This window comes from Ectothiorhodospira lacustris (assembly GCF_022227845.1).
Classification (GTDB): Bacteria; Pseudomonadota; Gammaproteobacteria; order Ectothiorhodospirales; family Ectothiorhodospiraceae; genus Ectothiorhodospira; species Ectothiorhodospira lacustris.
Genome location: NZ_JAJNQN010000013.1, coordinates 1 through 57,671, shown reverse-complemented (window position 1 = coordinate 57,671; position 57,671 = coordinate 1). Strand labels below are relative to the sequence as shown.

Genomic DNA, 57,671 nt, shown 5'->3' with positions numbered 1-57,671 from the left:
CCGGGTGCGTACCTACGTGCTCAAGGGACTGGAAGCGGCGGACATCCGCGCCATCATCGACCGGGCCCTGGGCGACGAGACCCATGGCCTGGGCCGGCGGCACCTGACCATGGCCCCAGCCCTGCGCGACCTGCTGGCGGAACTGGCCGACGGCGATGCGCGGCGTGCCCTGAATCTGCTGGAGATCGCGGCCGACCTGGCCCGGGAAGGGGAGGCGGGGCCGGTGATTACGGAGGAGACCCTGGAGGAGGTGACCAGTCAGGGCCTGCGTCGTTTCGACAAGGGTGGGGAGCTGTTCTACGACCAGATCTCCGCCCTGCATAAATCGGTACGGGGCAGTGATCCGGACGCGGCGCTGTACTGGTTCTGCCGCATGATTGACGGTGGTTGCGACGTCGTCTACCTGGCCCGGCGCATCGTGCGCATGGCCAGTGAGGATATCGGTAACGCCGATCCCCGGGCGCTGACCCTGGCCCTGGAGGCCTGGGACGTGTACGAGCGCCTGGGCAGTCCGGAAGGGGAACTGACGCTGGCTCAGGCGGTGATCTATCTGGCCTGCGCCGCCAAGAGCAACGCGGTCTATACGGCCTTCGGGGCCGCCATGGCGGATGTTCGGCAGCGGGGCACCTTGGAAGTGCCCCTGCATCTGCGCAACGCACCCACCCGGCTGATGAAGTCGCTGGATTATGGCAAGGGCTACCGGTACGCCCATGACGAGGTGGATGGTTTTGCTGCGGGAGAGTGCTATTTTCCGGACGGCATGGGGGAACCCCGTTATTACCAGCCGGTGGAGCGAGGCCTGGAGATCCGGATACGGGAGAAGTTGCTGGATCTGCGCCGGCGCAACGAGGCAAGTCGGCGGGACGGAAAGGATTAGGGTCGGCGCCGCTTCAGGTACCGTACCAGGCCCTCCCGGTGCACCGCCCGGGTACTCCAGTTGAATTCGATGGACGCCATGCGCAGGGCAAAGGTGATCAGGATCGTCACCCAGGCCGCCGCCACCACCGGCACCGACAGCCACTGGGTCATCGCCAGGTAAGCGGTGCCGCCCACCAGGACCGCCAGGGCATAGAACTGACCGGGCTTGAGGATCAGGGGCGGATCACCGGCGATCACGTCCCGGATCAGGCTGCCGCCGACGCCGTTGAGCACCCCCACCAGTAGGGCGGCGGGCAGTCCCAACCCGGCCTCCAGGGAGCGTTCGATGCCTACCACGGCAAAGCCGCCGATCCCGGCGGCGTCGATGATGGCCACCCCGCGACGGGTGTACCAGGCCCGTTCGCCGAACACCAGTCCGATCAGGGTGGCGGCGCCGATGGCGGCCAGGTAGCCCGGGTCGGTGAGCAGCACCGGCAGCCCCTGTTGCAGGAACAACCCGTCCCGCAGCAATCCGCCGCCCGCCCCGGTGACCAGGGCGAGAAAGAACATGCCGATCAGGTCGTAGCCCTTGCGCATGGCGACCACCACGCCGGAGAGGGCAAAGACAAAGACGGCGCCCAGATCGAAGTAGGCGGGAAGGGCGAAGCTTTCGGGAGTCATGCCCGAAGTATAATCCTTATCGGGTCAGTCCGGCATAGAGCATCGGCAACGTCTCCGGCAGCCGCGCCACATGATCCACCACCATGTAGCGCCGCGCCCCGAAGATCCGCTCCACATAGTCATCCGCATGGGGGTCCAGGCTCATGCAGAAACTGTACACCCCATGTTTGGCCACTTCCTCCACCGCATGTTTGGCATCCTGACGCAGGTACTGGGGATCCCGCACGTCCGTATCCGCCGGTTCCCCGTCCGTCACGATCAGCAACAGCTTGCGGCGTGAAGGCTGACGCCGCAGATGCTCCCCGGCATGGCGGATCGCGGTGCCCATACGGGTGGACATCTGACCGGTCATCCCCGCCAGACGGGCCTTCACGGTGTCGTCGTAAGGGGCGTCAAAATCCTTGAACCGGTAATACTCCACGTCGTGCCGGCCGTCGGAATCAAAGCCGTGAATGGCGAAGGGGTCGCCGATCTTCGACAAGGCCCCCGCCAGCAGTGCCGTGGCCTCCCGGGCCAGATCCAGTACCGTGTTGTCGGTGCCGCGCACCTTGTCGTTGGTGGATTCGGACAGGTCGATCAGCACCAGTACCGACAGGTCCCTCACCTTGCGCTCGGTGCGGATATGCACCCGGGTGTCCGGCTGCCGCCCCATGCGCAGATCCACCAGGGACTCCACCGCCGCGTTCAGATCCAGCTCATCCCCGTCCGGCTGGCGCCGATACCGCTGCACCCCCTGGGGCTGCATGGCTTCGATCAGGTATTTCATGCGGCTGATCAGCGGTTTGTGCCGCTGCGCCACTGCGTCGATCTCGGCCGGATCTCCGGCCCGGGGACGGCGTTCCAGCAGAGTGCACCAGTGGGGACGCTCCAGTTGCATCTGGTAATCCCATTCCGGGTAATGGAACGGGGGTGATACCGGCGGCTTGCCCTCCTGCTCGTTGAGGCTGGTCTCCTCCTCGTCGCAGAAGAATTCCGTGCTCAGGGTCCAGATCTCCTGGGCATCATCCCCGGCAAAGGGCACGTCCAGGCCGTTGACCATCTCCATGAGGGTGACATTGCGCCGCACCTGGGGTTGCTCCCGGAGGCGGATCAGGTCCACATCCTCCTGCTCGCCCAGGGCCCAGATATAGCGGTTGTCATCCCGGTACAGCACCGGAATGTGATGATGGCGGCTGCTGAAAGGCTCGTCGGTAGGGAAGGCCGGGGCCAGCCGATGGGCCAGATCCCAGGCCAGACCGTGACGGGTCAGGTCTGTGGCGGCGGCGTCGAACTGCACCCGTGCCAGTTGCACGAAGGGGTGCGGGTCCGCGTAGTCGGGGTCCAGCAGGGCGCGGGCGGCGCGGCCTAGCAGGGCGGTGGTCCCGTCACCGTCATCCGGGCCACTCACATGCATGGGCACCCAGAGCTGGCGCAGGCCGGGGAAGACGGCCAGGGCCAGGGTCTCTACCCGGGCATCCTCGAACAAGCCCACCAGCATGCCGGTGAGGCCCCCGGGATTATCCGCCGGCATGCGGGTGCGGCTGTGGACCAGGTGGGCCGCCGCATGGGCGGCCGTGGCCCGATAGATTTGCAGGCCGCTGATGCCGAACGCGTCGTCATAGGCATCGGGTACGTAGAGGGTGAAGCCGTCGATGAAGGGACGCACACCCTCGCGGGACTCGAAGTCACCGCTGGTAGGGCGCAGGAAGAAGTCCCTGGCCCAGAGGGCGCGCAGGTACATGTTGATCCGTCGTTGCACATCCACGAACAAGGTGCCGCGCCGTTCGTTCTGGAACACCGAGCGGGATTCGGGTGTTTCCAGCCCGAAATAGGCGGTCTGGGCCTTGAAATCCCGGCCATGGACCTTGGCCCCCCACAGGGCCCAGCGGCGCAAGCCGCCCAGGGTGAGGTGGGTGAGCAGCGGGTCCAGGTGCTCCAGCATGGGCCGTACGCCCCGGGGTACTTGGGCCACCAGATTGTCCAGCAGGCGCAGATAGCCCTTGAACAGGGTGGGGTCCGCCAGCCGCCGGGAGGCCACCGGGCTGGTGGCGATCACCAGGCTGATGACCGCACCGCTGGTCTTGGACGAGAGCTTGATGACGGCCTCGATCAGGTCCATCACTGCGTCTTCCCCCAGTTCCCGGGCCACCACGGGGCTTTCCTGGACGAAGGCCGCCACGGGTTCGGTGCCCTTGCCCAGGGCATGGAGGGCGCGGGCGCCTTCCATGTAGTAGTTTTTCAGGCCCGCGGAGCTGAAGCTGCGCACCGCTTCCTGCCAGGCCGATTCCAGCACCTCGACGGCATGGCCGCCCAGGTCTTCCAGCAGTTCGGGGTAGTCTTCCAGATGGACGCTCATGGGCCTGCTCCTCTTCCCGCGTCAGGGCATCAGAAAAAGGTGGTGACCGCCGCGTCCAGGGCGTCGCGCATGTCCGGATCGTCGGTAAGGGGACGCACCAGAGCCATGCGGCAGGCGGCCAGGGGCTCCACGTCGCGGGCGATCAGGGAGCCGGCATGGACCAGCATGCGGGTGGAGATGCCTTCATCCAGGCCATGGCCCTTCAGATTCCTGGCCCGTTCCGCCACGCTCACCAGCTTCTTTGCCACTTGGGTGGAGACACCGGTCTCGTGAGCGACGATCTCTGCCTCCAGATCCGCTTCCGGATACTCGAAATCCAGGGCGCCGAAGCGCTGCTTGGTGGACTGCTTGAGATCCTTCATCAGGCTCTGGTAGCCGGGGTTGTAGGAGATGACCAGCTGGAAGTCGGGATGGGCGCGCACCAGTTCGCCCTTCTTTTCCAGCGGCAGCACCCGGCGGTTGTCGGTGAGGGGATGGATCACTACCACCGTATCCTGACGGGCCTCCACCACTTCGTCCAAGTAGCAGATGGCGCCGTGCCGGGCGGCCAGGGTGAGGGGGCCGTCCTGCCAGCGGGTGCCGTCGGCATCCAGCAGGTAGCGGCCCACCAGATCCGAGGCGGTCATATCCTCGTTGCAGGCCACGGTGATCAGGGGCTTGCCCAGCTTCCAGGCCATGTATTCCACGAAGCGGGTCTTGCCGCAGCCGGTGGGACCCTTGAGCATCATGGGCATGCGCACGGCATAGGCGGCCTCGTACAAGGCCACCTCATCGCTGACGGCGCGGTAGTAGGGTTCTTCCTTGATCTGATAATCGCGGATGGTGTCGTGCATGAGTCACTCCCGGAGAACCAAGGCCCCTCTCCCCTTGGGGGGAGAGGGGTTGGGGTGAGGAGAAAGCCTACTCGCCGCGATGGACGACGAAGGACGTTCCCTGGCACTGGGCAAAGTTGTCATAGCCGATCACGCGCACCAGGTGATCGGGATGCTCATTCTTGCAGGCCTCCACTTCGGCCAGCACCGTATCCACCGACTGCTCGCCGAACATGGGCAGCTTCCACATGTACCAGAAGGAGCCGAAGGCATTTTCCGGTTCGCTGTGTTCGATGGCCGGGTTCCAGCCCTTGCTGATCATGTATTCCACCTGCTTGCGCACCTGGTCGGCGGTCATCTGCGGCAGGTAGGAGAAGGTCTCGTACTTTTCGGACTGATTGAAGCTCTGGATCTCGGACATGGTCTTATCCTCTGTTCAGTGTCTGGGGGGCGGGGCGGCTCGACGGCCGCCCCCGGCAAGGCCGCTCAGCGGTGCTGCACGTCCAGCTTGTCCACGGTATCGAACTCGAACTTGATCTCTTTCCAGGTTTCCATGGCGATCTTGAGTTCGGGGCTATGCTGGGCGGCGGCGGTGAGGATGTCCTTGCCTTCCTTCTCCAGTTCACGTCCTTCGTTGCGGGCCTGCACGCAGGCCTCCAGGGCTACCCGGTTGGCGGAGGCGCCGGCGGCGTTGCCCCAGGGATGGCCCAGGGTGCCGCCACCGAACTGCAGCACCGAGTCGTCGCCGAAGATGGTGACCAGGGCCGGCATGTGCCAGACGTGGATGCCGCCGGAGGCCACCGCGAAGACGCCGGGCATGGAGCCCCAGTCCTGATCGAAGAAGATGCCGCGGGAACGGTCTTCCTTGATATAGGATTCACGCAGCAGGTCGATCCAGCCCATGGTGGCGGCGCGGTCGCCTTCCAGCTTGCCCACCACGGTGCCGGTGTGCAGGTGGTCGCCGCCGGACAGGCGCAGGATCTTGGCCAATACCCGGAAGTGGATGCCGTGGCGCGGATGCCGGTCCATGACCGCGTGCATGGCGCGGTGGATGTGCAGCAGCATGCCGTTCTCGCGGCACCAGTTGGCCAGACCCGTGTTGGCGCAGAAACCGCCGGTGATGTAGTCGTGCATGATGATGGGGGCGCCGATTTCCTTGGCGTACTCGGCCCGCTTGTACATCTCTTCCGGGGTGGGGGCGGTCACGTTCAGGTAGTGGCCCTTGCGCTCACCGGTCTCCATCTCGGCCTTGCTGATGGCCTCCATGACGAAGTCGAAGCGCTGGCGCCAGCGCATGAACGGCTGGGAGTTGACGTTTTCATCGTCCTTGGTGAAGTCCAGGCCGCCGCGCAGACATTCGTACACGGCGCGGCCGTAGTTCTTGGCGGACAGACCCAGTTTGGGCTTGATGGTACAGCCCAGCAGCGGCCGGCCGTACTTGTTCATGATGTCCCGTTCCACCTGGATACCGTGGGGCGGGCCGCCGCAGGTCATCACGTAGGCGATGGGGAAGCGCACGTCTTCCAGACGCAGGGCGCGCACGGCTTTGAAACCGAACACGTTGCCCACCAGGGAGGTGAACACGTTCACCACCGAGCCCTCCTCGAACAGGTCGATGGGGTAGGCGATGAAGGCGTAGAAGCACTCATCGTCACCGGGTACGTCCTCGATGTGGTAGGCGCGACCCTTGTAGTGATCCAGGTCGGTGAGCAGATCGGTCCACACGGTGGTCCAGGTGCCGGTGGAGGATTCGGCGGCCACTGCGGCAGCGGCTTCCTCGCGATCCACGCCCGGCTGCGGGGTCACCTTGAAGCAGGCGAGGATATCGGTATCCCGGGGGGTGTATTCCGGGGTCCAGTAGGTCTGGCGGTAATCTTTCACACCGGCACTGTAGGTCTTGACTGCCATCATCGACTCCTTTGGGCTTGATGTTTTGAACCACGTCCCGGGTCAAGCCGGGTCGTGGGTAAAGCGTACCGAAACTCGATGGAAAAGAGACTACATGATCTATGGGTATAATAGATAATCAATTATGATGATTGTATGTATAAGTTATAGCTTATGGTTTGTTGAATGAGGATCAGGGTGGATTCCCTGACGTGGATTCCCGCTTTCGCGGGAATGACTTCTATGGGGGCGGGAATGACGCCTGAGGGTCCGGAATGACCTCTTGGGGTCCGGAATGACGCCTGAGGGTCCGGAATGACGCCTGAGGGCCTGGGGATGTCTGGGGATCCAGGAATCACTGACGCAGAACATCCAAAAAGGCTTTATCGGGAAGTGACGAGTTATAAGTGTTAAACTTTTTGGCATGAACTGAGCATCCAACCCTCTCAGGACCATGCCCCCCAGCCCCTCGCCCCTCCTCAAACGCCTGTTTCCTTTCCTGACCTGGTTTCCCATGACCCTCGGCAGCCTGCGGGCTGACCTGATGGCGGGCTTGGCCGTGGCCATGGTGCTCATTCCCCAGTCCATGGCCTATGCCCAGCTGGCGGGACTGCCCGCCGTCTACGGACTCTATGCCGCCTTCCTGCCGGTGATGGTGGCCGCCTTGTGGGGCTCTTCCCGCCAACTGGCCACCGGTCCGGCGGCCATCGTCTCCCTGCTCACCGCCTCGGCGCTGATCCCCCTGGCAGCCCCGGACTCCATGGAATACATCACTCTGGCCATCAGCCTGGCCTTGCTGGTGGGACTGTTGCAGTTGGGCATGGGGCTACTGCGACTGGGGGTCCTGGTAAGCTTCATCTCCCACCCGGTCATCGTCGGTTTCACCAACGCCGCCGCCATCATCATCGTGCTCTCCCAGGTCAACCAGATCCTCGGCGTACCCATGATCTCCGGCGGGGTGTTCCTGCAGGACATCGGGGCCATGCTGATGCAGATCCCCCAGGCCCATCTGCCCACCCTGGCCATGGGCCTGGGGGCGATGCTCGCCATGTGGGGGCTGCGCCGGCGCTTTCCCCGGGTGCCCGGGGTGCTGGTGGTGGTGGTCATGGCCACGGTCATCAGCTGGGCCGTCGGTTTTGAGAAGACCCAGTCCATCACCCTGCAAGACATCCGCTCCGGCCAGGTGCAGGAACTGGTGATCCAACTCGATACCCAGAAAACGGTACTCAGGACCGAGGATGCCCAGATCCGCACCCTGAAAAAGACCCTGGACGAACTGCCGCCCATGGAGGCCCTGAATCATCGCCATCAGGTGGATGTGCTCATCTACGACAGCCGGCGTCGGGCCGAGACCATCAGCCACCTGCAGCGGGAACTCCATGGGCTGCCCCTGCGCCGGGCCGGGGGCGAGCATCCGGGGTTCTACCTGGCCGATCAGCTGCCACCGGGGCTGGCACCGGAAGGTCCCGTCTGGCGCATCACCGCCGTGCGCGACAATCTCATCCATCTCAATGGCGGGGGTCACGTGGTGGGGCAGGTGGCCGCCGGCCTGCCGCCCCTGGCCCTGCCACAGCTGAGCTGGGACATGGTGACGGCATTACTGAGCACTGCCTTCGTCATCGCCCTGGTGGGGTTTACCGAGGCCATCGCCATTGCCAAGGCCATGGCCACCCGCACCGGCCAGCGCATCGACCCCAACCAGGAACTCATCGGCCAGGGGCTGGCCAAGGTGGTGGGCAGTTTCAGTCAGGCCTATCCGGTGAGCGGTTCCTTCTCACGCTCGGCCATCAACCTGGCCTCCGGGGCGCGTACCGGCATGTCCTCCATCTTCACCGGCCTGCTGGTGCTACTGGTGATCCTGTTCTTCACCCCCTGGCTGTACCATTTGCCCCAGGCGGTGCTGGCGGGGATCATCATCATGGCCGTGGCCAGCCTGCTGAACCTGCGGGGGTTGCGCCAGTCCTGGGCGGCCCACTGGCATGACGGCATGGCGGCCCTGGTCACCTTTGCCGCCACCCTGGCCCTGGCACCGAGCCTGGACAAGGGCATCCTGATCGGCGCCGGTCTGGCCCTGGTGCTGTATCTGTACCGGACCATGCATCCCCGGGTGTATGAACTGGCCCGCACCCCGGAGGGCACCCTGGCGGATGCCCGCATCCACGGCAAGGGTGAGGAAGAGCGCATCTGCATCATTCGTTTCGACGGTTCGCTGTACTTTGCCAACGTGCCCTATTTCGAAGACGCCATGCTGGGCCTGTTGGCGCGTCACCCCAAGGCCCGTTACGTGATCATCATCGCCTCCGGGATCAATGAGCTGGATGCCTCGGGGGAGGAAGTGGTGCGCAATCTGATTTGGCGGCTGCGCAACCGGGACATCAGTCTGGTGTTTGCCGGTCTCAAGCCCCAGGTGGTGGAGGTGATGAAGCGCACCGGTCTGTATGAGCAGGTGGGGGAGGGGTTCATGTTCCCCTCCACCGACGCCGCGATCCGCGCCCTGGAAGGGCGTCTGGCGGAGCAGGGCGCCGGTGAGCCGCCGGAAACCGGGCGGGAAGAAAAGGGCTACAGCTCGCAGGGAGGGTGAGTCGTCAAAGCTCCCTTAGAGTCAGCAACAACTGCGGCTCCCAGTGGGGTAGCTCGATGCCCAGATCGGTCTCCAGCTTCTTCACGCACAACCGCGAATTGCCCGGCCGCCGTGCCGGGGTGGGGTAATCACTGCTGGGGATCGCCGCCACCTGGGCCGGGGTGAGTTTCAATGCCATCCCCGACTCTGCCGCCCGTCGGAAGATCTCGCAGGCAAACCCATGCCAACTGGTCTCCCCATGGGGCGCCAGATGATACAGCCCCTCGATGCCCCGCCCCAGCCGCCGCCGGTAGACCGCCAGGGCGGTGACCTCGGCAATCAGACGGGCCGGGGTCGGCGCGCCGATCTGATCATTCACCACCTTCAGGCTGTCCCGTTCCTGGCCCAGCCGCAGCATGGTCTTCATGAAATTGTTGCCCCGGGCGCTGTACACCCAACTGGTGCGGAAGATCAGATGAGCGGCCCCGCCGGTCATCACCGCCTGATCCCCCGCCAGCTTGCTTTCCCCGTACACGGACAGGGGCCCGGTGGGACTGTCTTCCCGCCAGGGTGCATCCCCGTCGCCGGGATAGACATAGTCACTGGAATAGTGGATCAGCGGAATGCCGGCGATGGCGGCAAAGCAGGCCAGCTGTTCCGGCAGTTCGGCATTCAGGCGAAAGGCCGCCTCGCGCTGCGTCTCGGCCGCGTCCACCGCCGTCCAGGCAGCGGCGTTGACGATCAGTTCCGGACGGATGGCCCGCAAGGCCCCGGCCACCGCATCCGGACTGGACAGGTCCAGTTGGGCACGGGTGGGAGCGATCAACGATCCCAGCGGAGACAGGGCCCGCAGCAGTTCAAAACCCACCTGGCCGGTGGCACCCAGGATCAGGATGTTCATACGCCGGTCCCCAGTCGTTCTCCCTGGTAGCTGCCGTCCAGCACATGCTGCCACCAGGAGGCGTTGTCCAGATACCACCGCACCGTCTTGCCCAGGCCGGATTCGAAGGTCTCCCGGGGTGTCCAGCCCAGTTCCCGCTCGATCTTGCCGGCATCGATGGCATAGCGCCGGTCATGGCCGGGGCGGTCCTGCACGAAGGTGATCAGGTCTCGATAATGACCCCCGAAGGCGGGGGGCTGCACCGTCTGCAGCAGGTCACACAGGGTATGCACCACTTCTAGGTTGGTCTTTTCATTATGGCCGCCGATGTTGTAGGTCTCGCCGGGCTGCCCCTGGGAGGCCACCAGGATCAGGGCGCGGGCGTGGTCCTCCACATACAGCCAGTCGCGGATCTGACCACCGTCGCCGTAGACCGGCAGGGGCTTGCCCGCCAGCGCATTGAGGATCATCAGCGGGATGAGTTTTTCCGGGAAGTGGTAGGGACCGTAATTGTTGCTGCAGTTGGTGACCAGGGTCGGCAGGCCGTAGGTGCGCTGCCAGGCCCTCACCAAGTGATCGGAACCGGCCTTGCTGGCGGAGTAGGGGGAACTGGGGGCATAGGGCGTGGTTTCGGTGAACAAGCCGTCCGGGCCTTCCAGGTCGCCGTAGACCTCGTCGGTGGAGATGTGATGGAAGCGGAACCCGTCGGCCTTGTCGGGCCGGTCGGTCTGCAGGGCTTTCCAGTAGCCGCGGGCGGCCTCCAGCAGGGTATAGGTACCGACGATGTTGGTCTCGATGAAGGCCGCCGGGCCGTCGATGGAGCGATCCACATGGCTCTCTGCCGCCAGGTGCATGACGATGTCCGGCGCGTGATCGCGAAAGGCCGCCGCCATGGCCCGGGCATCGCAGATGTCGGCATGGATGAAGTGATAGCGGTCACTGTCGGCCACGGGGGCCAGGGATTCCAGGTTGCCCGCATAGGTGAGCTTGTCCACCACCACCACCCGGTGATCGGTGGATGTGATCAGCTCACGGACCACGGCGGAGCCGATGAAACCGGCGCCGCCGGTGACGAGAAAGGTTTTGCGCATGGGTCGGATCAAATCCTGATGTTTACCAGTGATACCGCAGCCCGAAGGTCACGAAATTGGAGCCTACCCGCCGAGGGGCAATCACACCATAGATCCCGGACCGGTGATGTACCCGGGTGATGAAGCTCAACTGAGGATACCTCACCAGCCCCCATTCCACTTCGTAGCCATTGTAATTCTGGAAACGGTAACGCCGCTCCGGGTCATCCTTGGGGCCATCCTCATAGGCCGGATTGCCGAAGGCATAGGACAGCCCCAGGCTCATCGCCGCCCGCAGTCGCACAGGCCCCAGTTCTCCCTGGGGGCTGGCCAGCACATAGGCCACATTCAGCTCCCAGTTGTCCTGCAATCCATAATGCCTGACCACAATGGCCTCGGCGCCGGTGGTCACCCCGGACACCCCGATCCAGCCAAAGGCGGTGTCGATGAAATCCGGGGTAGGGGTCTGCTGACGAAAGCCCAGGGCGGTAAAATAGCTGGACTCATAATCCAGCGAGCCATCCACCAGCTTCTTGGGCATCTGCAGCAGATCCGAGTCCACCCCCTGACCGGCGTACAGGGTCAGATCCCGAGCCGGTGCGTCGGCGGCTGCGGCGGGTCCATGCCATAGCCCGCTTACCACAAGCAGGCAGCAGAGCAGGGCGGTGGCAAGGTGTTGGCTGGAGAAGGATAAAGTCCCGCGCAAGCCGGCCCGGCAGGTGGATCCTTTCAACATGGACGTTTCTCTCACCCCGTGGACGAAGGCAGGTTTCTAACCTGATCCCTGCAAGGGGTCAAGTTGTGCTCACCAAATGCCTTCGTGCAGGCCGTCATTCCCGTGACCGAGGGTTCTGGGCTCCCGCTTTCGCGGGAGTGACGAGTGAAGAAGTCATTCGGCAGGTCGTCATTCCCGCGCAGGCGGGCATCCAGGCATCAGATCCGTCATTCCCGCGCAGGCGGGCGTCCAGGCATCAGATCCGTCATTCCCGCGAAAGCGGGAATCCAGCCGGGGATGAAAAAGAAAACCCAATTCTGTGGTGCACTGCAAAGCACCATTTCGGATCAGGATGCTATACTGTCGGCAAATTTTACCCTCCATGGATCGAGGGCCGGTCGGAATCCCCGCGGCTCCTATTCTCAACGGTTGAGAGGTCGTCGTGCTGTCGCAATTTTCGGGCAAGCGTGTACTTTTGCTGCAGGGGCCCATGGGGCCTTTCTTCTGGCGCCTGAGAAAAGATCTGGAGGCTGCCGGAGCCGAAGTGGACAAGATCAACTTCTGTGCCGGCGACCAGCTGTTCTATCCGTTCCGTGCCATCAATTATCGCGGCACCCTCAAGGACTGGCCGGATTACCTGGCCGGCCTGCTGGCGGATCGCGGTTACGATGCCGTGATGCTCTTCGGTGACTGCCGTCCCTATCATGCCGTAGTGCCCCACGTCATCCGTTTTCTCAAGGTCCGTCTGTACGTATTCGAGGAAGGGTACCTGCGTCCGGATCACATCACCCTGGAGCAGGACGGGGTGAACAGCTACTCCTCCTTGCCGCGGGACCCGGATCACTACCGTCGTTTCGCCCCTCACGAGGTGGAAACGGCCACCTGGGCCCGCGCCACCTGGCCGGTGCTGTGGGCGGGCATCTATGCCACGCTTTATTCCATTGCCAGCCATGTCCTGATCCGTCGCTTTCCCGGCTATGAGCACCATCGCCCCCTGCATCCACTGTCCGAGGCCTTTGTCTGGACCCGGAGCCTGTGGCGCAAACACTGGTTCAAGCTACGGGAACGCAAGGTGGCCCAGTCACTCCAGGACGCCCCGGCGGGGAGTTTCTTCCTGGTCCCGTTGCAGACCCACAACGATGCCCAGATCCGGGTCCACTCCGATTTTCGCGACATCCCGACCTTCATCGAAGACGTGATGCGCTCCTTCGCCGAACATGCGCCGGCGGATCAGCGCCTGGTCATCAAGCATCACCCCATGGATCGGGGCTATCGGGAATATGGCCCGCTCATCCGCCGTCTGACCGCCAAGTATCAACTCCAGGGGCGGGTTGACTACGTGCACGACGTCCATCTGCCCATGCTGCTGGAGCGCGCCCGCGGCACGGTGGTCATCAACAGCACCGTGGGCCTGTCTTCCATCCTGCACGGCACCCCGGTGTGCGTACTGGGTGACCCGGTTTATCACATGCCGGGGCTGACCCATCAGGGTACCCTGCACAGTTTCTGGAACAACCCCGGGGAAGTGGACAAGGCGTTGTTCAAGCGGTTTCGTGCCTGGCTGCTGGCCCATAACCAGGCCAACGGGAATTTCTATCAGCCCCTGCCGGGCCTGAAGGGACATACCGGCGTCACTTGGCCGCCACTATTGGGCGCGGAAGCGCTTGCCACGGACTCGGATCTGGACCGGGCGCGGGAACGGCGTCAGCAGCGCAATCTGCGCCCCGGCACGGCGGTACTGGGGAAATGTGCCCAACCGGTGTCCGGAAAGGTGGTCTGAGCTTCGACTTCCCCTCATCCCCGACCCTTCTCCCCCCGGGGGAGAAGGGGGTGTCTTTTCATGCAAAGACCTCCGCCTTCACCAGCGGCACGCCTTCCTGGTCTTTCCCCGACAGCACCGGCTCCCCCTCAAAAGGCCAGGCAATCCCGATCTTCGGATCACTCCAGGCAATGCAGCGCTCACACTCCGGCGCATAGAAATCCGTGGTCTTGTAGAGAAACTCGGCCACCTCGCTCAAGGTGAGGAAACCATGGGCAAACCCGGGCGGGATCCACAGCTGCCGCCGGTTCTGCGCGGACAGCACGGCACCCACCCATTGCCCGAAGGTGGGGGACGAGCGACGAATATCCACCGCCACATCAAACACCTCCCCCTGAACCACCCGCACCAGCTTGCCCTGGGCATGAGGCGGCAACTGATAGTGAAGCCCCCGCAGTACCCCCTTCGCCGAGCGTGAGTGGTTATCCTGCACGAACTCAGCCTGTACCCCGACGGCAGCCTCGAAGGCCCGGGCATTGAAGCTTTCGTAAAAAAAACCCCGCTCATCTCCGAACACCCTGGGCGTCAACAGCACCACCTCGGGAATGGCCAGACGCTTTGCCTCCATTATCACACCTCCGTCTGGAGCAGGTTCATCAGATACCGTCCATAGCCCGTCTTGGCCAGGGGCGCGGCCAGAGTTTCCAGCTGTGCCCCATCAATCCAGCCGGCCCGGAAACAGATCTCCTCCGGACAGCACACCTTCAGGCCCTGCCGCTGCTCAATGGTGGCAATGAACTGCCCGGCATCCAGCAGACTGTCATGGGTACCGGTATCCAGCCAGGCATAGCCGCGGCCCATGATCTCCACATGCAGCTCACCCTGTTCCAGGTATCGTCGGTTCAAGTCGGTGATCTCCAGCTCTCCCCGGGCCGAGGGCCGCAGGCCCCGGGCCAGTTCCACCACCTGCTGGTCATAGAAGTACAGCCCGGTCACGGCATAACTGGACTTGGGACGCGAGGGCTTTTCCTCCAGGGAGAGCACCCGCTGGTCCCGGTCGAATTCCACCACCCCGTAGCGTTCCGGATCCTGCACATGATAGGCAAACACCGTCGCGCCCCGGGTCCGCTCCATGGCGCTTTTCAGCATGGGCGGCAGGTCATGGCCGTAGAAGATATTGTCCCCCAGCACCAGGGCGGAGAGATCATCACCGATGAAATCGGCGCCGATGGTGAAGGCCTGTGCCAGACCCTCGGGGCTGGGTTGCACCGCGTAGGAAAGCTGAATACCCCACTGGCTGCCGTCCCCCAACAGCTGCGAGAAGCGTGGGGTATCCTGGGGGGTGGAGATGATCAGGATCTCCCGAATCCCCGCCAGCAGCAGGATGCTGAGGGGGTAGTAGATCATCGGCTTGTCATAGACGGGCAGCAGCTGTTTGGACACAGCCAGGGTCGCGGGATGAAGCCGGGTGCCGGAGCCGCCGGCGAGGATGATGCCTTTGCGCTTCTGGATCATGGTGCCTCGCATGGTTTATGGCAGGGGGAGATGTCTGGATTCTAAAGCGTTCTCTTCAAAATCAATCATTTCTGCATCCCAATCCGTCATTTCCATACCCCAAATCCGTCATTCCCGCTCCTGAATCCGTCATTCCCGCGAAAGCGGGAATCCATGTGATGGACTGGGAGTTCTGGGCTCCCGCTTTCGCGGGAGCGACGGCAGGGGAGTATCCGGGGAGTGACGGCAAGGGGGAGTATCGGGGGAGCGACGAAGGGGGCATTGCGGGGGAGTCGGCATGGGGCCATCCATCAATCCGTCATTCCCGCGAAAGCGGGAATCCAGGTGATGGGCTGGGAGTTCTGGACTCCCGCTTTCGCGGGAGCGACGGCAAGTGGCATCGCGGGAGTGACAGTAGGGCGCCATCATTGGGATGACGGCAGGGGGCCATGACGGGAGTACCCATCAGCCAGCCTCGCCACCGTCTCCCTGGCCTTCGCCGCCAGCGCCATCCGCAGAGCCTCATCGCCGGCCAGCGCCAGGATCGATTCCGCCCAGGCCGCCTGATCCAGCGGCACCACCCACCCATCGACCCCATGGGAAATTACGGCCACGCAGGCTGACCCCGGCGAATACACCCCCGCCGCCCCACAGGCCGTGATATCAAACACCTTGGTGTGGGAACGCGCCCGATTGAACGGCAGATCCAACTGCGGCACCAGCCCGATATCCCGCTGGGCCGACGCCAGAAACCCCCCATAGGCCGGCCAGCGCATGGGGTGCACCACCGTCACCCGAGGTAGCCCCCGATACAGCCGGTAGACATCCCGGCCACCGACGATCTCGAAATACACCCGCTCATCCCGCGCCAACACCGTCTCCATCACCGGTCGCAACCAGCGGATCTCGGCCTGATGGGACGCAGAACCATGGTAAAACACCCGGCACATGGATGCCGGCGGCGGCACGGGGCAGGGCAGCACCAACTCCGGTTGCCAGTCGGCATACTTCTGCTGCAGATAAGGGGTGGACACCCACAGTCTCGCCCCCCGTTGGCGCAGCCAGTCCCGGTGCCGTGCCGCCAGGTGCCAGAGCTTGGCCCGATACCGCCAGGGCATGCCCGCCGAAGCCCGAACATCCAGCACATCGTCATCCATGAACAGCACCAGATGCGCGACATGTCCATGGGCATGCTCCAGCAATCGGCGCCAGGCAGGGGGGATGTAACGCACGAACACCACCGTCGCCCCCTGGAGCGCCTCGATGGATGGGATATCCGAGAACCGGCAACGCCGGACGGCTTCCCCCCCGGCCCGCAATGCCGGGAGCACGAAAAAATCCGAGGAGGGATTGGGCTGTTCTTCCACCAGAAAGATCATCCGCCCCTACCACTCCCACACCATCGGCACCAGCAGCAGTGCCAGCGCCCCGGTCACCACCGTCAGCGGAATCCCTGCCCGCAGATAGTCGCTGAACCGATACCCGCCGGGACCGTACACCATCAGATTGGTCTGATACCCGAACGGCGTGGCAAAACTGGCCGAGGCCGCGAACATGATGATCACCGCAAACGGCAGCACGCTCACCCCCAGGTCCGCCGCCACCGCAAACGCGATGGGAAACATCAGGACCGCCGCCGCATTGTTGGTGATCAGCGACGTGAACAGGGCCGTCACCAGATACACCATCAGCAGATTCACCCAGGGATCCGTGCCCGCCAGCCCCGTCAGGGTCAGGGCGATCGATTGGGCCAGGCCGGTGTTCTCCATCGCCGCCGCCACCCCGAAGGCCGCCGCGATGGTCAACAGCACCGACCAGTCCAGGCTGCTGCGGGCGGAGAACATGCTCACGCAGCCGGTCAATACCATCAGCCCCGCCGCCGCCAGCGCCGCTTCCAGCATGCTCAACAGCCCCAGGGTGGCGCTGCCCACCATGGCCGCCAGGATCCCCACCGCTACCAGCGCCCGGTCATGGCGCGGCGCCACCGAATCCTGCACCTGGCTCATCAGGAAAAAATCCCGCCGATTGCGGTTCTGGGCCAGAAAACTCGGCCCCGCCTCCACCAGCAGAGTATCCCCCGGCCGCAACACCACATCCCCCAGCTTGCCCCTGAGCCGCTGGCCGTTGCGGGCCGCCGCGATCACCACCGCGTTGTAACGGTTGCGAAACTTCCCGTCACGGATGGTCATCCCCACCACCGGACAGGTATTGGACACCACCACCTCCAGCAAGGCCCGGTCCGAACGCCGGCCATCCAGCTTGAACACCTGATCGGTGGCCGGCGTCAGCCCACGAATCCGCTGCAGATCCACCATGGACTCCACCACCCCTACGAAGATCAGCCGGTCTCCGGCCCGCAGCACCTCCTGGGGCGACACCGCCGGGATTAGAGTGCCGTCCCGATCCAGTTCCATGAGAAAGCCGCCGGGCAAGTGCCTCAGACCGGCCTCCTCAATAGTCTGGCCCACCAGGGGGCCACCGGCCTCGACGATCATCTCCAGGGTATATTCTCTGGGGTCATTGATCTCACTGATGGCCGGTCTGCGATCCGGAAACAGCCAGCGATTGCACAGGATCATGAACGCCAGTCCCACCAGGGCCACCGGCACCCCCACCCAGGCGATGTCGAACAGCCCCAGCCCGTCGCCGGTCTGCTCCAGCAACAGGCCGTTCACCACCAGGTTGGTGCTGGTGCCGATCACCGTCACGGTGCCCCCCAGGATGGCGGCAAAGGACAGCGGCATCATCAGGCGGGACACCGGCAACTGAAACTTGCGCGCCCACTCGCTCACCGCCGGGATCAGCATGCCCACCACCGGAGTGTTGTTCAAAAAGGCGCTCATGATGGCGACCGGTCCGGTCAGGCGCACCTGTGCCCGCATCAGGTTGGTCGGGCGCCCCAGCAGGCGATTGACGATCCACTGGATCCCCCCGGTCTCCCGCAGCCCGGAGACCACGATATACAGCGCGGCCACCGTGATCACCCCCTGGTTGGACAGCCCGGCGAAGGCCTCGCCGGGGGAGATGATGCCGGTTAGCAGCAACAGCACCACCGCCCCGAAAAAGACGAGATCCGGCGCCGCCCGGGTGAGGGTGAGCACCGACAGCATGCCGACCACAATGGCGGCGGTGAACCAGGCTTCCAGTGGCATGGGATGAGTCTTTTAATCAGTATGGCGGGAGAAGTGTCCTGGCACTGGAATATACAGGAAGTTCATCCGGGATACCCTTAACTCCTTGCCCTTAAATGAGTTAATCTAAGCACCAGACCCCTGTTCATGACTGCAGAAGGATATTGATGTCAAGTAATGGAAGTGGCCGGGCCTGCCCTCAAATCACGATTCCGAGGCACATCAGCCTGGCGGTATCAGAAGCATGAATATCCCCGCAACCGACGACACGGCCCCCTCAGTCATGGCCCAGGGGCCGGGTATTCCGCACCCCTACCACCAACCCGTAACCCTGCCGTTCACACTGCCCACCCGGCTCTACGGTGGCATGCTGCTGGTGTGGCTGCTACGCCCGGCCTTGCAAAGGCGCTTTCCCCTTCACCTGGGGCAACGGGATGTCTATCTGAAATTTCTGGCCTGGTGCACCTGTTTGGGGCGGCGCCAGTACGCCCTGCTGCGCTCCATCGACGCCTGGAATGAAGAACTGATGCGCCCCATGGCGCTCCCCCCGCTCAAGGGTTGCCCCTGGCAGGAAGGCTACACCGTGGGCATGTACCTGGCCGGCATCACCCGCAGCAGATACTGGCATGGCCAGGTGCTGGGTAACCGCAAGATGCGACACCTGGCCGCACGCTGGTACTTCCGCGAGGGCCGCGACCTCATGGGTCTGAATCACTGCCCACCCTGGCAGCAAGCCGCCCTGGAGCAGGGGTTCGCCTCCCCGGAATCCTTCCTGCAACAACTGCTTCTACCGAAGGACCACCGGCACCCCGAAGGCCCGGCGCGCATCCACCAAGCGGTAGAGGATATTGTCCAATGCTGGGGGCAGGCCGAGGCCGCCACCTCCCGCAAGCCTGTCGCTTGCCAGCCCCATCCCTGCCCAAAGGCCAGTCGGGTGCTGGCAGCCGGTCTGCCCGTTATTTCCCATCGGCTGCACGGGCTGGCCCGCGAACTTCAGCATCATTTATCAGGCCGTCAACCTGACATGGCCCAGATCAATCGCATGATCGCACCACTGAATGCAGCCGCCACCCAGGCCATCAGGCCAGAACTGAAAGGTTATTTCAGCCCCCGCCCCTTTGGCGTCAACCTCATCGGCTACGCCCGCGGCGAGCTGGGCATCGGGGAAGATATCCGTACCGTGGCCCGATCCCTTCAGGAGGCCGGCGTCCCCTTCTGCATCGTCAACGTGGAACCCGGTGCCGACGTCAGCCAAGGCGATACCAGTGCCGAACACTGGATCACCGACCGCTTCGACTACGCCATCAATCTCTTCTGCATGACCGGCATCGAAATGGCCCGCATGACTGCCGAGAGGGGGTTTGGATGGCTCGAAGGCCACTACAACATCGGCCTCTGGCCCTGGGAACTGCCCGAATGGCCGCAACCCTGGCAACACACCTTCTCCCTGGTGGACGAACTCTGGGGCATCAGTCCCTACACCGCCAAGGCCTACGCCAAGGCACCGGTGCCCGTGGTGCCCATACCCTTGCCGGTGGACATCAGCGATCATCTCATTCGCAAGGATCGGGCCGCCTGGGGGCTGCCGGAAGATGCCTACCTGTTCGTCTTCTCCTTCGACATGAACTCCACCCTGGCACGCAAGAACCCGGTGGCCGTGGTCAAGGCCTTCCTGCAGGCCTTTGCCGAGCAGCCGCAGAAGCGGGTAGGGCTGGTCATCAAGGTGAGTCACCTCAAACAGCGCCACCCTGACTGGAAACACCTCTCCCGACTGATCAAGAAAGACGATCGCATCCAGCTCATCAAAGGCGAGCTGCGTAAGAGCGAAGTCCTCTCGCTCTATAAAAGCTGCGACTGCTTCGTGTCCCTGCATCGCGCAGAAGGCTTCGGGCGAGGGCTTGCCGAGGCCCAGTTGCTGGGGCTGGAGATCATTGCCACCGGTTACTCCGGCAACATGGTGTTCTGCGCCGACAACGACACCCGCACAGTGGATTACCGGCTGATCGAGGTCGGCCCCGGCGAGTATTTCTACGGTGATGGCCAGCACTGGGCCGACCCTGATATCCCGCAGGCCGCCAGGCTTATGGCACAGTGTGCCGAAAGCCCGCGATCTCCAACCCGTCAGTTAGAATACTTTTCCCCCAGGCACTGCGGGACTGTCTATGCTCAGCGCCTGAATGACATCATGACGTCCATGCAAAAAATTGCGTAAAGATAAGGAATTCAATACCCCATGATTCATCCCGTCATCCTCTCCGGTGGCTCCGGCAGCCGCCTCTGGCCCATGTCCCGCGCGGGTTACCCCAAGCAGTTTTTACCCCTGCATGGCCAGGGTGAAACCACCATGCTGCAGGACACCGTAAAACGGGCCAGTGGTGAAGGGTTTGCCGATCCCCTGCTGGTTTGCAATGAAGCCCATCGCTTCATCATCGCGGAACAGATGCGTCAGATCGGAATCACTCCCAGCGACATCCTGCTTGAGCCCGTGGGGCGCAACACCGCACCCGCCGTGGCGGCCGCAGCCCTGCGTCTGAGCGAACATGGGCCGGAAGCACTCATGCTGGTGATGCCTTCCGATCATGTCATCCTGAACGAACCCGCCTTCCGTCAGGCCGTTTCCCGGGCTGCCGTGGCCGCCGGTGAGGGCGCGCTTGTCACCTTCGGGATCACCCCCACGGCGCCGGAAACCGGCTATGGCTACATCCAGCAGGGCAGGGCCTGGGGCAGGGAGGCAGAAGGTATTCATGAAGTAAAGCGCTTCGTGGAAAAGCCCGACCTGGAGACCGCCCGCCAATACCTTGAATCCGGCGACTACGCCTGGAACAGCGGCATCTTCCTTTTCCAGGCCAGCGCCTACCTGCAGGCCCTGGAACAATTCCAGCCCGAGATGCTGGCCGCGGTGCGCAAGGCCCTGGAAAACAGCACCCAGGACATGACCTTCTGTCGTCTGGACAGCGCGGCCTTTGCCGAGTCCCCGGCCGACTCCATCGACTACGCCGTGATGGAACATACCGACCAGGCCGCCGTGGTACCGGTGGACATGGGCTGGAACGATCTTGGGGCCTGGTCTTCCCTGTGGGACATCGAGGCCAAGGACGAGCAGGGCAATGCGACCAAGGGTGATGTGCTCCTGCACGACACCCGCAACAGCTACGTGCACAGCACCCATGCCATGGTGGCCCTGGCCGGCGTGGAGGATGTGATCGTCGTGGCCACCGATGATGCAGTGCTTGTCGCCGATCGTCACAAGGCCCAGGACGTCAAGAAGATCGTTGATCGCCTCAAGGCGGAAGGACGGGGCGAACACAACCTGCACACCACCGTACACCGACCCTGGGGGAGTTACCGGGGCATTGACCTGGGGGATCGCTACCAGGTCAAGCGCATCACCGTCAAACCGGGTGAAAAGCTCTCACTGCAGATGCACTACCATCGCGCCGAACACTGGATCGTGGTACGCGGCACGGCCCTGGTCACCATTGGTGATGAGCAGCGCCTGCTGAGGGAGAACGAATCCACCTATATCCCCATGGGCCAGACGCACCGCCTGGAAAATCCCGGCAAGGTGCCCCTGCAACTCATTGAAGTCCAGTCCGGCAGCTATCTTGGCGAGGATGACATCGTCCGCTTCGAAGACGGCTATGGGCGTTAATCATACCTATCATGGCTACCCGATGCCGGAACAGGATCCGTTTCGGGAGTTGGTGCTCACCCGGTGGGAGCAGCGTGATGTCCATGTTTGAATTAAACGTCGAACCGCTTGACCACATCGGGAAAGCCCGATTGACGATTCGCGTAGAGGGCCAGTATGTAACGGAAAACGAAGATTTCCTTGATGAGCATCGCGTCAAGCGATCCCTCGTGATGGATCCCCTTCCATGGGTGGAATGGGTTGCGGCAAACTGGTGGCGGTTGCGCTGGGAGGGCGAGCATCATGGCGCCCCTTCAGTCGACTGGCGCATGAGTCACTGCCTGTCCAGCGCAGCAGGCGGGATGGCGTGGCCGCATGTCTGCATGCATTCGGATGGCCAGGCCATTTTCCTGCGTGCCAAACCCACCCTGGGTGAAAACGCCCCACTGCGTTTCCTGAATGCCGCAGAAGGGTGGGTTGACGCCGAGGTATTTGAGCAGGCACTGGATGCGGGTGTAGCCCAGGCTTTACAGATGATGCCTGAAGATCACATGGTCAAGGGGCTCTGGGACGAAGTCCTGGCCGAGCGAGCCGACCCTGAGTGGGCCTTGTGGCGTCGGCTAGAGGCCCGCATGGGGTTTGATCCTAATGAAGGCCCCGAGTCACTGATTCAGCGTTTGATCAGTGCAGGTACCCGTTTTGGCGAACAGGCTGTGGAAGAACTTGCCGCCGATTCGCCCAGGCAGGTGCCGGCAATGCTTGAAGAACTGGAGGATGCATTGGGCACAGGCCACCTTCCCGCGATGTCATTAGGCGATCTTGAGGGCCTTGATCCACCGACCACGCTTCATGCGCCGAATCGGCCACCGTGGCAGTCCGGAGTGGACATGGCAACCCAGGTAAGAACCTCTCTAGGGATGGGCAATGATCCTGTGGCTGATCACCGTCTATCCGAATTGCTTCATTTGCCCGAAGACATGCTCACATCCGAAGGTTCCCGACTCCCCCGATACAATTGGAATGCCGGGCTGCGCCGGGATGGCGGCATATTGGTGAATCTGTCCTCGCGCCGACATACAGGGCGTCGATTCGGGCTTGCCCGTCTGCTGGGGGATGCACTTGCTTTTGATGAGTCTGAAAGGCTGCTTCCCTCAACGCATTCACGCACTGCACGTCAAAAATACCAGCGGGCTTTCGCGCAGTCCTTGTTATGCCCCCACGAGGCACTGATCGAATGGCTGGATACAGATGTTCCCGATGATGATCAGATTGAAGCTGCCGCTGAATATTTCCAGGTATCGACACGCGTCGTAGAGCATACCCTCGAGAATTATTGATCCATTTTTTTATAACCAAGCGAATTTCTCACTCCATGAACACACTCTGCATCACCGGCGCCCCCAATGCTGAATTCAACACCCTCAGTGGACTGCTTTTTCAAAGCGGCCTGTCTCAGGCCCAGCCCATCGAGCGCCAGGCCCGCCTCAGCATGGCCGACTGGCATGCCAAGGTGGCCCCGGTGCTGCAACGCAAACAGCCACTTGGGCGTCTGTGGGACGAGGTGGCCACAGATCTGCTGCTGGCCAATCTCCATCAGACATGTTGGGGCTGGGCCGATCAGGGAAGCCTATGGGCACTGGACTACTGGGCCGAACTGGAGCCCGGCATCCATTTCCTGCTGCTGACCTGCGATCCTCAAGACTACTTGGCCCATTGCCTGCTGACGGAAGAAGACCCCGACGAAAAAACCTGCCTGGAGCAGTGGCGAAGCCACCATGAGCGCCTGCTGAACTTCTATCTGGCCAACCCCGAGCGCTGCCTGCTGGTCAATGCCCGTCAGGCCCTCATCAAGCCTACCGCTTTGCTGGACAAGCTCAACGAGCGTTGGCAGTTTGGCCTGCAGATGCCCCAGGCTCAGTCATTGCCGGCGTTGCCAGGAGCACGACAAACGGCACCCCTGACACTGGCGCGTCATTTGGCAGACAAAACCCTGCAGGAAGCCGGAGGCAATCTGACCCCCTTGCACCAGGAACTGCAGGCTGCGCAGCAACCCCTGACCAACATGGATGCCGAAAAGGGTGAAGACGGTACTCTGCAAGGTCAGGCAGAACTGCCCCTAGCCTCCATTCTCAAGGACTACCAGCGTCGCTGTGCCCAGGACCTGTCGGAAGACGAGCGCCGGCAGCTCAGTGAGTTGAAACAGGAAAACGAACTGCTGCTGGCTCAGCTCCATCAGGTACAGGAAGAACTCGAAGCCACTTTCCTCAAGCATCAGGAAAGTGAAAAGGCACTCCAACAAGCCAAGCAGGCCGCAGCCAAAATCACCCATGAGCCTGGCCAGGCTTCCGCGCCACAGCAAAAGGCCGAGAAGGCACTGGAAGAAAGCCAACAGGAAAACGAACTGCTGCTCCTGCAGCTGCACCAAGTGCAGGAAGAGCTGGAAAACTATTTCCTGCAACATCAGCAGGCCACCAAGGACAATGAACAACTGGCCGCGGAAACCCGCCGCCTGAAACAGCAACTCAGCACATTCGAACAGGAACAGGCGGAACAGTCCCAAGGCTGGCTCCATCGTGTCATCGGAAGGAAAAAGGACACAAAACCCCAGCTGGCGTATGAACACATTCAATTGCAGCATGAACAGGTCAACCCGGATTATGAGCATCTCTGGATCAGGCTGAAGAATCCCACCTTCGGGACTCGTCACGCCGAAGCCTGGAGCTTCCGCCTGTCCTGCGCGGGGGTACGGCCTGGTGATTTCGGCAGCCAGCCCAAACTGGAACTGCCGGAACAGAAAGAGCAACTCTTCGAGCACTGGTTTGAAGAAAGCCGGGATGATCACGGCCCCAAACTGGAGCTGCGCTTTGCCTTGCCCGATGCCATGGATGGTGGGGTATGGAAAAAGATTCAACCGCAAGACCAGCAGCTGTTGCGCTCCCTCATCCAGCAGTTACCGCAGATGCTGGAATCCCTGGCGCAGCAGGGCAGAAGGGTGTCCCGCGACTGGGCCGACTGGCAACGGCTGGCCGCGGACATGCAGCGCATCCATCAGGCCAAGGCGAAATAACCGGTCGTGAACCGTCCCCTCGTCTCCATCGTCATGCCTTCCTATCATCAGGCGCGGTTCATCGAGGCCGCGCTGGATAGTGTGTTGTCGCAAAGCTGGCCGCATTTGGAACTCATCGTCCAGGATGGCGGCTCTACTGATGGCACTCAGGCGATCCTGGCACGCAAAAGCGCGGACGACCCCCGTCTACGCTGGCAATCGGCCCCCGATAAGGGGCCGGCCGATGCCATCAACCAGGCACTGACCAAGGTGAGGGGCACCCTGATCGGCTGGCTGAACTCCGATGACTGCTACGCCCACGGCGCCGTCGAACGTGCCGTTCGTGCCTTTGAAGCCCACCCTCACTGGATGCTTTGTTATGGAGAAGGGGAGCACATGGATGCCGGCGGACAAACCCTGGGCCGTTATCCCACGCTACCCACACCCCTGGGCGCCTCCATGGGCGCCGACCCGGTGCCGGACAAATCCGCCTTTCAGAAGGGCTGCTTCATCTGCCAGCCCACCGTGTTCTTCAAGGCCGTGATGCCCCGCCTGCTGGGCAATCTGGACACGACCTTATTCGCCGCCTTTGATTTCGAGTACTGGCTCCGCGTCTTCAATGCCTTTCCCGGCCGCATCGGCTACCTGCCACAGGTACAGGCGCGCAGCCGTCTCCACGACGACTGCATCACCCGAAGCCAGCGACAGCGCGTAGCGCTGGAGGGCATGCAGGTACTCGCACGCCACCAGGGCAGCGCTCAAGGGCATTGGGTGCTAACCTACGTCAGTGAACAGCGCCAGGTCGGGGTATCTGAAACGGTGCTGCAGACCGAACTGCAAACCATGCTGAACACGGTGAAACCCTGGATGGCGGCAACTGAATGGCGGCATCTGCAAGATAGGCTGACACACAAACATATGCCCGATCCCGGATCAAGGTAACAGAGTCATGTCCCCCACCTATCACACACTGATTCACCTGGGTGCAGGTACACAGCCCCCTGTCGCCTTCTACACCGCCCTGGCGGAAAACAGCTGGCTGATCGATGCCGATCCGCAGGTCATTGCAAAGCGGCAAGACGAACTCGAAGATCAGTCCGGGCTCCAGGTGCGCCAGGCCTTGATCGACACCGAACAGCGACCGGGCACCTTTCACCGCTATAACCTGTCTTGGGCCAACGGCCTCATTCCCCCCAGCCAGACAGTGCAGCGACTCTATCCCGGGCTTGTCTGCCTGGCCAAGGAGGACCAACTCACCACCGATATCAAGCAACTGATCAAGGAGATTTCCCCGGATGGTCATCGGCCCAATCTGCTGATCATGGATCTGGGTGACAAGGCGCAAGCCTTGCTGGACGAGCTACAGCAAAGTGGTCAGTTGTCTGCATTCAGTCGTGTGGTGGTGATACCTGCGCCTCGTGGCGCTCAACCCCTGGCACTCCCACCCAGCCTGCACGGACCGTTGTACAATCCAGAGGCGCGGCTTGGGGGCCTGCCCGAGCAGCAGCAGGTATTCGTTCGTCACCCGCTGGCCGAAGACAATCGGCGGCTGACTCAGGAGCGGGATGCCAAGGCCAAGGCCTTGGAAGCCGAGCAGGGCAAGACCGCGCAGTTGGCGAAGGAAAGGGATACGCTGAAATCGCAGTGTGAAGAACAGGCCCAGCGTGCCGAGCAGTTGACTCAGGAAAATGCCGCCTTCAAAGATGACATTGCCAAGCTGAAACAGCAGCGCGACGAATTCAAGGCGCAAGCGGAACAACATCAGCAAGCCCTGAAGCACGCTCAACAGCAAGCGATCGAGCTAACCGCTACACGAGATCAGCTGACTCAGAAAAACAAGGAATTACAGGACGCCAAGGATGCCCTGGCTACAGAAAAGGCTGAGCTGCAAAAGCAACTGGAAGCCAGTCAACAAAAAAAACAGCAACAAGAAAAGGAAGTCACAGAAATGCAACATCGCCAGCACTTGTTTCAGGAAGAAATGATCAAGGCAGAAGCGCAGATCGAACTGATTAAGGATCTTCTGCTGCGGGAGCAGCAGGAATCAACGGCTGAGTCCTGATGCCAGTGTCTCAGTGGTACCGGGAGCAATACAGGGCATGACACAAACCACCACCGAAAGCTTACTGGATACCGCTTGGGCGCAATGGCGTGCGGGTGAATGGGAAAGTCTGGCGCAGCTTGAGCAGGAGACTATCGAGAAGGAAGAAGGCCGTGCGGAGTTGGCGTTGTTGGCTGGGGCGGCGTTGTTTCAGTTGGGTAAGAATGAGGCGGCGAAAGCGCGTATTGTACAGGCCAGAAGCTGGGGGGCTGGGAAGCGGTTGGTGGGGGAGGTGTTGGTGGGGGGGGTGCATAACACACTTGGCCGTATACATCTAGTGAATAACCAGGAGAAATCAGCGCTGGAGTATTTTGGAAGGAGCATTGGCGCATTCGCAACTGATGCGGATAGACAATTAATGTCAGAAGCACGCGCTGTGAGCCAAGCTGTGCAGCTGGGTCTGCTAAAGCAAGCAGCCACAAGAGTAAGCGCTCAGTTAGGTCAGGCAAAGGCTGAAGGAGGAAAAAACGAAGCCCGCCTCAAGATTCTTGAGACTGAGGTAGAGCTTCTCCATCATGAACTCTCGCTAGCGCAGCAGCGACAGCAATTATTTGGCTCGAACAACGTTGTCGTTGCCGGTGCCCCTCTTGGATCGGAAGCATGGAAAGCGCAACTAAAGCAAAAATCCGTTTCGCAGCTTGGACAGGATCTTTGGGTGCTGGAAAAAACCGGCTATAAGCGTGGCGGATACTTTGTAGAGTTTGGTGCAACGGATGGGGTTTTACTTAGCAACAGCTGGTTGCTAGAAAAAGAATTCGCCTGGAAAGGCATCTGTGCGGAGCCTAATCCAAAATTTTTCGCGCAGTTACAAAAGAATCGTCAATGCATCGTAAGTGACCAGTGCATTGGTGGAGAGACAGGTAAAGAGGTGGAGTTTATCTTTGCCGACGCCTATGGTGGAAGCCAGGAATATGCCAGTGATGATCAGCACAAGGACAAGCGTGAAGCCTATCGGGCAGCGGGCCAAACTGCTACCCTCACCACCATATCGCTACATGATTTTTTGCTTGAACATGGGGCACCGAAAGACATTGACTACCTCAGCATTGATACTGAGGGTAGTGAATATGAGATCCTTAAGGCATTTCCTTTTGAGAAGTGGAATATTCGCTTATTGACAGTGGAGCATAATTTCACCGAAAGAAGAAAGGATATAAGGAAGCTGTTGGAAGGGTACGGGTATAGGTGTCATGAGGCTCAGTGGGATGATTGGTATGAGCTCATCGATAATGCGATGAGTGTAAACATCCCTTTTATACAAGCCAATTATGATAATTACGCACAAAATGTGCGTAATATGCGTGAAAAATACAGCATATACCCGCGCAATGTCAGTATAGAAACCCTTGTTCGCTGTAACGCCAAGTGTGGTTTCTGTCCTTACCCCACATCACCGCGAAAAGGCGAGACCATATCAGATGAGCTGTTCTTGAAGTTGATAAACGACTTGAGTGAAATCCCAACAGACCATAGCTTCGGTATTACACTCACCCGTATCAGTGAGCCGCTACTAGATCGGCGACAGGAAAAATTTGCTCAGATTATTGCTGAAAATTTGCCGTCGGCCAGGCAGCAGTTCTGGACAAACGGAACTATGTTGAAGCCAGGTAGATTTGAGTGGATGACAGAATACAAAGGCGCTAGTTTAACGGTCTCATTAAACTCCATACATGAGGAAGAACACCAGGAGTTAATGGGTTTTGGTCTTAAGGCGGTCTTTAAAGGCCTTGATTATCTTCATGACTTGGTTTTGTCTGGAAGATTCAATTTGCCGGTGAGTCTGTGTGCGCCTTTCATATCAGATAATCAAGCCCAAGAGTTTACTGAATTCACTAAAGCTAGATGGCCGAGGTTTAAGGCTTCGGTTAGGCCATTTTTTGAATGGACAGGAACATCATCAAAAGGTGCAGATAAAAGAAACCTCTCACCAGTTGATGGCAAGAAAATGTCATCAGATTTCCCATGTGCACAATGGTTTGATATTCATGTATTGGCTAATGGTTACCTTACAAAATGCTGCATAGATGAGACGGGTTTTATCGGTGATGAGAATTTTAATGTTGCGAAGAATAATCTCTTGCATCTTTATCAGATAAATTCTCTTAAAGAAACGCTGCCAAACCGTATGCATGTGAGTGAGTGCAAGAATTGTACGCATTTGGGATGATTTTTGCTGTGGGTTCAATCAAGTATTCCTGCTGTGACACGGGCTATGCCGATATCAGAGCATAATCGTCAGGTCGACGCTGCGGTTGATTAAGGCCTCTGTACCGTGCGGGTTAGATTACGGTGTTCTTTAATGAGTCAATGGGCGTTTTCGCAACTATTTTTCGCCGACCTTGCTAGTCTTCGATGTAATGGAGACTCTATTCTCATGAAATCGATCAATGTCATTTGTTTTTTAAATCTCATGGTCATAATTTAGCGGTGTCAATACAAGAGGAGGTTGACAGTTGTTTCTGGATAAAGCCATTGCATCTGATTTCAGAGGTCGTTATAGAGAAATTGTAAGCGATCCATTGAATTTGCTTATACGTCGTGTCCCGAACGCGGGTTTTGTGGTCGATGGACATGTTGTAATGCACAATGGCCTGTTGATGCCGCTTAGTGGCGATTTGGCCTACTACAAACAGTTTAGTGATATTTTAGTCATAAATAGAGGGGTGCATGAACCTTTAGAAGAGTTCTGCTTTCAATCTCTGCTAGACTCTATGAAAGTTAATGGTCCTGTAATGCTTGAGCTAGGCGCTTACTGGGGTCATTATTCATCTTGGTTTAAGTGCATTTGTCCTGATTCGAGAGTAATACTGGTTGAGCCGGATGAAAATAACTTTATGTCTGGTTGTTATACCTTTAATAAAAATGCCTTGCAGGGAGAGTTCATTCGTGATTTTGTGGGTAAAGACTCATTCACGGTTGATAAATTTTTAGTGAGATCTTCAATTGATAAGCTTGATTTGCTCCACGCAGATATTCAGGGTTATGAGCTCGAAATGCTGGATGGTGCATCCAAAAGCTTGCACAATGGTTCAATAAGTTATGTGATGGTCTCTACTCATTCAGAGCGCCTTCACAGTGATGTGCTTTTGTTTTTGGAAAGATGCCACTATCGCATAGAGGTTTCGTCTAGTTTTGAGTGGCACAGCACTTCATACGATGGATTTATTTTTGCTAGTCATGTAAATGCTAAGCGGGTTTTTACTGACTTAATGCCGCTTGGCCGTGTTGAGATAGCAAAAGCAACACCTTCCCGGCTTGTTGATTATGTTTCGCAATTAAAAAAAGCTATTCGTCACACTTCGAGTGAAATTAGCTAAAAACTTAAACAGTCTGTATGTCTGTTTAGAACAGGGCAGGTCAGCGCAGTGGTCAGCAAGCAGTTTTCTCTTTCTTGGTATCGCCTGAATCCGTGAATCCCTTCCCGCGACAAGCCGTCCCCGTGGCCGGATGGGCAGACATTCAGTCCCGGCCATCTCTAACCCGTGGAATCTCAGATTTCAGGTCACTCGATCATGGGAATTGCTGTCCTCATGATGGATTTTGACGGCGATATGCATCGCGACGGCGATGGGAGTCCGCACGTCCTGGGCTTCGGGTCGTGGCCAAGGTCGGCGGTGATCCGTGATGGCTGTTTATCCCGATCCATGCGCCTGCAGCTGTGTCAATACGCGTTGGAAGGCCGCAAACCCGGGGCCATACGCCCCAAAGCGCAGGACGTTCTAGACAAAGGTGCCCGCGGCCATCACCAGGGTGTTGGTGTCGAACTTGCCCGAGGGCAGGCGCTCCAGATCCATGTCGGTCTTGAATTCGGAATGGAACTGCTCACAGGTGGCATGGCCGCGATACAGGGCGATGATCTGCTCGTCAGGGAAAGCCAGGGAGGTCCACCAGCCTTCCACTTCGATGTCCGGCAACACCAGGATCTGACCCTTGTGGTCAATGGTCCGCTCCACCACCCGCATGACTCGGCGGTGGGTGTACGTCCGCCCCCTCCAGCGGCGGCTGACCGCCATGCTGAAGGTCGCAACCCGCTTGCCCTCGCGGGGCGTCTCCCAGTGCACCGAATCCAAGCCCTGTGCCAGCGTCACCCAGTCGGGGGAGGTTTTTTGACGGGGGTTCCACTTGATGATGAAATCGATCCCCTCGTCCTGCGCCCGGCCCCGGTCGGGGCGGTTCTCCAGGGCATCATGGGCACTATCCAGGCGCATCAGGATCGGCAACGCGGTGAGACCGCGGGCGGCGGGCAGTACCCGATTCAGCACAAAGCCAAAGCCGTTCTGACTGTTTTCCGAGCCCGGCTTGAGTTCGGTGGTCAGACACCAGCCCTCTTCGCCCAGGTAGGCCGGCATTACCCCGTAACCGTCAAACCCCCGGTAGGTGTAGCCCACCCCCTCCTTGCGCGTCCCCGAGTTGTCCAGCGCAAACAGGTCCAGATCCAGGGCCACGTGACCACAGGCCAGCGGCGTCACCGGCACCTTCACCTGCCGCAGAAAGTTCAGGCCGGGCATAGTCCAGTGCAAAGGCATCCATCCGCTGGCGTAGCCGCGCCGCCGACAGGCCCCGCTCAAGCCCCAGGCTGGACAGGAAGAACGGATCCTTGCGCACCCCTTCCGCCGCTTCAAAGTCGCTCTTGCCCAAGCTCAACAGACCCTGGTACAGGCAGCACATCGGCATGGTCAACGCCCTGATAGGTGCCCATCGACTGCTTCACCCCCTCTCTCAGACGGGAGACCTTGATCGCTTCTCCCACCAGGACCAAGCCTGCATGGGCGGTGAGGGTGCGGCGCGAGGACTGTTCCGGGCGAGGCGCTTGGCGGGGCATGGGAGGGTCACCCAACTGGTGCAATGGAATGCGCCTATTTTCTTATGCAAGCCTTTGCTTTTAAAGCAGAATAATGAAATTCGCCGAGAACTCTTCACGGATTCAGGTGAGTATAGAAGGTAGTGAATATGAAATTCCCAAGTTTTTTCCATTTGAGCAGTGAGATATTCATTTTTTGACAATGAAACACAATTTAACCGAACGACGTAAGGATATTCTCGAGCTTATAGAAGGATTTGAGTATCGGTGCCGCGAGGTACAGTAGGGCGATTAGTCTGAGAGAGATATGGCATGACTTCCTATGCCCCACGGGAATTTGTGAGCACAGATTCAAGTATTATGACTTTATTGATTATTGACAAGCGCCAAAAAGGAGGAAAGTATGTTTAACCGCGTAGCCGCATTCGTACCTCTCAAGCTGAACTCAAGACGGCTTCCAAACAAAAATTTTCTTAGGCTTGGCGACCGTCCGCTTGCCTATCACATTTTCGAAACACTTGCGACGATCGAAGAAATTCAACAGGTTCTTTGTTATACGAGCCAACCTCAAGTATTAAATCTTCTTCCGAATGATGTAGAACTGCTGATGCGCCCTCGAAATTTGGATGCAGACTCAGTAAAAGCGAACGAACTTTTTCATTACGCTGTTTCGAAAATAGATGCGGAGGTTATTGTGCTTTGCCATGCTACTGGTCCGTTTGTCAAAAGCAGATCAATAAGAGAGGGAGTGCGTGCTGTAGCTTCTGGGGAATTCGATTGTGCTTTCGCGGTACAACGGCATCAGACCTATTGTTGGTACCAAGGAATGCCGCTCAACTATAATCCTGAAAACATGTCGCAAACTCAATACTTGCCGCCAATTTTTACTGAAACAAGCGGTTTCTACGTTTTCAGAAAAGAAGACTATCTGCGAAATGGAACGCGCATAGGCAAGGATCCTTATATGGTAGAAGTCGATTTTAAGGAGTCAGTTGACATCGATAATCCTGCGGATTTCACTTTGGCTGATCTGTTGATCGACTACGAGCCAACAAATAACAATTATTCCAAAGATCAGTTTTTTGTTGATATTGCAAATAATAGTGTTCTTTACAAAAATATCCAGCACATTTCGTTTGATATGGACGGAGTTCTCGTTGATTCACTAGCAGTTATGGAACTCGCCTGGAAGGAAGCCATGAGTGCAGTTAAAGGGGATATTCCGTTTTCAGAATATAAAAAAAATATTGGTATTCCATTTTTCGAGATTCTTCAGAGATTGGGTTGCAGGAGTGAGCAACTTGATCACATATCAGAGATCTATAACCTCGTCTCGCGTAAAAACTATCGTGATATTAGGGTGTTCGATGATATAGCCGATTCGCTGGCTCGTATACGAGCTGCAGGACTAAAAGTTTCTGTCGTCACCTCGAAAAACAGAGATAGAACTTTGGAGTTGCTAGAGCAGCTTTTCCCTACTATCAAATTTGACGCGGTCGTCACACCGGAAGACGTCGCTGAAGGACGAGGCAAACCGTGCCCCGACCCGCTCCTTCTCGCCTGCCTTAAGGTAGGCGCAGACCCCTTCAATACCATATATGTTGGAGATATGGAAGTTGATCGCGAATCGGCGCAACGAGCAGGCATTCATTTCGTTCATGCAAACTGGGGCTATTCCAGTTTGAATAGTGTCAAAGATGTTTGGTTTGATAACTGTAAAGACATGGTCGACTTTATCCTGGAATGAAAATGACGGTTCCTATTATGAAAAATAATTATACAGTGTCAGAAAATCAAAAAATTGCGCTAGTCCTTGCGAACGGCCCATCAGCAAAATTTGTAGATTTCCAAGACCAAGCGTTAAAGAATATCGTGACTGTTGGAATGAACTCCGCTTTTCGCTATTGGCGAAAAATTGATTTCCGTCCCACCCATTACATTTGCATGGATACAGAAGTAATTCGAAGTATTGCAGATGATATTGCAGCACTAGTGAATGAAAATAGAATTAAAAAGTTCTTCCTTCGAGACGAACTTAAAGAACTACACCCAGAGCTAGCAGATGATGAAAAGATATTTTGGTTCAGCCAAGCAAATGGTAGGAGTGCATTGTTTGAGAGTAGTTTCATAACCACTGGGAGCTGGGCTATACGCTGGATGTTATATGAACAGGCACGGCTTATTGCTACTATTGGAATCGATGGAATTCAGACAGAAATACTACCAGAAGCAAAGAGATTAGGTGGTGGGTCTGATATCCGGCTTCAGATCACTAATACGCCGAAATTCAACCCCAACTATTTCTTTTCCGACTACCAGAAAGCAGGTGACAGGTACAATATTCCAAATCACCCGGACTATGTGCGGGCGGCGGGTACATCATTTCATATCGACGCATTGAAAGCCGTTTCGGATTTCATGATCAGAAATGAGATGACCGCAAAGGTTGTTGACCTCAGTCCTATTAGTGATCACAAAATATTCAAAAAGTGCTCGTATTCCTCCTTCTTTCATAAATTGAAATTTACGATTATCACATCTTTTCATTCAAGGGAAGAAGCGAGCGTTTTAGAGAATAACGCACAAGTAGCAATCGAAAATTGTAAAAATCCATTTGTGTCGGATGTTCATATTTTGTTAGAAGGAGATAGAGATCACTTTAACGTATCGCTGAATTTAGCTACGCTAAATCAAGTTAGGAATCTAGAAGAATCAGGAAAGCTGACTTTTTTCTCGATAGAACAGCGCCCTAGCTATAAGGTTTTGTTTGAACACGGCAACTCGGAAGGGTCTGGAACATCATGCATAATCGCAAATTCAGATATTGTTATTCCTCTGGACACGGCAGAAAAAATAATAAGTAATCGCTTCTCTGGAGCTCAACCAATTTATGCTCTAACGAGATGGAACAAAACTGCAAATGGGGATTTCATTCAAGGACTAACTTCTACACCGCCCTGGTGGGAACTTGACTGCAATAATATGACACTTTTGGAAAAGAATTATTTGTCATTTGATACGTATATATTCGATTCTCCACTCGAAGTCCCTGAACTAACAGATCAAATTCTGCTTGGAAGTTTTGGCTGCGATACGGCATTAGTAGGTTTGCTAAGGGTGCATGGTTACACCATAAGTAATCCTTGCCTCTCTCTTAAAACGATTCACATTGACGAAAAGATTAGGAACTATGACCCAGCGACTGTCTCGCCGTTTGTAGAGAAAAATATTGTAGCCTTCAGAGATTCTGTTATGAAGCGCTATTTGACTAGCCCAGAAATCAGAAAAAACCTTGATCGTGTTTCAGAATTAAGTAGAACTACTGCATGGATTGGGCACGGAAAAAGTGTTAATATTTGGCGTAATCTTTACAGAGCAATTGGATCGGTTTCTTGGAGCAAAGCGACCGATTTTCAAAGTATTAAGTACAAGAAAATTAGTCTTTCTAGTGAAGATTTGAAGGGTCAGCGACTAGATGCTATTTCATTAATTGAAGAACTTGAAAGGCATAGTGTCTTCTTGGAGTGGGAGTTGTCTGGCTTTAGTGAGAGTGAACATATTTCTGATCTATTTTTAAAGTATGATAAGTATAAAAAATTGGGCGACTATCTTTCAGTGTATCAGTGGCAGTCTATGGTTTTTACCGATATTGTTTCTCCCGATATACGGTCGATCCATTCTGACTTACTTTTAGTAGTCTACGACCTGTTATCCCACCGAGATCTTGGTCAATTAGTTTCGAATCGCGAAGAGAGTCGAAATCTTGAGTTTACAGGAATATCTATACATGGTGATGTAACTCAGGAAGGAGGCAGTTTTACGCTGTCTCCGCCAGCTGGAGAACGTCACATCTTTTGTAAGTATTCCGGGTCGATTCGTTCAGGAGAAAATTTAATTGGTAATGTAGATTTTGAAGTGGACAGAAGTTGCCTACTTCAGATATCCCTATCTCGTTTCGGAGATACGAAATTCGAATCGACGAGTAAAGATATTGCGTGCGACAAGGGAAAACAATCCGTGGAGATTTCGCATTGTTTTTCAAGCTCGCATGCAGGTGCAAAAATTCAAATTGGAGCGAAGGATTGCCGCGTTAAAATCTCGGGGGTCAAATCGAATTTAAAGCGGGACGAACAAGCGAAGAACCATGCTCAGATACCTACCTTATGCGCGAAGATAGCACACACTAAAGATGGGAGGAGAACGAAATATACTCATGACAATGCAAAGGATTTAATTGACGGTTTGATCATTTTGGATCCGGACGGAAAAAATGCGCGAGGTCACTTTCTCGCTTACTGTGATCAGTTGACATTGGCTTGTAAAAAAGTTGGCATTTTACCGAGTGTTCTGTGTCGTTTAGACATTGAGCCTTCATTGCTTGAATCAAGGAGCAGTTTCCATCCGCTATTCAGTACACACTCATGGACGATCGCGACAACTGAAAGCACGTTTCTTGCTGAAATTAGGGCAGGACTAAGCCGCTTCGATCTGTCAGGAAAGCAACGACTTTTAGTGTATTTATACACTGGCAGCTTGCATCATGCGCGAGTATTTCTAAATCTTTCTAAAGATTTACCGCATATTAAATTCAATTGCAATTTATTCTGGGAGATGGTTCGCGACATCAGCACGCCTGAGTATGACGAATTGTGTGCCGAAGTATTCCGTAAGTTGAAAGTGCAAGAAAACGTCATTCTTACTGTTCCAACAGAGGGTTTGCGTAAAGAGTTTTTTGAGCGCTTCCACGTCAGCCTAAAACTTGCACCTCACCCAAGTACTGCCGTATCTGATGATTTCTTCGAAGAAATCAGGAAGTGTGACTCCAGGTTGCAATTTGATGTCAAGTACCCACGGAATATTCTTTTCCCCGGTGCTGCGACACAAAGTAAGGGATATGAAGTATCGCTTGAGGTTACCCGCGCTCTCTCAACAGAGCAAAATATGATTTGCTGGATGCGTGATGAGAAAAAGGGTATCCTCGCACCGGATGTGCGAGTTATTCCAGATAATCTGTCCGAAGCTGATTTCCAAAATCTCATACAAAATTGTGACCTGCTTGTACTCCCTTACATGCCCGATGGATTTAGAAAGAGAACTTCTGGTATTCTCATTGATGCGATGTATTTCGGCGTTCCAGTTGTTGTCTGCGCAGGCACTTGGCTTGCTGATATTGTGGATCACTACAAGTTCGGAATTGCTGCAAACCCAACTAAAGAGTCTATTGTATCGGCTATAAATTCCGTCTTAAGCGATCTGCCGAAATACAGGGCAGCGGCACGCGTTGCTGCTACAGCTTATTTTCAGGAGAATTCATGGAGTAAGTTGATGAAAAGTTTACTCCCTGAGAAAAAACAAATTGCATTTTCTGCTTTAACCACTAGCGCTGGCTCCGACGAAAAACCATGTTTTAAGAAAGCAAACCACCTTTTACGAAAAGGTCAAAACGCTGCAGCATTAAATATGTATATTCGGCTCCACTCAAAAAATCCATTGCAAATTTACGAGAACAATTCAATGCTTTGTGCATACCGGCTCGGCTGGCAAGATTGCGGTTCGTTCCTTGACATAAAAAAACGCGCATTATTGAAAGGGTGATTCCCAATAATTAGAGGCTATTGATATCTTGCGCGCCACACTGATTTATATCTCGACTGGAGGCAATAATGGAGCTCAAGCGTGGACTTGTTGATTATATAAATAGTGAACTATTTGGTCGACTTGAGGGTGCGTGCAATATCCAACATTTGGTCGCCGCCTCGCTTGTCGATTATTTTCAGAAGACAAGTGGTGTAACCGGTAGCATCGGTGAAATCGGTGTCCGTGATGGCAAACTTATTTTTGGCATGAGTTTTTTCTTAGAGTCATTTGAACGCTGTGCTGCAATTGATTTGTTTGAGAGTCAGCATCTTAACGTTGACATGTCTGGATTTAAGCCTGAGTCACACGGGAACCCTTTCGAACTTCACCACAAATCTTTCCTTCCATCAGAGCGTTGGAGCATTGTAGATGGAGATTCTCTCGGCCTTACACTCCTTGATAAGTTTAATTTGCTTAATGAGTGTGATTCATTTCGAATGTTTTCGATTGATGGTGGTCACGATCCTGAGCATGTGATTAATGATATGAATTTTGTCAATGATTTGATGTGCTCTGGTGGTGTGCTGATGATTGATGATTACTATAATATTGGATTTCCTGGAGTTCATGAGGGGTTGCTGACATATCTTAAATCTCTGCCAAAATGGAAGCCCTTCATGTATTCGCATAATAAGCTTTTCCTCTGCACGCATACATATCATCCGATCTACTCTGTATTATTGGAAAAATATGTTGTAGGAAATTCAGAGTATCTTGTTCAGGACTGGTACACGCGAAAGAAGGTGAGGCTGGGTGGAAATAGTTTTAGGAATGTTGAGTGGTCACGTTCGGGGATAGGTATGTTAATGACTGCCAGTAAATAAAATGGAGTGGCGTGGACAGCACACGTTGTCGCACATGCTTCATTGATCGGAATAGCGTCGAAGGCTACGGTACCGGTCTCGTAGTGCCACTTTCGACAGCAGCAGGCCCAGGTGTCGCTTGATGAATGATAACTGCTGCAGTTAGGGCTATAGCACTATTACCGATACCGCAAATGTGTCGGTTTGTTTGCGCTTAGAAAAAAATATACTGATCACGCGACTACTGGAGCTCGATGCATGAGAGAGCCCCGGAAAATTCAGTAAAGGAAATTATAGTGAAAACGGCGATTGTTACAGGTGTAACCGGCCAAGACGGCTCCTATCTCGCAGAATTCCTGCTGGCAAAAGGTTATCAAGTCCACGGCATAAAGCGCCGTGGATCACTATTCAATACCCAGCGTGTCGATCATATCTATGAAGATCCCCATGTAGAAAAGCAGCACTTCATTCTCCACTACGGTGATCTGACCGATTCCACCAACCTGATTCGAATCATTCAGGAAGTGCAGCCGGATGAAGTCTATAACTTGGGTGCTCAATCTCATGTCGCCGTGTCCTTTGAATCCCCGGAGTACACAGCCGACGTCGATGGCATGGGCACCCTGCGCCTCCTGGAAGCCATCCGCATCTGCGGTCTGGAAAAGAAGACCCGCTTCTATCAAGCCTCCACCTCCGAACTCTACGGCCTGGTTCAGGAAATCCCCCAAAAGGAGACTACCCCTTTCTATCCACGCTCTCCTTATGCGGTGGCCAAGCTCTACGCCTACTGGATCACCGTGAACTACCGCGAGGCCTACGGCATGTATGCCTGCAACGGTATCCTGTTCAACCATGAATCCCCCCGCCGTGGTGAAACCTTTGTCACCCGCAAGATCACCCGTGGGCTGGCCAACATCGCCCAGGGGCTGGAGGGCTGCCTTTATATGGGTAATATGGATGCCCTGCGTGACTGGGGGCATGCCAAGGACTATGTGCGCATGCAGTGGATGATGCTGCAGCAGGATCGGCCCGAGGATTTCGTGATTGCCACCGGCAAGCAGTACTCCGTGCGCCAGTTCATCGAGTGGTCGGCTAGGGAACTGGGTATCCACCTGCGATTTGAAGGGGAGGGGGTGGATGAGGTCGGCGTGGTGGATTCCGTGAGCGGTGATGACGCACCGGCCGTCAAGCCCGGTGATGTGATCGTGCGCGTGGATCCCCGTTACTTCCGGCCGGCGGAGGTGGAAACGCTGCTGGGAGATCCCTCTTATGCCAAGCAGAAGCTGGGTTGGGAGCCGGAGATCACGGTGCAGGAGATGTGCGCCGAGATGGTGGCCGAGGATCTCAAGGTGGCCAAGCGCCATGCCTTCCTCAGGGCCAATGGCCATGTTGTGACGATCTCGGTGGAGAACTGAGGATGGCCAAGCGCATCTTCGTCGCCGGCCATCGCGGCATGGTGGGTTCGGCCATCGTGCGTCGTCTGCAGCAACAGGGGGATGTCGAGATGCTCACCGCCACCCGCGATGAACTGGATCTGCTGGACCAGGCGGCGGTTCACGCCTGGTTTCAGCAGCGGCAGGTGGATCAGGTGTATCTGGCCGCGGCCAAGGTGGGGGGTATTCATGCGAATCACGAATATCCGGCCCAGTTCATCTATGAGAACCTGATGATCGAGGCGAATATCATCCATGCCGCGCATCGGGCGGGGGTGAGGAAGTTGTTGTTCCTGGGTTCATCCTGCATCTACCCCAAGCATGCCGAGCAGCCGATGCGGGAGGAGGCCTTGTTGACGGGAACGCTGGAGCCCACCAACGAGCCCTATGCCATTGCCAAGATCGCCGGGATCAAGCTCTGCGAAAGCTATAACCGCCAGTATGGTCGTGATTATCGCAGCGTGATGCCCACCAACCTCTATGGCCCTAATGACAATTTTCACCCGGAAAACAGCCATGTGATCCCGGCGCTGCTGCGTCGTTTTCATGAGGCCAGGGAAGCCGGTGCGGCCCAGGTGGTGGCCTGGGGTAGCGGGTCGCCCATGCGGGAGTTTCTGCATGTGGATGACATGGCGGCGGCCAGTGTGTTTGTCATGAATCTGGACGATGCCGTCTACCAGGCACACACCCAGCCGATGCTGTCGCACATCAACGTGGGGACGGGGGTGGACTGCACCATCCGTGAACTCACGGAGACCGTGGCCAGGGTGGTGGGGTTTGATGGGGGGATCGTCTGGGATACCACCAAGCCCGACGGCACCCCGCGCAAGCTGATGGATGTGTCGCGCCTGAAGGCGTTGGGGTGGCAGGCGTCGATCGAGCTGGAGGCGGGGTTGCGGGATGCCTACCGGTGGTTTTTGGATCACCAGGATGATTTCCGGGGGTGACGGGGATGAGTTGGCTGGATGCCGAGACCTTTCGGGGTGTGGTGGAGGCCACGCCGCTGGTGTCGATTGACCTTGTGGTGCGGGATACGGAAGGCCGTATCCTGCTGGGCAGACGAAACAATCGCCCGGCACAGGGGTACTGGTTTGTGCCCGGGGGGCGTATTCGCAAGAACGAGACCCTGGATGCTGCTTTTGCCCGGCTGACGCAGGAAGAGCTGGGCCAGCCATCGGAACGCTCGGCTGCGCGGTTGATGGGGGTGTACGAGCACCTGTACGAGGACAGTGTGTTCGGGACGGCGCCCAGCACGCACTATGTGGTGCTGGGGTATACGCTGTGTTGTCCGATCCCTGCGGACAGTCTGCAACTCCCTCGCAAGCAGCATGGTGAGTATCGGTGGTGGGCGCCGGCGGCAGCACTGGCAAGCGAGTGGGTACATGACAATACAAAGGCATATCTGAAGCCATGCGAATGAATGACACGACTTCAGCGGTGATCAAAGACAGTGGCGTGACATTCGGCACCAGTGGTGCCCGCGGTCTGGTGGAACAGTTCAGCGATGAAGTTTGCGCCGCCTTTTCCGTGGCTTTTCTCCAGGTGATGCGCGAGCAAGGTGAGGTGGGGTGCGTAGCCCTTGGCATGGATCGGCGTCCCAGTAGCCCTGCCATGGCGGCTGCCTGTACGGCGGCCGCCCGGGCTTTGGGGGTCCGGGTGCTGGACTACGGCATTCTGCCGACTCCGGCCCTGGCCCTGCAGGCCATGGCGGATGGCATGCCGGCCATCATGATCACCGGCAGTCATATTCCCTTCGATCGTAACGGCATCAAGTTCTATCGGCCGGAAGGTGAGATCACCAAGGCGGATGAGCAGGCGATTTTGACGATGACCGCTCGTTTGCCGGTATTGGGGGCCGTTGCCCGTGAGCCGGAAAGTGCTCGGGCCGTGCAGGGGTATATGGCTCGCTATTCGCAATGGTTTGCTGACCAGCCGCTGGCGGGCAAACGTGTGGGGCTGTATCAGCACTCCGCCGCCGGGCGTGATCTCAACCGTGATGTGCTTGAAGCCCTCGGCGCGGAGGTGGTTGTGCTGGGTCGCAGCGAGCTGTTCGTCCCGGTGGACACCGAGGCGGTGAGCCAGGAGGATCGTATCCGGGGGCGTGATTGGGTTGCCGAGCACCGGCTGGATGCCTTGTTGACGACGGACGGTGATGGCGACCGTCCGCTGCTGGCTGACGAGCAGGGCCGCTGGTTGCGCGGCGATATCGTGGGTCTGCTGTGTGCCCGGGAGCTGGGTATTCAGGCCTTGGTGGTGCCGGTGAGCTGTAATACCGCGATTGAGGCCTGCGGTGCCTTCGAGCAGGTGCTGCGGACCCGAATCGGTTCGCCCTATGTGCTGGCAGGTATGGAGGAACTGGCGGGGCAGTATGATCGGGTGGCGGGTTTCGAAGCCAATGGCGGATTTTTGTTGGGCAGTGTCATTGAGCAGGGTGGTCGCCGGTTGGCGGCGCTGCCCACACGGGATGCGCTGCTGCCGGCGCTGACGCTGCTGGTGGCGGCGGCTCGCCGTGGCAAGCCACTGTCCTCGCTGGTATCGGATTTGCCGTCTCGCCATACTGCCAGTGACCGTCTCAAGGATTTTCCCTCTGACCGGAGTGGGGGTTTGCTGGCGGCGTGGCACAAGGACCTGGCCGCCATGCAGCAGGCTCTGGGGCTGGGGCAGGCCATCACGGCACTGAATGAAACGGATGGGCTGCGTGCCACCCTGGAGAATGGGGATATCGTGCATCTGCGCCCTTCCGGCAATGCGCCGGAATTGCGGTGTTATGCGGAATCGGACAGCGAGGCGGGTGCGGTGGCGTTGGTGGGGCGGTGTCTTTCGGGGCTGGGTGCTTTGCATAGGGAGTGGCCATCAAGCTGATCGACTGGGAAGAACGCTGGGAGAGCCGGAAGCGAGGGGATGACAGGGATGAGCTATTAATCCGGCAATCAAAAGTCTTTTATTTGAAAACTCAAGCTATTTTTTTAATTAATTTAATTGCCGGTTTAATATTATGTGGACTCACAGAGTGAAAGCGATTGTCTTGTATGATGTTGACTTCCTGGGTCTTGACGCGATGGATGAAACTGCGTGAAGTTGCCGAAAAAGTTGCGTTGGTCATGGCTGTGTCGACTTGTCGGTAGGAAAAAGAAACGCAGCCGTGACGCTGCCATTCCAACTGATAACATAAGGCTGGAACGCCGGCCCTTGGCATATGAGGAAATGATAAAAGATGCTCGCAATAGTGGACCGCGATTCCTGGTTCTCAGTGGTTGTCAGGGGAAAATGATCTCAGGTTTTCTGGAAATCCTTACAATGGGGCAGTCTACGCACCATTTTATGGGGGCTTCCAAGATGAAGGCTTTTCAGGATGATGGGTGGGAGTTTTATAAGGAGGCGATGGATGCCGCCGATTTTATCTACACACAAAAAACTCAGGTGGCGGATTTTCTTGCATCCAAACCTGAATATTGTGATAAGGTTCTTTACTTTCCTGTGATCGCTTCTGGTTTTTTTCATCCAGATATCTCATATATGCGCTATAAGGGAGAGCTTTTTGCAGGCCCTGTGGGGGACTATCATTCTGTATTGATAACAGCCTCTTACTTTGCTGGCCTTACTCAAGGTCAGGCCCTTAATTGCTTTCATCCTGATGTTTATGAAATTGTGGGGTTTTGTCAAAAGGCAAAAAATGAGCGTAAGGCATTTTTGGAAAATTTTGACAGGGCAGGCATAGATCTTTCCGAAGTGGTCATGGAACGTGATAAAGATGGTCCATGGATGAGGACCTTGAATCATCCAAAGCCTCAAATGATTTATGATGTGGTGAAGCGGGTTCTGGAGCGTGATGGGCTGAGTATTAGGAATCAATCGGCTTCTGCAGTCGAGTGGGTCGAGGATAACTTGGCTCAGAGTGCAGAATGGCCTCTGTATCCCGGTATTCATGGAGAGCCTGTCGAAAACGTAGTACAAGCTCGGCAAAGCATGCTCTTTAAGTCACCTTACAGAGATTTGGGTAAGGGGCTTATGTTTGATCTTGAAAAACTGATTTACTATACCTATGTTTCGCTTTCTAAAACGCAGTTGAAAGATGTGTCTCTAAATAACTTTGATTTGCACAAGGCGATTAAGGCCGTACGTTGTTTATGGCGAAGATTTATGTTAATCCACCGGTGGCGGTTCTGTGTTGTTACCATGGAAATGGGGTAAGTGGCATGATCGTTTAGGATGTGCATGAGTCAAACCACTCCGTCCGGGAAATTCTCTATCATTGCCTTCGGCAAGATTAGCACCTTGTAGTCTATCGGCACAGAATGACGCGAAAATATCGTTTGATCCTGCACATCGGTACCGAAAAGACCGGATCCACCGCCCTGCAGGGGGCGCTCTATCGTCATCGAGATTTACTCCGTTCGTATGGCTTGGCCTACTATCATTCGCCTGGGCGTCAGGAGGCCCGTGGCATCGCTTCAGCGGCGCTGGACAATAAGGCTGCGGATGATTACCTTCGGCAACTTGGATGTGAAGATGCGGCTTCACGGGAAGCATTCCGGCAATGTGAAGTCGATTCATTACGGAACACTTTAGAGAGTCTACCTCCGTCGGTACATACCGTTATCCTTTCCAGTGAGCATTTCCATTCCCGGTTGGTTGATACCAGCCATCTCACGTGGTTGAGGCAGTTGTTGGAGCCCTTTGCCGAGAGTTTTGAGGTGGTGGTTTACCTGCGCCGTCAAGTAGATATGCTAGCCTCCTTTTACTCTACTCAGTTGAAGAACGGGGGCACGCAGTTGTTGGAAAGGACTGCTGAACGTGCTTGCCACTCCCGTAATCATTATTACAACTATAAGAAGCTGCTGGCCCTATGGGGTAAGGTGTTTGGACATGATGCCCTGTGCGTGCGACTCTTTACTCCGGCCTTTCTGCAGGGACGTACCATTCAGGAGGATTTCCTGTCGTTGGTGCAATGCCCGCAGGAGGCGATTCAATCCATGTCGATATCCGAGCGGCATAATGAATCCCTGATACCCGCGGGCCAAGTGATGTTGAGGGGATTGAATGTTCGTATCGCCGACTTGCCGCTTGATGCGGTACATGAGCGGGGGACAGTGGAGGTGCTGCGGAATGACTTGGTCCGGGACTATAAGGGTGTTGGAATGCAGTTGACGGCCTCTCAGGCCCTGCGGATTCAGGCTGGTTTTGATGAGAGCAATGAGTGGGTGAGACAGGCGTGGTTTTCGCAGCGTGAGTGCTTGTTTGAGCCGCTGGAAAGCGATTACGGGGAGAGGCGTGGCCCGCTCATGGAGATATCCAAGGCGCAGCTGACATTGGCTGAAGGCGTTGTGGGGTATCTGGGCGATGTGGCCGGGGCAGGTCAGCCGTTGTCCGAGCTGGAGCCCTGCGCCAGTTGGTTTCGGGATTTGGCATTGCAATTGGAAGATTCCAAGCCGGATGTTGCTCTGCGGTTGATGGCCCTGGCTCACCGCATCCGGCCCCAGGAAGAGTTCATCGCTGACAGACTGGATTCCTACCGCGACAAGGTGTCAACGTATCCATCCTCGGGTATGAATGCGCTTTGGCAACGCCTACGCGATCTATGGACATCCAAATGATGGTGTGCGATGGCGGGGCAGTGGCTGGTTGGGCACATGCTGGAGCTGGGGAGCAGTAGGCCCATCTGGTATCCTTGCCCCATTTGACCATCAGGATGTTGGGGATGCAGAGCGACTTTCTTGATGCCCATGACCGTCACTGGCAGGATGCAGAGATGCTGTACGCTGCGCAGCGGCTGGCCAATGCAGATCATCTCTATGGTATGGCGGTGGAGTGTGGCCTTAAGCGCTTGATGTTGGCTTTATGGGCTGTCAAGCCCCAATCCGTTCGGGGATTGGCACGCATCTCAGCGTTATGCTAGGCAAAGCGAGTTTTCAATGCAGCGTGTGGCTCCTCACCGCGTGGGCGCACAGCAGGTGTACGAGTTGGTACGCAAGGCCCGTTGGGAGGGTCTGATATGACCACTTTCGACATGATCGTGCCCGTGTTGCAAGAGGTGCTAGGGTCCTGTATGCCGGTGGAACTTCAGGCTTTTGCGCCACTTATTGTTAATCGGGATCTCAATGGACGGGTGAGATTGGTGGTGCCGGCCGAAGTCTCCCAGCAGAGCGCGGCACGTGAAGTACTTGAAAAAGTTGCCGAAACGCTTTCTCAGCGTCTGGGTTGCCATGCCTTCCCGGCTGGGCAGATGGTGCTTTACGAAGAAGACATGGCCGCAGTGCGTCGAGGTACGCAACCGATGCCGCTTCCCGGTGTGAATGGTATTGAATTGATTGACCGGCTGGCCAGCGAGGGGCAGTGGGCACGAATTGCGCCGCTTTCTCCCGGCGCCCCGAGGGTGGTCTTCTTCTCCATCAAGGGGGGCGTGGGGCGCTCGACCGCCATGGCGGTTGCGGCCTGGTCCCTGGCACAGGAAGGCAAGCGCGTGATGGTGCTGGACCTGGACCTTGAGTCCCCCGGACTCTCGTCCAGTTTGCTGCCAGAGTCACGCCGCCCGGCCTATGGCATCACCGATTGGCTGGTGGAAGATCTGGTGGACAATGGCCAATCGGTATTTGCGGATCTCGTCGCGACCAGTACGCTGTCTCATGATGGTCAGATCCTGGTGGTGCCTGCTCATGGCGCGGATCCCGGCGAGTACATCGCCAAGCTGGGCCGGGTGTGGATGCCCAAGATAGCGCCAACCGGTCGGCGTGAAACCTGGTCCCAGCGACTCGGGCGCTTGTTGGATGAGCTGGAACGGCGCTGGCAGCCGGATGTGGTTTTGATAGACTCTCGCTCCGGCATTGACGAGGTCGCTTCCAGTTGTGTCACGGACTTGGGCGCAACCTTGGTGTTGCTTTTCGCGCTGGATGGGGAGCAGACCTGGAATGGGTACCGGCTGATGCTTGACCATTGGCACCGCGCCGGCGTGGCTCATGAGATTCGGGAACGTCTGCAGCTGGTGGGGGCGATGATCCCTGAACTGGGGGCACCGGACTATCTCACCGCGTTGCGTGAACATGGCTGGGATCTGTTTTCGGAGCAACTCTATGATGAGGTGCCTCCGGGGAGGACCGGCGAAGGGCTGTGGAACTTTGATGATCGTGATGAGGCGGCCCCCCATCATCCCTGGCCGATTCGCTGGAACCGTGGTTTTGCTGCGCTGACTTCCCTTCATTCGCATCTGGAAACGCTGGACGAAGCATTGGTCAAGTCAACCTTTGGGCCCCTTCTGGATGGTGTGCGTCTGGCCGTGATGTCGCCGGAGCATGCCAATGAGTGATGCTGTCCGGACTCGGGAGGCAATGCTGGCTGCTTTGCCGGTGGATACATCGCCAAGCGGCACTTGCTTGCCTTTGAGTCAGCTGTATGTGCCACCCACGCACCTCAAGGCACTGCGTATGGAGTGCCAGTTGGTGGTGGGAACCCGAGGTGTGGGGAAGTCCGTTTGGACGATGGCGCTCGGTGATCTTAGCTTACGCAGGGCACTTGGCTCTGCCGTGCCGGAGTTGGATCGTACGGCCATTCACGTCGGCTATTCAGAGCGTCCGGCACTGGATGACTATCCCGATGCGGATACCTTGGCTGTGTTGCTCTCGGCCGATCATGCCCCCTATCAGATATGGCGGGCGGTCATGGTGCGCTGGGTCGCCCGCTTGAGTGAGCAGAGTGCGCCTATGGGCAGTTGGGCCGGCACGGTGGAGTGGGTGTTGAACCAGCCCGAGTCCGTCGCCAGGCTGATGCAGGTGGCGAGCCGGTACCAGATGAACCAGGGCACCTATGGCCTGATTCTGTTCGATGCCCTGGATCGGGTGAGTAGCGACTGGGTGCAGATGGATCGGGTGGTGCGCGACTTGCTCAGGGCCGTCTTATGGTTGAAGAGTTACCCCCATCTGTCGGCCAAGGTGTTCTTGCGCGAGGACCAGTTGGAGCGGACTGTGACCAATTTTCCCGATGCCTCAAAGCTGCTGGCAACCCAGGCCGAGCTTTCCTGGGCGCGCCATGACCTGCATGGGCTGCTATGGCAGTATTTGATCAATGGGCCTGGCGAACAGGGCGCCATGTTGCGTGAGGTTTATTTGAGCGTGCAGCGCAGACCGCCGATCGAGCAAGATGATCATTTTGCCTTGCATGAAGCCGCCAAACGCGACACTTCGGTTCAGCGCCAGTTATTCGAGGCTTTGGCGGGGGCCTGGATGGGCCGTGACCGGCGTCGGGGCATTCCCTATACGTGGGTTGTTGGCCATCTGGCGGATGGACAGGGACGCACCTCTCCCCGCTCTTTCCTGGCCGCTGTGCGCCAGGCGGTGGAAGAGACGGGTAACCGTTACCCCGAGCATCGCCATGCGCTGCATTACGAGAGCATCAAGCGGGGTGTGCGCAAGGCATCCGAGATTCGGGTCAACGAGTTGGCCGAAGATTACCCTTGGGTGCGCACCGTGCTGGCTCCACTTGAGGGGCTGACGGTGCCCATCGCCTTCGAGGTTATCCGGGAGCGTTGGTTGAGTACCTTTCCGGCCGATATCCTGGGACTTGATCTGGGGGCTGGCTTGCCGCCGCAGCATCAGGCGCTGGGTTGGGAAGGCGTTAAGGATGACCTGTTGCGCATAGGGGTGTTCGAACAGCGCCGTGATGGCCGTATCGACATGCCTGATTTGTATCGCGTGGGCTTTGGTCTTGGTCGGCGTGGCGGCATCAAGCCCAACTCATAAGTTGACTGCCCGCCTGCGCGAATCTCAAGCGACCTTACCGGAATGCCGCCATGCAGCTTGAGGGGATTGATCGTCTGCGCCGGTGCTTGGGGTTGCTGCGTGAGCCGGTGAAGTGTGTGGCTGTGTGCCATTCCCTGGAGCCACTGGGGCAGGGAAGCTGGAATGCGCTACGGGACAACCCGCATATGATCCTCCGGGATGACCTGCCCTGGGCTGGTTGGCATATGCTGGAGCTGGCGCTGTCTCACGAGCGTCACGTTTCGACGGCCTGCCTGTGGGTGGATTATGGGAGCGGGTTTTCCGAGGCCGATTCCTTTCTCCTGCAGGTGAAGTCCGGCCGCATGGCCAAGCGGCTGGTGTATTTTCCCAAGCGTCCCAAGCGGTTACGACTTTGCCCCGTTAGACATGCGGGGCAATTTTCCATCGAGGCGTTTCGTCTGGCGTGGCTCTCGCCCTGGTTTGCCCACAAGCGGCTTTTGCGCCGACTCTGCGGTGCCCATCCCCAGTGGCGCGGAAGAGACGTCGGCGAAGTTCTGGCCGGTTTGCGTGATGAGGCTGGCGAGGTGGGTGTGCCGTTCCGAGAGTGGCTTTGGTATCAATATGATCAGACTTTCCGCCGTCGTTGTACGCAGGCGGATTATGCCGTGTGGCTGGCCCATCATCCGATTTCGGATGAACGCGGCATCCGGCGACGCATTCGGGAAGTCGACGGCGCTCTGGGAGCGGTGGGTGAGCCTGTGGATGGATCCACGCGTCCGTTTTGCTCGGTGATTTTGCCGGTCATTGATCCGGATCCGCCGTTGCTGATCGAGTGTCTGGATTCGGTACTGTCTCAGCATTTTCAGGATTGGGAGCTGTGCATTGCCGTGGCTGCCTCGGCGCCCTTGGCGGTGTATCGGGTGTTGGATGAGTATGCCAATCGGGAAGCTCGCATCCGGCTGATGCCTCAGCCGGAGCGTGTGCCCGTCGATGACATTCCCGGTAGGGCCATGGCGATGGCACAGGGGCGATTTGTGGCCATGCTCGGTCAGGAGGACTGCCTGACGGCGGAGGCCTTACTGTGCGTGGCGGAGTTGATCGCCGCTCATCCCGATGTGTTGCTCATCTATAGTGACGAGGACTGTCTCAATGTCTCGGGTGAGCGCGTTGCGCCTTGCTTCAAGCCGGCCTGGAATCCGGACCTGGCTTTGTCGCGGGATTATGTAGGTCATCTGACAGTGTTTGAGCGCCGACGGTTATTGGCGGTGGGGGGCTTGAGGGCGCATTGCGGGGGGGGCGTGATGCATGATCTCTTGCTGCGCTTTGTGAGGGATTTGCCGGGTTCCCGCATTCATCATGTGCCCCGTGTGCTGTATCACCGGCGCCTGGGGCAGGGCGGCTCTCGGTGTGAGAACGAGTCGCATGACGTGGGGCTTCGCGTGGTGTCTGAAGCGGTTGCCTTGATGTCGCCCTTGGCCCGGGTGGAGCCGGGGCGTGTTGTTCGCGGCTATCGTGTCCGTTGGCCGTTGCCGGATCCGGCCCCTCTGGTGAGTCTTGTCATTCCGACTCGGGATCGGGTCGATGTCCTCAGGCCGTGCGTGGATGCCTTGCTGGCGCGGACCCGTTATCCGAATTTCGAGGTGTTGGTGGTGGACAATGCCTCCCGTTGTCCGCGGACGCTGGCGTATTTATCCCATCTGCGCCGTGATCACCGTGTGCGGGTTTTAGGATGGCACCGGCCGTTCAATTTTTCGGCCATCAATAATTTTGCCGTGGGTCATGCCCGGGGAACGGTCATCGGCTTGCTCAATAATGACATTGAGCCTATCAACGGCGATTGGCTGGAGGAGATGGTGTCTCAAGCCTGCCGGCCGGAAATCGGGTGTGTGGGTGCCAAGCTTTATTATCCCGGTGGCCGCATTCAGCATGGTGGGGTGATTTTGGGGATGGGGGTGATTGCCGGACATGCCCACCGGCATTTGCCGGGGGATGCGGCGGGGTATTGTGACCGTCTTCAGTTGGTCCAGAATCTGTCGGCGGTGACGGCTGCCTGTCTGGTGATGCGCCGCGAGGTGTTCGATGAGGTGGGCGGGTTTGATGAGTGCAATCTGCCGGTGGCGTTCAATGATGTGGATCTGTGTCTGAAGGTGCGCGAGGCGGGTTACCGGAGTCTGTGGACGCCTTATGCGGAGGCTTATCATCATGAGTCGGCCTCCCGGGGGGAGGAGAAGACACCGGAGAAACGGCGGCGACTGGAGCGGGAAATTGCCTACATGCGGCGGCGTTGGGGCCGGGAGCTGGATCATGATCCGGCCTATAATCCGAATCTAACCCTGGCGCATGAGGATTTTTCGCTGCGGTAGTGGGTGTTTTTTGCTCAAAACGGAAACACCCACGGCGTCAACAACAACACCCCCGCGGAATAGGTCAGGCTCACCGGTAGACCGGTTTTGAGGAAGTCGCTGATCCGGTAACGGCCCGGTGTATAGACCATCAGGTGGGTCTGGTTATAGTGGACCCCGATATCCAGACAGTAGTTTAAGCTCCTCTAGGAAGAGAAGGATATCTGCATAGATACAAATAAATTTACTATCGATAAACTTTGCATGAACGTCTGGCGACGAGGTATAGAAATGATGAGATTAAAAATAAAAGGTACGCTCAGTATCCATCATCAATTGGATAGAAGTACGTTTGCCATTTATCCTGATGTCCTCTATCTGTGCCCCAAAAAACAAAATGCTGTGCTTTACCCTGTCAGTGATTCAGAAGGTTTGGGATTTGCATGTCTGGTGAAGCTGGACGATGATGGTTTCATCAAAGATCTAAATCTGGGAGATGAATTAGATGAGCTTAAAGGTTTGCTGACTCAACTAGCCCTGCAGCAAAAATCGGTAGAATTAATTATGGATGTTGATATGGATGTTGATGATGAGAGAAAAACTATCATCGGCATTAATTTTCCGGCCTCATAAAAATGGACTCCCGTATCCAAACCTTTAAAGCCGACACCCTGGATGAAGTGATCCGTTATGCCCTGCAGGTGGGTAAAACGGGAAAAGACAATATTCTTTATTTCCGCGGTGAAAATAAAGACTTCAAGGCAACAGCACTTGTGCCAGGCATATACCGGAATGGTCTGATCCGGAGTGAGCACCTTATATATCGGGAAATGCAGCGCTTTAATGATCACGAGTTCACCACGGACAAAACGGCATTTGATAAGCTAGCACGAATGCAGCACTACACTACCCCCACACGTATGATTGATGTGAGTGAAGATATTCTGAGTGGGGTATACTTCGCCTTGGATGGTAAGGAAGCGCAAGCTATCAGTGTGCTTTATCTTTTGGAGGTTGATGTTAAGAAAATAAAATATTATGACTCGGATGCAGTCAGTATTTTGGCGAATCTGGCTAAATCACCACTGGATGGCAACGGTGATAAGTCCAAAGAAGCCATACGAAAGGATGTATTACCTTTTCTGAATGATCGTGAGGGTTATAACCAGGCGAAATTAAAAAGCAAGGAATATCTTTTACATGATATATGTGAAGAAAAAAGCTACTTTAAGGATGTCATAGAACCTGATGACATCTTCTCAATCTTGGCTGTCAAACCCAAACTCACCAGCCAACGGATACAAAGCCAGAAAGGTGCGTTCTTGCTGTATGGCCTTAATCTAGAGGACGTCAAACAAGCCCCGCAGCTTTTGAGCGAACACGCAGGGCACTTACAACTGAGTTTGGACAGTCGCTACCACCCACTGGTAAGAGTGACGAAGATTCTCCTCAGCCCGCGAATTACCATGCAGCAGCTCAATAATCTGGGTGTCAGCAAACCGTATATCTATCCTGAGCTGGATCGGTTGTCAGAGTATTTCAAAAAATATTATCAGCAATAGGCGCTAACGCAGCGCGGTCGGGCGGTATTTTAGTTCTGCTTCTGAAAGTCTTTCTCAATTGCCTGTCTCCACATCGAATGCCACGATCTGCCGCTGCTCGCTGGAGAACTCCCCCCCCCGATCAGGTGGCGAGTATCTTGAACACCACATGATAGTGGTTGGACATGACCGCATAGGCGGCGATGTCCACGGCGAACATGGAGGCCATGCGCCGGAGGCGGTCCTCGATCCATTGCTGCCGGTACTCATAGCTCTTGCCGGTGGCCTGATCCTGTCCACACAGGAAGGTGCGTCGCACACAGCGCGAGACCACGTGGTAGTAGGGGGCGTATCGGTGATGGATATCTGTTGGCTGCGGGGGCGTGGCATGAGTCCCTCCTGGACGGTGGTTCTCGATCCGATCCGGTGGCCGGGCTGTGGGTAGATTAACTCAGGGGCGGGCTGCTCTTGAAGGGGGGTATTGCGTGGTAAAGTGAAGGGCTGCTACAGGAGTGCACATGACCGAACACGATGCCGACAGGCCCACGGACCACGACAGCCCCTGGAAGGAAGCCCTGGAGCACTACTTCCAGGAATTCACGCAGCTGCTGTTCCCGGCGATTGCGGTGAGGTGGACTGGTTCCGGGGTTACAACCCGATGGACAAGGAACTGCAGCAGATCACGGCAGACGCCAACACGGGTCGACGCCACGCGGACAAGCTGATCCAGGTGTATGCCCAGGATGGTAGCGAGACCTGGGTGCTCATTCACGTGGAAGTGCAGGGCGAGCCGGCGGGAGCAGATCGTGTGTCTGTTCAGGATCATCGACTGGATGATCCCGCTGCCCAGAGAGCTGGAACCGGGGTTTGTGCAGGCGGTCTTTGCCATACAGGAGGAGAAGAAGATGCCTTACGTGAACACGATTGAACGCGTTGAGCGAGAGAAAGCGCTTCAGCAGGGGGTTGAGCAGGGGATGGCTCAGGGGCTTGAGCGAGGTCGCCGTCAAGGGGTGGAAGGTACCCTGCGCAAGCAAGCAACCCTGAAATTTGGCGAGTTGCCTGCCTGGGCAGACGAACGCATAGCCGCTGCCACGGATGCCCAGCTGGATGATTGGGTGGTGCGGATTCTGGAGGCGGACAGCCTGGAGTCCCTGCTGGACAAGCATTGATCTGAGGACAGCGACCACACTATATAAGGCGCCCACTATTTTTGCTTCTCTCTTATCACCGTCACTCCCGCGAAAGCGGGAGTCCAGCGCGTGGTTTCAGTCTGCCACTGGATTCCCGCTTTGAGGAGACTGTGGATGCTGCTGATCAGTGATGCCAACATCATTATCGACTTGGCCGATGAACTGGTGGATGTGCAGGCTAAGGTTTATGCCCGCGACCTGTTTGGGAGTAATTAATCGCGCAGCTCCCGCTAGATTGCACTCTATACGGTATAGTGAGGGTTTGTTGTTCAATGCATTCAATAGAAATCGTTGAAATTTTGCGTCGATCAACCCAAGGAGTGACTGAGCCTTTCATTTGTCGTGGTGAGGATGGAAAAATTTATTTTGTTAAAGGAAAAGGTGCTGGTAGAAAAAGCTTGGTTGCTGAATGGCTCGCGGGTCATTTAGCTGTTGCATTCAATATACCGGTTGCCCCTTTCTCCTTGGTCTCCATACCTCAGGAGCTGTTGCAGGTGAGTAGCGCGCTTAACCTGTCTGACTTGGGGCATGGCTACGCTTTTGGCTCAGAGGAGTGCAGCGTGACGGAGTTGACTTTCAGTCGCATTGATCAAGTACCGGCTGAGACGCAGCAAGCTGTTCTGGCATTTGACTGGTGGATCGCAAATGAAGATCGAACCTTATCAGCACAAGGTGGCAACCCCAATCTTTTCTGGGATGAGGCAGGTCAACAGTTACTGGTGATTGATCACAACCAAGCATTTGATCCCCAGTTTAATCCAGACAGTTTTTGTCGTACCCATGCATTCCGGAATCAATGGCCAAAAATTATTGTAGATGATCAGTTACGAACACGATTAGTCTTGGGTATGCAGCAAGCACTGTTGGGCTGGGATGCCTGGGTTGATGCGATTCCTCAAGCCTGGTGGTATATTGACGAAGAACAAACATTGCCCGCCGAATTTGATTTAACGCAAATGTATGCTCATTTAAGTGAATTTAAAAATCCAAATTTCTGGAGAGTACCATGAGCCGTATGGCTTATCAGTACGCTATTTTGCGCTTTATGCCCTACGTTGAAACGGGTGAGTTTGCCAATGTGGGGTTGGTAATGGCCGCACCCGGCCAGGGTTTTTTTGCTTACCAGCTGCAAGAAAAACGTTACGCTCGGCTGACCCATTTTTTTAAAGATCTGGAAGGCACGACTTACATTGCTGCCATTAAGGCAATGCAAAAAGAGCTTAGCCGCATTCAGCAGTATGTAGAGACATGCCGCTATGGGAGTGCTGGTTTATTTGAAGAGCTTGTTCGTTCTCGTGAAACCATTTTTCGCTTTAGTGAACCAAGCCTGGTGCTTACCGATGCGCCTGAAAATAAACTGGCAGAACTTTACAGTCATTACGTTGAGCATGATTTTGTTACCCCTCAGTACCGTGAAACCCAGATGGAAAGCCGCTTACGCCAGCTCTTGATTCAGGCCGACTTGGCTGATCGTTTTAGCCAAAAAAAGTTGGGTGATGAGCAATATCGGGTTTCACTACCTTTTGTGGAGCAAAAAGAAGGTCGCTTGCTTAAAGCAATGAAGCCTCTTTTCTTGGGGCAAAAAGAAACCAGTAAAATTCTGGAAAAGGCTGGGCGCTGGCAATTCAGAGTCCACGAATTACAGCGCCGCCATCAGTGTCCTGAAGAGCTGCTTTTTGCTGTTGATGGACCAGAAGAGCAAGATACTCCGCAATATGCAGCCTACTTAAGTGCTCTGAAAATACTCAACGCACTTGAAGCAAAAGTGGTGCCCATGAATCAACATAACGCAGTGCTTGAGTTTGCTTTGGATTGACTGCTCTCTCGCCCTGGCTCTGAAGTGCAAGGAAAACAAAGGCTAGGCCAGCACTCAGAGCCTGACGTATCCCCACGAATTTCATGCAGGGAGCCCGGCGGCAAACACGGTTCGTATGGCTGATCTGATGCTGTTTAGGGTGTCGTCGCGGATGTTGGCGGATTCTCGCCGCAACACCCTCAAGCCCAAGAAAAAATGGGATAACACCCGTCGCTTGGCCGTGTTCGGCTGGTAATGACGGTGGCGTCCCTCATGCTCCGCCGCCAGGTTTGAATGCCGATGGGGAGTCTGAGGCGCTGTTGGTTAGCCATGCCTAGCCCTCCGGGAACAAGTCTTGTGCCGGTGGCAGTCTATCATGGCCCCTGGTGGTGGTCGTTGTTGCCACTGTCGTCCCGTCACCGTCCCGCCCCGTCCTTTCCTGTCCCGTCACCGGCATTATCATCGTCACTCCCGCGAAAGCGGGAGTCCAGTGCATGGTTTCAGTCTGCCACTGGATTCCCGCTTTCGCGGGAATGACGGCGGGGGCTTTGGATTCCTTCTTTTCGCTGGCAAGTCAGTTCCCACCGGGTGGCCCCTTGGCCCCTGATGCGGCTGTGGCTCCCGTGGGAGCGGCCCTTGGCCACGAGCGATGCCCGAGATTGTCGCTTCAGGCCGTTTCCACGTCGAATGCCACGATCTGCCGCTGCTCGCGGGAGAACTCCACGCCGATCAGGTGGATGGGTTTGCCGGAGGCGCGGTACTTGTCGGCATAGCCCTTGGCCTTGATCTGCTCCAGGGCCTTGCCTTCGGGCAGCTGCTCCACCACCTTGAACTCGAACAGGTAGAGGTGGCCGCCGAAGTCGACGGTCATGTCTACCTTGCCGTGGTGGCTGGCGTCTTCCACCGTGACCTGGACCCCCAGGGCGGCGAAGTGGCTGTAGAAGACGCTGGCATAGTGCCCTTCGTATTTCGCGATGGGGTTGTTGCGATACCAGTCGTGGGGCAGGCCGGCGTAAAGGGCCTTCAGGTGGGCTTCGAGGCCGGCCATGTCGGCGGCCTTGAGCAGGCGCGGCAAGCGGATGACCACATCATCGAAGACGGCATGGCTGACGCCCAGCGCCGGTAGCAGGGCCTCATTGAGGCTGATTTCCACCTCCTGGTTGGGCAGGCCCAGTTTGTAGAGGGGCCGGTTGGGGACTTCTTCGTGGATGTCCTTGAGGGTGAGGTAGCCTGTCTGAAACAGTAGGGCATCGGTGGAGATGTCATCCACATCGAAGCGGCTGAGCAGTGCCGGTCGGCTGTGCCAGGCGGTGAGCTCGGGGGTGAAGACGCCGCGTTCCTTGAGCAGGTTCACCAGAAAGGTGGGCGTCGCGCTTTCGAACCAGTAGGGGCCGAACTGGCGCTTCTGCAACAACAGCAGCACATCGAAGGGGTTATACACCGAGGGCGTATCCGTCCCACCCCAGCGGTAGCCGTTATACCAGTCCCGGATCTCAGCCCGATCCAGCCCCGGTAACTCCGCCGCGAACACCGTATCCACGTCCTCATCCGTATAACCGCAAATGTCCGCGTAGGGCTTGTCCAGGGTGATGTCGTTGAGATTATTCAGCCCCGAGAAGAGGCTCACCTTGCTGAATTTGGACACACCGGTGATCAGCACCAGATGCAGGTGGGGGTCGGCGTCCTTGAGTACGCTGTAGAGGTTCTTCAGCCCCTCGCGCAGTTCGCGGGCACGCTCGGGCTCCAGGATGTTATCCAGGATGGGCTTGTCGTACTCGTCGATCAGGACCACCGCCCGTTCGCCATACTGGGTGTGGGTATCGCGAATCAGCGCGGAGAACTCTCCTGCAATGTCTGTCTCGCGCTGCAGTGATACCCCCAGGCGTTCACGCTCGAGGAACAACTGGTCACGAATCCGTGCGTCGAGCTCCTCCCGGTTGCGCATCACGCCGCTGCCGAAGCTGAGGCGAATCACGGGGTGGGTCCGCTGCCAGTCCCAGCGGTCGTGGATATGGAGCCCCTCGAAGAGTGCCTGGCGGCCCTCGAACAAGCATCGCAGGGTGTCGAGCAGCAGGCTTTTGCCAAAGCGTCGGGGGCGGGAGAGGAAGTAATACTTGTTCTGGTGGACCAGGCGCTCGATGATCGGCGTCTTGTCCACGTAGTAGTAGCCCCCTTCACGGATCTCGGAGAAGGTTTGAATGCCAATGGGGAGTCTGAGGCGCTGTTGGTCAGCCATGCCTGGCCCTCCGGGAACAAGTCTTGTGCCGGTGGCAGTCTATCATGGCCCTGGTGGTGGTCGTTGTTGCCACTGTCATCGCCATCCCGTCATCGTCACTCCCGCGAAAGCGGGAGTCCAGTGCATGGCTTCGGTCTGCCACTGGATTCCCGCTTTCGCGGGAATGACGGTGGGGGGAATGCCGCGGGGGGGGGGGGGCGGGGTTTGGGGGAATGCCGGCGGGGG

The 57,671-nt window shown here is 57.1% G+C and carries 43 protein-coding genes and 2 pseudogenes (1 of these 45 running past the window's edge); 28 read left to right on the top strand and 17 right to left on the bottom strand.

The features are described from left to right. Positions 1-877: the 3' portion of a replication-associated recombination protein A gene (locus LQ956_RS10500; RefSeq protein ID WP_238629956.1), read on the top strand. 461 nt of this gene lie to the left of the window's left edge; 877 of the gene's 1,338 nt are visible here — the last part of the coding sequence; the start codon falls outside the window, past its left edge; it ends in the stop codon at positions 875-877. Here the strand turns inward: LQ956_RS10500 and LQ956_RS10495 are convergent. The 5 genes from LQ956_RS10495 to LQ956_RS10475 form a co-directional block, all read right to left on the bottom strand. After that, complete coding sequence (locus tag LQ956_RS10495; protein ID WP_238629957.1) at positions 874-1,539, bottom strand: trimeric intracellular cation channel family protein; 666 nt, start codon at positions 1,537-1,539, stop codon at positions 874-876. The two genes, LQ956_RS10500 and LQ956_RS10495, sit on opposite strands and share 4 nt — an antisense overlap. A 16-nt stretch (positions 1,540-1,555) precedes the next feature. Beyond that, positions 1,556-3,874: a nitric oxide reductase activation protein NorD gene (locus LQ956_RS10490; protein WP_238623264.1), complete on the bottom strand. Its 2,319-nt coding sequence runs from the start codon at positions 3,872-3,874 to the stop codon at positions 1,556-1,558. A gap of 29 nt (positions 3,875-3,903) precedes the next feature. After that, positions 3,904-4,707, bottom strand: a complete 804-nt coding sequence (locus LQ956_RS10485) for a CbbQ/NirQ/NorQ/GpvN family protein (protein ID WP_238629958.1) — start codon at positions 4,705-4,707, stop codon at positions 3,904-3,906. A gap of 67 nt (positions 4,708-4,774) precedes the next feature. Further along, a complete protein-coding gene (locus LQ956_RS10480; protein WP_238623262.1) occupies positions 4,775-5,107 on the bottom strand; it encodes a ribulose bisphosphate carboxylase small subunit in 333 nt (110 codons plus the stop codon). A 65-nt stretch (positions 5,108-5,172) separates the two neighbouring features. Further along, positions 5,173-6,594 carry a form I ribulose bisphosphate carboxylase large subunit gene (locus tag LQ956_RS10475; protein WP_238623261.1) on the bottom strand — a complete coding sequence of 474 codons (1,422 nt, stop codon included), beginning with the start codon at positions 6,592-6,594 and terminating at the stop codon, positions 5,173-5,175. 433 nt (positions 6,595-7,027) lie between these two features. On the opposite strand from LQ956_RS10475, the gene LQ956_RS10470 reads away from it, so the two are divergent. Continuing rightward, the gene (locus tag LQ956_RS10470) at positions 7,028-9,154 is read left to right on the top strand and encodes a SulP family inorganic anion transporter (protein WP_238629959.1); all 2,127 of its coding nucleotides are present in this window, start codon (positions 7,028-7,030) and stop codon (positions 9,152-9,154) included. Positions 9,155-9,158: 4 nt separating this feature from the next. Here the strand turns inward: LQ956_RS10470 and rfbD are convergent, their stop codons facing one another. The 3 genes from rfbD to LQ956_RS10455 are packed head-to-tail and all read right to left on the bottom strand — an operon-like array spanning position 9,159 to position 11,819. Beyond that, the gene (gene rfbD / locus LQ956_RS10465) at positions 9,159-10,034 is read right to left on the bottom strand and encodes a dTDP-4-dehydrorhamnose reductase (protein WP_238629960.1); all 876 of its coding nucleotides are present in this window, start codon (positions 10,032-10,034) and stop codon (positions 9,159-9,161) included. Then, a complete protein-coding gene (rfbB, locus tag LQ956_RS10460; RefSeq protein WP_238629961.1) occupies positions 10,031-11,104 on the bottom strand; it encodes a dTDP-glucose 4,6-dehydratase in 1,074 nt (357 codons plus the stop codon). The genes rfbD and rfbB overlap by 4 nt, the downstream gene beginning before the upstream one ends. 22 nt (positions 11,105-11,126) lie before the next feature. Next, entirely contained in the window at positions 11,127-11,819 is a 693-nt protein-coding gene (locus LQ956_RS10455) for a hypothetical protein (protein WP_238629962.1), read from the bottom strand. Positions 11,820-12,240: 421 nt separating this feature from the next. Here LQ956_RS10455 and LQ956_RS10450 point away from each other — a divergent pair, with 421 nt between their 5' ends. Then, positions 12,241-13,578, top strand: coding sequence for a capsule polysaccharide biogenesis protein (locus LQ956_RS10450; protein ID WP_238629963.1), 1,338 nt, complete (start codon positions 12,241-12,243; stop codon positions 13,576-13,578). Between the two features lie 58 nt (positions 13,579-13,636). Here the strand turns inward: LQ956_RS10450 and rfbC are convergent, their stop codons facing one another. The 4 genes from rfbC to LQ956_RS10430 all read right to left on the bottom strand — a co-directional run bounded on the left by rfbC (position 13,637) and on the right by LQ956_RS10430 (position 18,203). Further along, entirely contained in the window at positions 13,637-14,185 is a 549-nt protein-coding gene (gene rfbC / locus LQ956_RS10445; RefSeq protein ID WP_238622182.1) for a dTDP-4-dehydrorhamnose 3,5-epimerase, read from the bottom strand. A 2-nt stretch (positions 14,186-14,187) separates the two neighbouring features. Then, positions 14,188-15,072: a glucose-1-phosphate thymidylyltransferase RfbA gene (gene rfbA, locus LQ956_RS10440; RefSeq protein WP_238629964.1), complete on the bottom strand. Its 885-nt coding sequence runs from the start codon at positions 15,070-15,072 to the stop codon at positions 14,188-14,190. Positions 15,073-15,476: 404 nt separating this feature from the next. Beyond that, positions 15,477-16,430: a glycosyltransferase gene (locus LQ956_RS10435; RefSeq protein WP_238622184.1), complete on the bottom strand. Its 954-nt coding sequence runs from the start codon at positions 16,428-16,430 to the stop codon at positions 15,477-15,479. 6 nt (positions 16,431-16,436) lie between these two features. Next, complete coding sequence (locus LQ956_RS10430; protein WP_238629965.1) at positions 16,437-18,203, bottom strand: SLC13 family permease; 1,767 nt, start codon at positions 18,201-18,203, stop codon at positions 16,437-16,439. Between the two features lie 223 nt (positions 18,204-18,426). Between LQ956_RS10430 and LQ956_RS10425 the strand changes: the two genes are divergently transcribed. From LQ956_RS10425 to LQ956_RS10390, 8 genes are all read left to right on the top strand, one after another. Continuing rightward, positions 18,427-20,394, top strand: a complete 1,968-nt coding sequence (locus tag LQ956_RS10425; protein WP_238629966.1) for a glycosyltransferase — start codon at positions 18,427-18,429, stop codon at positions 20,392-20,394. Positions 20,395-20,415: 21 nt separating this feature from the next. After that, entirely contained in the window at positions 20,416-21,834 is a 1,419-nt protein-coding gene (locus tag LQ956_RS10420) for a mannose-1-phosphate guanylyltransferase/mannose-6-phosphate isomerase (protein ID WP_238629967.1), read from the top strand. A 77-nt stretch (positions 21,835-21,911) separates the two neighbouring features. After that, positions 21,912-23,150, top strand: a complete 1,239-nt coding sequence (locus LQ956_RS10415) for a hypothetical protein (protein ID WP_238629968.1) — start codon at positions 21,912-21,914, stop codon at positions 23,148-23,150. Between the two features lie 35 nt (positions 23,151-23,185). Continuing rightward, positions 23,186-24,880, top strand: coding sequence for a hypothetical protein (locus LQ956_RS10410; protein WP_238629969.1), 1,695 nt, complete (start codon positions 23,186-23,188; stop codon positions 24,878-24,880). Between the two features lie 6 nt (positions 24,881-24,886). After that, complete coding sequence (locus LQ956_RS10405) at positions 24,887-25,801, top strand: glycosyltransferase family 2 protein (protein ID WP_238629970.1); 915 nt, start codon at positions 24,887-24,889, stop codon at positions 25,799-25,801. Between the two features lie 7 nt (positions 25,802-25,808). After that, positions 25,809-26,921: a hypothetical protein gene (locus LQ956_RS10400; RefSeq protein WP_238629971.1), complete on the top strand. Its 1,113-nt coding sequence runs from the start codon at positions 25,809-25,811 to the stop codon at positions 26,919-26,921. A gap of 37 nt (positions 26,922-26,958) precedes the next feature. Beyond that, positions 26,959-29,127 (top strand): FkbM family methyltransferase, encoded by a 2,169-nt coding sequence (locus LQ956_RS10395; protein ID WP_238629972.1) that lies wholly within the window; start codon positions 26,959-26,961, stop codon positions 29,125-29,127. Positions 29,128-29,413: 286 nt separating this feature from the next. Continuing rightward, a complete protein-coding gene (locus tag LQ956_RS10390) occupies positions 29,414-30,277 on the top strand; it encodes an FkbM family methyltransferase (RefSeq protein WP_238629973.1) in 864 nt (287 codons plus the stop codon). 402 nt (positions 30,278-30,679) lie between these two features. Here the strand turns inward: LQ956_RS10390 and LQ956_RS10385 are convergent, their stop codons facing one another. The 3 genes and pseudogenes from LQ956_RS10385 to LQ956_RS10380 all read right to left on the bottom strand — a co-directional run bounded on the left by LQ956_RS10385 (position 30,680) and on the right by LQ956_RS10380 (position 31,782). After that, positions 30,680-31,309, bottom strand: a complete 630-nt coding sequence (locus LQ956_RS10385; RefSeq protein ID WP_430733418.1) for a transposase — start codon at positions 31,307-31,309, stop codon at positions 30,680-30,682. A gap of 15 nt (positions 31,310-31,324) precedes the next feature. After that, positions 31,325-31,634, bottom strand: a pseudogene (locus tag LQ956_RS15110) (IS1380 family transposase); the annotation flags it as partial. Then, the gene (locus tag LQ956_RS10380; protein WP_238629975.1) at positions 31,579-31,782 is read right to left on the bottom strand and encodes a hypothetical protein; all 204 of its coding nucleotides are present in this window, start codon (positions 31,780-31,782) and stop codon (positions 31,579-31,581) included. The pseudogene LQ956_RS15110 and the gene LQ956_RS10380, both read right to left, overlap by 56 nt. A gap of 382 nt (positions 31,783-32,164) precedes the next feature. On the opposite strand from LQ956_RS10380, the gene LQ956_RS10375 reads away from it, so the two are divergent. From LQ956_RS10375 to LQ956_RS10310, 14 genes are all read left to right on the top strand, one after another. Further along, complete coding sequence (locus tag LQ956_RS10375; RefSeq protein WP_238629976.1) at positions 32,165-33,508, top strand: HAD hydrolase-like protein; 1,344 nt, start codon at positions 32,165-32,167, stop codon at positions 33,506-33,508. 2 nt (positions 33,509-33,510) lie between these two features. Then, the gene (locus LQ956_RS10370) at positions 33,511-37,356 is read left to right on the top strand and encodes a glycosyltransferase (protein ID WP_238629977.1); all 3,846 of its coding nucleotides are present in this window, start codon (positions 33,511-33,513) and stop codon (positions 37,354-37,356) included. Positions 37,357-37,424: 68 nt separating this feature from the next. Beyond that, the gene (locus LQ956_RS10365) at positions 37,425-38,222 is read left to right on the top strand and encodes a class I SAM-dependent methyltransferase (protein WP_238629978.1); all 798 of its coding nucleotides are present in this window, start codon (positions 37,425-37,427) and stop codon (positions 38,220-38,222) included. Between the two features lie 275 nt (positions 38,223-38,497). Beyond that, positions 38,498-39,616: a GDP-mannose 4,6-dehydratase gene (gmd, locus tag LQ956_RS10360; RefSeq protein WP_238629979.1), complete on the top strand. Its 1,119-nt coding sequence runs from the start codon at positions 38,498-38,500 to the stop codon at positions 39,614-39,616. After that, a complete protein-coding gene (gene fcl / locus LQ956_RS10355; RefSeq protein WP_274521516.1) occupies positions 39,613-40,581 on the top strand; it encodes a GDP-L-fucose synthase in 969 nt (322 codons plus the stop codon). Before gmd ends, fcl begins: the two co-directional genes overlap by 4 nt. A 5-nt stretch (positions 40,582-40,586) precedes the next feature. Beyond that, positions 40,587-41,054 carry a GDP-mannose mannosyl hydrolase gene (locus LQ956_RS10350; protein WP_238629981.1) on the top strand — a complete coding sequence of 156 codons (468 nt, stop codon included), beginning with the start codon at positions 40,587-40,589 and terminating at the stop codon, positions 41,052-41,054. 35 nt (positions 41,055-41,089) lie between these two features. Beyond that, on the top strand, positions 41,090-42,496 hold the full coding sequence (locus tag LQ956_RS10345) for a phosphomannomutase (protein ID WP_238629982.1): 1,407 nt from the start codon (positions 41,090-41,092) through the stop codon (positions 42,494-42,496). 210 nt (positions 42,497-42,706) lie between these two features. Further along, a complete protein-coding gene (locus LQ956_RS10340; protein WP_238629983.1) occupies positions 42,707-43,825 on the top strand; it encodes a WcbI family polysaccharide biosynthesis putative acetyltransferase in 1,119 nt (372 codons plus the stop codon). Positions 43,826-43,947: 122 nt separating this feature from the next. Next, the gene (locus LQ956_RS10335; RefSeq protein ID WP_238629984.1) at positions 43,948-45,228 is read left to right on the top strand and encodes a hypothetical protein; all 1,281 of its coding nucleotides are present in this window, start codon (positions 43,948-43,950) and stop codon (positions 45,226-45,228) included. A gap of 398 nt (positions 45,229-45,626) precedes the next feature. Beyond that, positions 45,627-46,934 (top strand): KGGVGR-motif variant AAA ATPase, encoded by a 1,308-nt coding sequence (locus LQ956_RS10330; protein ID WP_238629985.1) that lies wholly within the window; start codon positions 45,627-45,629, stop codon positions 46,932-46,934. Positions 46,935-47,151: 217 nt separating this feature from the next. Further along, entirely contained in the window at positions 47,152-48,363 is a 1,212-nt protein-coding gene (locus tag LQ956_RS10325) for a hypothetical protein (protein ID WP_238629986.1), read from the top strand. A gap of 50 nt (positions 48,364-48,413) precedes the next feature. Then, on the top strand, positions 48,414-50,705 hold the full coding sequence (locus tag LQ956_RS10320) for a glycosyltransferase family 2 protein (RefSeq protein ID WP_238629987.1): 2,292 nt from the start codon (positions 48,414-48,416) through the stop codon (positions 50,703-50,705). 243 nt (positions 50,706-50,948) lie between these two features. Further along, a complete protein-coding gene (locus LQ956_RS10315) occupies positions 50,949-51,317 on the top strand; it encodes a hypothetical protein (protein ID WP_238629988.1) in 369 nt (122 codons plus the stop codon). Positions 51,318-51,319: 2 nt separating this feature from the next. Beyond that, positions 51,320-52,246, top strand: coding sequence for an FRG domain-containing protein (locus tag LQ956_RS10310; protein ID WP_238629989.1), 927 nt, complete (start codon positions 51,320-51,322; stop codon positions 52,244-52,246). A 133-nt stretch (positions 52,247-52,379) separates the two neighbouring features. On the opposite strand, the pseudogene LQ956_RS10305 reads toward LQ956_RS10310, so the two are convergent. Beyond that, positions 52,380-52,615: pseudogene (locus LQ956_RS10305) on the bottom strand (transposase); the annotation flags it as partial. A gap of 416 nt (positions 52,616-53,031) precedes the next feature. On the opposite strand from LQ956_RS10305, the gene LQ956_RS10300 reads away from it, so the two are divergent. The 3 genes from LQ956_RS10300 (at position 53,032) to LQ956_RS10290 (ending at position 55,231) form a co-directional block, all read left to right on the top strand. Continuing rightward, positions 53,032-53,394 (top strand): RpnC/YadD family protein, encoded by a 363-nt coding sequence (locus LQ956_RS10300; RefSeq protein WP_238629990.1) that lies wholly within the window; start codon positions 53,032-53,034, stop codon positions 53,392-53,394. A 293-nt stretch (positions 53,395-53,687) separates the two neighbouring features. Beyond that, the gene (locus tag LQ956_RS10295; RefSeq protein ID WP_238629991.1) at positions 53,688-54,425 is read left to right on the top strand and encodes a HipA family kinase; all 738 of its coding nucleotides are present in this window, start codon (positions 53,688-53,690) and stop codon (positions 54,423-54,425) included. Then, on the top strand, positions 54,422-55,231 hold the full coding sequence (locus LQ956_RS10290; RefSeq protein ID WP_238629992.1) for a DUF3037 domain-containing protein: 810 nt from the start codon (positions 54,422-54,424) through the stop codon (positions 55,229-55,231). The genes LQ956_RS10295 and LQ956_RS10290 overlap by 4 nt, the downstream gene beginning before the upstream one ends. A gap of 646 nt (positions 55,232-55,877) precedes the next feature. Here LQ956_RS10290 and LQ956_RS10285 read toward each other — a convergent pair. Then, the gene (locus LQ956_RS10285) at positions 55,878-57,446 is read right to left on the bottom strand and encodes an ATP-binding protein (RefSeq protein WP_238629993.1); all 1,569 of its coding nucleotides are present in this window, start codon (positions 57,444-57,446) and stop codon (positions 55,878-55,880) included. Between the last annotated feature and the right edge of the window lie 225 nt (positions 57,447-57,671).

Excerpts from the sequence above, each read along its gene's own strand:
- LQ956_RS10495 (WP_238629957.1), bottom strand. The coding sequence starts at position 1,539 with ATGACTCCCGAAAGCTTCGCCCTTCCCGCCTACTTCGATCTGGGCGCC.
- LQ956_RS10490 (WP_238623264.1), bottom strand. The coding sequence starts at position 3,874 with ATGAGCGTCCATCTGGAAGACTACCCCGAACTGCTGGAAGACCTGGGC.
- LQ956_RS10485 (WP_238629958.1), bottom strand. The coding sequence starts at position 4,707 with ATGCACGACACCATCCGCGATTATCAGATCAAGGAAGAACCCTACTAC.
- LQ956_RS10480 (WP_238623262.1), bottom strand. The coding sequence starts at position 5,107 with ATGTCCGAGATCCAGAGCTTCAATCAGTCCGAAAAGTACGAGACCTTC.
- LQ956_RS10475 (WP_238623261.1), bottom strand. The coding sequence starts at position 6,594 with ATGGCAGTCAAGACCTACAGTGCCGGTGTGAAAGATTACCGCCAGACC.
- LQ956_RS10470 (WP_238629959.1), top strand. The coding sequence starts at position 7,028 with ATGCCCCCCAGCCCCTCGCCCCTCCTCAAACGCCTGTTTCCTTTCCTG.
- rfbD (WP_238629960.1), bottom strand. The coding sequence starts at position 10,034 with ATGAACATCCTGATCCTGGGTGCCACCGGCCAGGTGGGTTTTGAACTG.
- rfbB (WP_238629961.1), bottom strand. The coding sequence starts at position 11,104 with ATGCGCAAAACCTTTCTCGTCACCGGCGGCGCCGGTTTCATCGGCTCC.
- LQ956_RS10455 (WP_238629962.1), bottom strand. The coding sequence starts at position 11,819 with ATGTTGAAAGGATCCACCTGCCGGGCCGGCTTGCGCGGGACTTTATCC.
- rfbC (WP_238622182.1), bottom strand. The coding sequence starts at position 14,185 with ATGGAGGCAAAGCGTCTGGCCATTCCCGAGGTGGTGCTGTTGACGCCC.
- rfbA (WP_238629964.1), bottom strand. The coding sequence starts at position 15,072 with ATGATCCAGAAGCGCAAAGGCATCATCCTCGCCGGCGGCTCCGGCACC.
- LQ956_RS10435 (WP_238622184.1), bottom strand. The coding sequence starts at position 16,430 with ATGATCTTTCTGGTGGAAGAACAGCCCAATCCCTCCTCGGATTTTTTC.
- LQ956_RS10430 (WP_238629965.1), bottom strand. The coding sequence starts at position 18,203 with ATGCCACTGGAAGCCTGGTTCACCGCCGCCATTGTGGTCGGCATGCTG.
- LQ956_RS10425 (WP_238629966.1), top strand. The coding sequence starts at position 18,427 with ATGAATATCCCCGCAACCGACGACACGGCCCCCTCAGTCATGGCCCAG.
- LQ956_RS10420 (WP_238629967.1), top strand. The coding sequence starts at position 20,416 with ATGATTCATCCCGTCATCCTCTCCGGTGGCTCCGGCAGCCGCCTCTGG.
- LQ956_RS10415 (WP_238629968.1), top strand. The coding sequence starts at position 21,912 with ATGTCCATGTTTGAATTAAACGTCGAACCGCTTGACCACATCGGGAAA.
- LQ956_RS10410 (WP_238629969.1), top strand. The coding sequence starts at position 23,186 with ATGAACACACTCTGCATCACCGGCGCCCCCAATGCTGAATTCAACACC.
- LQ956_RS10400 (WP_238629971.1), top strand. The coding sequence starts at position 25,809 with ATGTCCCCCACCTATCACACACTGATTCACCTGGGTGCAGGTACACAG.
- LQ956_RS10395 (WP_238629972.1), top strand. The coding sequence starts at position 26,959 with ATGACACAAACCACCACCGAAAGCTTACTGGATACCGCTTGGGCGCAA.
- LQ956_RS10385 (WP_430733418.1), bottom strand. The coding sequence starts at position 31,309 with ATGCCGGCCTACCTGGGCGAAGAGGGCTGGTGTCTGACCACCGAACTC.
- LQ956_RS10380 (WP_238629975.1), bottom strand. The coding sequence starts at position 31,782 with ATGCCCCGCCAAGCGCCTCGCCCGGAACAGTCCTCGCGCCGCACCCTC.
- LQ956_RS10375 (WP_238629976.1), top strand. The coding sequence starts at position 32,165 with ATGTTTAACCGCGTAGCCGCATTCGTACCTCTCAAGCTGAACTCAAGA.
- LQ956_RS10370 (WP_238629977.1), top strand. The coding sequence starts at position 33,511 with ATGACGGTTCCTATTATGAAAAATAATTATACAGTGTCAGAAAATCAA.
- LQ956_RS10365 (WP_238629978.1), top strand. The coding sequence starts at position 37,425 with ATGGAGCTCAAGCGTGGACTTGTTGATTATATAAATAGTGAACTATTT.
- LQ956_RS10350 (WP_238629981.1), top strand. The coding sequence starts at position 40,587 with ATGAGTTGGCTGGATGCCGAGACCTTTCGGGGTGTGGTGGAGGCCACG.
- LQ956_RS10330 (WP_238629985.1), top strand. The coding sequence starts at position 45,627 with ATGACCACTTTCGACATGATCGTGCCCGTGTTGCAAGAGGTGCTAGGG.
- LQ956_RS10320 (WP_238629987.1), top strand. The coding sequence starts at position 48,414 with ATGCAGCTTGAGGGGATTGATCGTCTGCGCCGGTGCTTGGGGTTGCTG.
- LQ956_RS10315 (WP_238629988.1), top strand. The coding sequence starts at position 50,949 with ATGAACGTCTGGCGACGAGGTATAGAAATGATGAGATTAAAAATAAAA.
- LQ956_RS10310 (WP_238629989.1), top strand. The coding sequence starts at position 51,320 with ATGGACTCCCGTATCCAAACCTTTAAAGCCGACACCCTGGATGAAGTG.
- LQ956_RS10295 (WP_238629991.1), top strand. The coding sequence starts at position 53,688 with ATGCATTCAATAGAAATCGTTGAAATTTTGCGTCGATCAACCCAAGGA.
- LQ956_RS10290 (WP_238629992.1), top strand. The coding sequence starts at position 54,422 with ATGAGCCGTATGGCTTATCAGTACGCTATTTTGCGCTTTATGCCCTAC.
- LQ956_RS10285 (WP_238629993.1), bottom strand. The coding sequence starts at position 57,446 with ATGGCTGACCAACAGCGCCTCAGACTCCCCATTGGCATTCAAACCTTC.